This window comes from Alkalihalobacillus sp. CinArs1 (genome assembly GCF_947387515.1).
Classification (GTDB): domain Bacteria; phylum Bacillota; class Bacilli; order Bacillales; family Guptibacillaceae; genus Guptibacillus.
In genome coordinates, this window is record NZ_CANDOB010000001.1 from 1 (window position 1) to 57,671 (window position 57,671).

The 57,671-nt window shown below is 41.9% G+C and carries 63 protein-coding genes and 4 tRNA genes (1 of these 67 running past the window's edge); 12 read left to right on the forward strand and 55 right to left on the reverse strand.

Going from position 1 to position 57,671, the window contains the following annotated elements:
- Positions 1-3: 3 nt before the first annotated feature.
- The 4 genes from PFZ69_RS00005 to PFZ69_RS00020 all read right to left on the reverse strand — a co-directional run bounded on the left by PFZ69_RS00005 (position 4) and on the right by PFZ69_RS00020 (position 354).
- Positions 4-80, reverse strand: a tRNA-Met gene (locus PFZ69_RS00005).
- A gap of 11 nt (positions 81-91) precedes the next feature.
- Positions 92-168, reverse strand: a tRNA-Pro gene (locus PFZ69_RS00010).
- A 16-nt stretch (positions 169-184) separates the two neighbouring features.
- Positions 185-261 (reverse strand) — tRNA-Arg (locus PFZ69_RS00015).
- A gap of 8 nt (positions 262-269) precedes the next feature.
- Positions 270-354: transfer RNA gene (locus PFZ69_RS00020), tRNA-Leu, on the reverse strand.
- 143 nt (positions 355-497) lie between these two features.
- Here PFZ69_RS00020 and kynU point away from each other — a divergent pair.
- The 7 genes from kynU (at position 498) to PFZ69_RS00055 (ending at position 5,998) form a co-directional block, all read left to right on the forward strand.
- Positions 498-1,799: a kynureninase gene (gene kynU / locus PFZ69_RS00025; RefSeq protein ID WP_270179000.1), complete on the forward strand. Its 1,302-nt coding sequence runs from the start codon at positions 498-500 to the stop codon at positions 1,797-1,799.
- A 63-nt stretch (positions 1,800-1,862) separates the two neighbouring features.
- Positions 1,863-2,048: a hypothetical protein gene (locus PFZ69_RS00030; RefSeq protein WP_270179001.1), complete on the forward strand. Its 186-nt coding sequence runs from the start codon at positions 1,863-1,865 to the stop codon at positions 2,046-2,048.
- Positions 2,049-2,061: 13 nt separating this feature from the next.
- A complete protein-coding gene (locus PFZ69_RS00035) occupies positions 2,062-2,319 on the forward strand; it encodes a spore coat protein (RefSeq protein WP_270179002.1) in 258 nt (85 codons plus the stop codon).
- Positions 2,320-2,430: 111 nt separating this feature from the next.
- The gene (locus tag PFZ69_RS00040) at positions 2,431-3,810 is read left to right on the forward strand and encodes an alanine/glycine:cation symporter family protein (RefSeq protein WP_270179003.1); all 1,380 of its coding nucleotides are present in this window, start codon (positions 2,431-2,433) and stop codon (positions 3,808-3,810) included.
- A gap of 106 nt (positions 3,811-3,916) precedes the next feature.
- Positions 3,917-4,075, forward strand: a complete 159-nt coding sequence (locus PFZ69_RS00045) for a YjcZ family sporulation protein (protein ID WP_270179004.1) — start codon at positions 3,917-3,919, stop codon at positions 4,073-4,075.
- Positions 4,076-4,530: 455 nt separating this feature from the next.
- Positions 4,531-5,073 (forward strand): 5' nucleotidase, NT5C type, encoded by a 543-nt coding sequence (locus PFZ69_RS00050; protein WP_270179005.1) that lies wholly within the window; start codon positions 4,531-4,533, stop codon positions 5,071-5,073.
- Positions 5,074-5,083: 10 nt separating this feature from the next.
- Positions 5,084-5,998: an NAD(P)/FAD-dependent oxidoreductase gene (locus PFZ69_RS00055; RefSeq protein WP_270179006.1), complete on the forward strand. Its 915-nt coding sequence runs from the start codon at positions 5,084-5,086 to the stop codon at positions 5,996-5,998.
- A 48-nt stretch (positions 5,999-6,046) separates the two neighbouring features.
- Here the strand turns inward: PFZ69_RS00055 and PFZ69_RS00060 are convergent, their stop codons facing one another.
- Complete coding sequence (locus tag PFZ69_RS00060; RefSeq protein WP_270179007.1) at positions 6,047-7,249, reverse strand: D-alanyl-D-alanine carboxypeptidase family protein; 1,203 nt, start codon at positions 7,247-7,249, stop codon at positions 6,047-6,049.
- A 161-nt stretch (positions 7,250-7,410) separates the two neighbouring features.
- Entirely contained in the window at positions 7,411-7,575 is a 165-nt protein-coding gene (locus tag PFZ69_RS00065; protein WP_270179008.1) for a hypothetical protein, read from the reverse strand.
- A gap of 172 nt (positions 7,576-7,747) precedes the next feature.
- Between PFZ69_RS00065 and PFZ69_RS00070 the strand changes: the two genes are divergently transcribed.
- The gene (locus tag PFZ69_RS00070; protein WP_270179009.1) at positions 7,748-7,951 is read left to right on the forward strand and encodes an alpha/beta-type small acid-soluble spore protein; all 204 of its coding nucleotides are present in this window, start codon (positions 7,748-7,750) and stop codon (positions 7,949-7,951) included.
- A 49-nt stretch (positions 7,952-8,000) separates the two neighbouring features.
- On the opposite strand, the gene PFZ69_RS00075 is transcribed toward PFZ69_RS00070, so the two are convergent.
- The 5 genes from PFZ69_RS00075 to PFZ69_RS00095 all read right to left on the reverse strand — a co-directional run bounded on the left by PFZ69_RS00075 (position 8,001) and on the right by PFZ69_RS00095 (position 11,173).
- Positions 8,001-8,504, reverse strand: a complete 504-nt coding sequence (locus tag PFZ69_RS00075) for a hypothetical protein (protein WP_270179010.1) — start codon at positions 8,502-8,504, stop codon at positions 8,001-8,003.
- A 54-nt stretch (positions 8,505-8,558) separates the two neighbouring features.
- Positions 8,559-8,807 carry a DNA alkylation repair protein gene (locus tag PFZ69_RS00080; protein ID WP_270179011.1) on the reverse strand — a complete coding sequence of 83 codons (249 nt, stop codon included), beginning with the start codon at positions 8,805-8,807 and terminating at the stop codon, positions 8,559-8,561.
- 91 nt (positions 8,808-8,898) lie between these two features.
- Positions 8,899-9,258, reverse strand: a complete 360-nt coding sequence (locus PFZ69_RS00085) for a YppE family protein (RefSeq protein WP_270179012.1) — start codon at positions 9,256-9,258, stop codon at positions 8,899-8,901.
- 111 nt (positions 9,259-9,369) lie between these two features.
- Positions 9,370-9,876 (reverse strand): MerR family transcriptional regulator, encoded by a 507-nt coding sequence (locus tag PFZ69_RS00090; protein WP_270179013.1) that lies wholly within the window; start codon positions 9,874-9,876, stop codon positions 9,370-9,372.
- 334 nt (positions 9,877-10,210) lie between these two features.
- Positions 10,211-11,173, reverse strand: a complete 963-nt coding sequence (locus tag PFZ69_RS00095; protein ID WP_270179014.1) for a DUF2515 family protein — start codon at positions 11,171-11,173, stop codon at positions 10,211-10,213.
- A 91-nt stretch (positions 11,174-11,264) separates the two neighbouring features.
- Here PFZ69_RS00095 and recU point away from each other — a divergent pair, with 91 nt between their 5' ends.
- Positions 11,265-11,876, forward strand: coding sequence for a Holliday junction resolvase RecU (recU, locus tag PFZ69_RS00100; RefSeq protein ID WP_270179015.1), 612 nt, complete (start codon positions 11,265-11,267; stop codon positions 11,874-11,876).
- Positions 11,877-11,951: 75 nt separating this feature from the next.
- Entirely contained in the window at positions 11,952-14,645 is a 2,694-nt protein-coding gene (locus PFZ69_RS00105) for a PBP1A family penicillin-binding protein (RefSeq protein WP_270179016.1), read from the forward strand.
- A gap of 19 nt (positions 14,646-14,664) precedes the next feature.
- On the opposite strand, the gene PFZ69_RS00110 is transcribed toward PFZ69_RS00105, so the two are convergent.
- The 19 genes from PFZ69_RS00110 to PFZ69_RS00200 all read right to left on the reverse strand — a co-directional run bounded on the left by PFZ69_RS00110 (position 14,665) and on the right by PFZ69_RS00200 (position 31,992).
- Positions 14,665-15,171: a YpoC family protein gene (locus tag PFZ69_RS00110; protein WP_270179017.1), complete on the reverse strand. Its 507-nt coding sequence runs from the start codon at positions 15,169-15,171 to the stop codon at positions 14,665-14,667.
- A complete protein-coding gene (nth, locus tag PFZ69_RS00115) occupies positions 15,161-15,823 on the reverse strand; it encodes an endonuclease III (RefSeq protein WP_270179018.1) in 663 nt (220 codons plus the stop codon). Before nth ends, PFZ69_RS00110 begins: the two co-directional genes overlap by 11 nt.
- A 64-nt stretch (positions 15,824-15,887) precedes the next feature.
- Entirely contained in the window at positions 15,888-16,601 is a 714-nt protein-coding gene (locus tag PFZ69_RS00120) for a DnaD domain-containing protein (RefSeq protein ID WP_270179019.1), read from the reverse strand.
- A gap of 156 nt (positions 16,602-16,757) precedes the next feature.
- Positions 16,758-18,050, reverse strand: coding sequence for an asparagine--tRNA ligase (gene asnS / locus PFZ69_RS00125; RefSeq protein WP_270179020.1), 1,293 nt, complete (start codon positions 18,048-18,050; stop codon positions 16,758-16,760).
- 114 nt (positions 18,051-18,164) lie between these two features.
- Entirely contained in the window at positions 18,165-19,358 is a 1,194-nt protein-coding gene (locus PFZ69_RS00130) for a pyridoxal phosphate-dependent aminotransferase (protein WP_270179021.1), read from the reverse strand.
- A 24-nt stretch (positions 19,359-19,382) separates the two neighbouring features.
- On the reverse strand, positions 19,383-19,868 hold the full coding sequence (locus PFZ69_RS00135; protein ID WP_270179022.1) for a cell wall elongation regulator TseB-like domain-containing protein: 486 nt from the start codon (positions 19,866-19,868) through the stop codon (positions 19,383-19,385).
- A 13-nt stretch (positions 19,869-19,881) separates the two neighbouring features.
- Complete coding sequence (locus PFZ69_RS00140) at positions 19,882-20,052, reverse strand: YpmA family protein (protein ID WP_224877917.1); 171 nt, start codon at positions 20,050-20,052, stop codon at positions 19,882-19,884.
- A 230-nt stretch (positions 20,053-20,282) separates the two neighbouring features.
- On the reverse strand, positions 20,283-21,116 hold the full coding sequence (locus PFZ69_RS00145; protein WP_270179023.1) for a ComEC/Rec2 family competence protein: 834 nt from the start codon (positions 21,114-21,116) through the stop codon (positions 20,283-20,285).
- A gap of 40 nt (positions 21,117-21,156) precedes the next feature.
- A complete protein-coding gene (gene dinG / locus PFZ69_RS00150; RefSeq protein ID WP_270179024.1) occupies positions 21,157-23,952 on the reverse strand; it encodes an ATP-dependent DNA helicase DinG in 2,796 nt (931 codons plus the stop codon).
- A 121-nt stretch (positions 23,953-24,073) separates the two neighbouring features.
- A complete protein-coding gene (gene panD / locus PFZ69_RS00155) occupies positions 24,074-24,457 on the reverse strand; it encodes an aspartate 1-decarboxylase (RefSeq protein WP_270179025.1) in 384 nt (127 codons plus the stop codon).
- Between the two features lie 5 nt (positions 24,458-24,462).
- Positions 24,463-25,326 (reverse strand): pantoate--beta-alanine ligase, encoded by an 864-nt coding sequence (panC, locus tag PFZ69_RS00160; RefSeq protein ID WP_270179026.1) that lies wholly within the window; start codon positions 25,324-25,326, stop codon positions 24,463-24,465.
- Positions 25,323-26,162: a 3-methyl-2-oxobutanoate hydroxymethyltransferase gene (gene panB / locus PFZ69_RS00165; protein WP_270179027.1), complete on the reverse strand. Its 840-nt coding sequence runs from the start codon at positions 26,160-26,162 to the stop codon at positions 25,323-25,325. Before panB ends, panC begins: the two co-directional genes overlap by 4 nt.
- 283 nt (positions 26,163-26,445) lie before the next feature.
- A complete protein-coding gene (locus PFZ69_RS00170; RefSeq protein WP_270179028.1) occupies positions 26,446-27,423 on the reverse strand; it encodes a biotin--[acetyl-CoA-carboxylase] ligase in 978 nt (325 codons plus the stop codon).
- Complete coding sequence (locus tag PFZ69_RS00175) at positions 27,408-28,595, reverse strand: CCA tRNA nucleotidyltransferase (protein ID WP_270179029.1); 1,188 nt, start codon at positions 28,593-28,595, stop codon at positions 27,408-27,410. Before PFZ69_RS00175 ends, PFZ69_RS00170 begins: the two co-directional genes overlap by 16 nt.
- Positions 28,592-29,728, reverse strand: a complete 1,137-nt coding sequence (gene bshA, locus PFZ69_RS00180; RefSeq protein ID WP_270179030.1) for an N-acetyl-alpha-D-glucosaminyl L-malate synthase BshA — start codon at positions 29,726-29,728, stop codon at positions 28,592-28,594. The genes PFZ69_RS00175 and bshA overlap by 4 nt, the downstream gene beginning before the upstream one ends.
- Positions 29,729-29,738: 10 nt before the next feature.
- Positions 29,739-30,446: a bacillithiol biosynthesis deacetylase BshB1 gene (bshB1, locus tag PFZ69_RS00185; RefSeq protein WP_270179031.1), complete on the reverse strand. Its 708-nt coding sequence runs from the start codon at positions 30,444-30,446 to the stop codon at positions 29,739-29,741.
- On the reverse strand, positions 30,424-30,837 hold the full coding sequence (gene mgsA, locus PFZ69_RS00190) for a methylglyoxal synthase (protein WP_270179032.1): 414 nt from the start codon (positions 30,835-30,837) through the stop codon (positions 30,424-30,426). Before mgsA ends, bshB1 begins: the two co-directional genes overlap by 23 nt.
- An 11-nt stretch (positions 30,838-30,848) precedes the next feature.
- Positions 30,849-31,649 (reverse strand): 4-hydroxy-tetrahydrodipicolinate reductase, encoded by an 801-nt coding sequence (gene dapB / locus PFZ69_RS00195; protein WP_270179033.1) that lies wholly within the window; start codon positions 31,647-31,649, stop codon positions 30,849-30,851.
- Position 31,650: 1 nt separating this feature from the next.
- Positions 31,651-31,992, reverse strand: coding sequence for a nucleotide pyrophosphohydrolase (locus PFZ69_RS00200; protein WP_270179034.1), 342 nt, complete (start codon positions 31,990-31,992; stop codon positions 31,651-31,653).
- A gap of 173 nt (positions 31,993-32,165) precedes the next feature.
- Here PFZ69_RS00200 and PFZ69_RS00205 point away from each other — a divergent pair, with 173 nt between their 5' ends.
- Positions 32,166-33,035, forward strand: coding sequence for a YitT family protein (locus PFZ69_RS00205; RefSeq protein WP_270179035.1), 870 nt, complete (start codon positions 32,166-32,168; stop codon positions 33,033-33,035).
- A gap of 235 nt (positions 33,036-33,270) precedes the next feature.
- Here the strand turns inward: PFZ69_RS00205 and PFZ69_RS00210 are convergent, their stop codons facing one another.
- The 23 genes from PFZ69_RS00210 to aroC all read right to left on the reverse strand — a co-directional run bounded on the left by PFZ69_RS00210 (position 33,271) and on the right by aroC (position 54,457).
- Positions 33,271-33,948 (reverse strand): zinc metallopeptidase, encoded by a 678-nt coding sequence (locus tag PFZ69_RS00210; RefSeq protein ID WP_270179036.1) that lies wholly within the window; start codon positions 33,946-33,948, stop codon positions 33,271-33,273.
- 96 nt (positions 33,949-34,044) lie between these two features.
- Positions 34,045-34,818, reverse strand: a complete 774-nt coding sequence (locus PFZ69_RS00215) for a sporulation protein YpjB (RefSeq protein ID WP_270179037.1) — start codon at positions 34,816-34,818, stop codon at positions 34,045-34,047.
- A 62-nt stretch (positions 34,819-34,880) separates the two neighbouring features.
- Positions 34,881-35,477, reverse strand: coding sequence for a DUF1405 domain-containing protein (locus tag PFZ69_RS00220; RefSeq protein WP_442865064.1), 597 nt, complete (start codon positions 35,475-35,477; stop codon positions 34,881-34,883).
- Between the two features lie 59 nt (positions 35,478-35,536).
- Entirely contained in the window at positions 35,537-36,304 is a 768-nt protein-coding gene (locus tag PFZ69_RS00225; protein WP_270179038.1) for a menaquinol-cytochrome c reductase cytochrome b/c subunit, read from the reverse strand.
- A 57-nt stretch (positions 36,305-36,361) separates the two neighbouring features.
- The gene (gene qcrB, locus PFZ69_RS00230) at positions 36,362-37,033 is read right to left on the reverse strand and encodes a menaquinol-cytochrome c reductase cytochrome b subunit (protein ID WP_194221909.1); all 672 of its coding nucleotides are present in this window, start codon (positions 37,031-37,033) and stop codon (positions 36,362-36,364) included.
- A 12-nt stretch (positions 37,034-37,045) separates the two neighbouring features.
- Positions 37,046-37,543 carry a QcrA and Rieske domain-containing protein gene (locus tag PFZ69_RS00235; RefSeq protein WP_270179039.1) on the reverse strand — a complete coding sequence of 166 codons (498 nt, stop codon included), beginning with the start codon at positions 37,541-37,543 and terminating at the stop codon, positions 37,046-37,048.
- A 131-nt stretch (positions 37,544-37,674) separates the two neighbouring features.
- Positions 37,675-38,145 carry a YpiF family protein gene (locus tag PFZ69_RS00240; RefSeq protein ID WP_270179040.1) on the reverse strand — a complete coding sequence of 157 codons (471 nt, stop codon included), beginning with the start codon at positions 38,143-38,145 and terminating at the stop codon, positions 37,675-37,677.
- Positions 38,142-38,966 carry a GNAT family N-acetyltransferase gene (locus PFZ69_RS00245; protein ID WP_270179041.1) on the reverse strand — a complete coding sequence of 275 codons (825 nt, stop codon included), beginning with the start codon at positions 38,964-38,966 and terminating at the stop codon, positions 38,142-38,144. Before PFZ69_RS00245 ends, PFZ69_RS00240 begins: the two co-directional genes overlap by 4 nt.
- 71 nt (positions 38,967-39,037) lie before the next feature.
- Positions 39,038-39,574, reverse strand: a complete 537-nt coding sequence (locus PFZ69_RS00250; RefSeq protein ID WP_270179042.1) for a ReoY family proteolytic degradation factor — start codon at positions 39,572-39,574, stop codon at positions 39,038-39,040.
- A gap of 71 nt (positions 39,575-39,645) precedes the next feature.
- On the reverse strand, positions 39,646-40,920 hold the full coding sequence (locus PFZ69_RS00255; RefSeq protein WP_270179043.1) for a tetratricopeptide repeat protein: 1,275 nt from the start codon (positions 40,918-40,920) through the stop codon (positions 39,646-39,648).
- Positions 40,860-41,852: a hypothetical protein gene (locus PFZ69_RS00260; RefSeq protein WP_270179044.1), complete on the reverse strand. Its 993-nt coding sequence runs from the start codon at positions 41,850-41,852 to the stop codon at positions 40,860-40,862. Before PFZ69_RS00260 ends, PFZ69_RS00255 begins: the two co-directional genes overlap by 61 nt.
- Positions 41,853-42,110: 258 nt before the next feature.
- A complete protein-coding gene (gene aroA / locus PFZ69_RS00265; protein WP_270179045.1) occupies positions 42,111-43,397 on the reverse strand; it encodes a 3-phosphoshikimate 1-carboxyvinyltransferase in 1,287 nt (428 codons plus the stop codon).
- Between the two features lie 20 nt (positions 43,398-43,417).
- On the reverse strand, positions 43,418-44,521 hold the full coding sequence (locus tag PFZ69_RS00270) for a prephenate dehydrogenase (RefSeq protein WP_270179046.1): 1,104 nt from the start codon (positions 44,519-44,521) through the stop codon (positions 43,418-43,420).
- Positions 44,518-45,621 carry a histidinol-phosphate transaminase gene (hisC, locus tag PFZ69_RS00275; RefSeq protein ID WP_270179047.1) on the reverse strand — a complete coding sequence of 368 codons (1,104 nt, stop codon included), beginning with the start codon at positions 45,619-45,621 and terminating at the stop codon, positions 44,518-44,520. The genes PFZ69_RS00270 and hisC overlap by 4 nt, the downstream gene beginning before the upstream one ends.
- A 9-nt stretch (positions 45,622-45,630) precedes the next feature.
- Complete coding sequence (gene trpA / locus PFZ69_RS00280) at positions 45,631-46,458, reverse strand: tryptophan synthase subunit alpha (protein ID WP_270179048.1); 828 nt, start codon at positions 46,456-46,458, stop codon at positions 45,631-45,633.
- Positions 46,451-47,638, reverse strand: coding sequence for a tryptophan synthase subunit beta (gene trpB, locus PFZ69_RS00285; RefSeq protein WP_270179049.1), 1,188 nt, complete (start codon positions 47,636-47,638; stop codon positions 46,451-46,453). Before trpB ends, trpA begins: the two co-directional genes overlap by 8 nt.
- A gap of 2 nt (positions 47,639-47,640) precedes the next feature.
- Positions 47,641-48,273 carry a phosphoribosylanthranilate isomerase gene (locus PFZ69_RS00290; RefSeq protein WP_270179050.1) on the reverse strand — a complete coding sequence of 211 codons (633 nt, stop codon included), beginning with the start codon at positions 48,271-48,273 and terminating at the stop codon, positions 47,641-47,643.
- Complete coding sequence (gene trpC / locus PFZ69_RS00295; RefSeq protein ID WP_270179051.1) at positions 48,263-49,030, reverse strand: indole-3-glycerol phosphate synthase TrpC; 768 nt, start codon at positions 49,028-49,030, stop codon at positions 48,263-48,265. Before trpC ends, PFZ69_RS00290 begins: the two co-directional genes overlap by 11 nt.
- On the reverse strand, positions 49,023-50,045 hold the full coding sequence (trpD, locus tag PFZ69_RS00300) for an anthranilate phosphoribosyltransferase (protein WP_270179052.1): 1,023 nt from the start codon (positions 50,043-50,045) through the stop codon (positions 49,023-49,025). Before trpD ends, trpC begins: the two co-directional genes overlap by 8 nt.
- Positions 50,038-51,474 (reverse strand): anthranilate synthase component I, encoded by a 1,437-nt coding sequence (gene trpE, locus PFZ69_RS00305; RefSeq protein ID WP_270179053.1) that lies wholly within the window; start codon positions 51,472-51,474, stop codon positions 50,038-50,040. Before trpE ends, trpD begins: the two co-directional genes overlap by 8 nt.
- Before the next feature lie 364 nt (positions 51,475-51,838).
- Positions 51,839-52,201, reverse strand: coding sequence for a chorismate mutase (gene aroH / locus PFZ69_RS00310; protein WP_270179054.1), 363 nt, complete (start codon positions 52,199-52,201; stop codon positions 51,839-51,841).
- Positions 52,202-52,204: 3 nt separating this feature from the next.
- Positions 52,205-53,281: a 3-dehydroquinate synthase gene (aroB, locus tag PFZ69_RS00315; RefSeq protein ID WP_270179055.1), complete on the reverse strand. Its 1,077-nt coding sequence runs from the start codon at positions 53,279-53,281 to the stop codon at positions 52,205-52,207.
- A gap of 3 nt (positions 53,282-53,284) precedes the next feature.
- Complete coding sequence (aroC, locus tag PFZ69_RS00320; RefSeq protein WP_270179056.1) at positions 53,285-54,457, reverse strand: chorismate synthase; 1,173 nt, start codon at positions 54,455-54,457, stop codon at positions 53,285-53,287.
- A 267-nt stretch (positions 54,458-54,724) separates the two neighbouring features.
- Between aroC and PFZ69_RS00325 the strand changes: the two genes are divergently transcribed.
- Positions 54,725-56,140 carry an amidase gene (locus tag PFZ69_RS00325; RefSeq protein WP_270179057.1) on the forward strand — a complete coding sequence of 472 codons (1,416 nt, stop codon included), beginning with the start codon at positions 54,725-54,727 and terminating at the stop codon, positions 56,138-56,140.
- Positions 56,141-56,206: 66 nt separating this feature from the next.
- On the opposite strand, the gene ndk is transcribed toward PFZ69_RS00325, so the two are convergent.
- Both ndk and hepT read right to left on the reverse strand, forming a co-directional pair.
- Complete coding sequence (ndk, locus tag PFZ69_RS00330) at positions 56,207-56,650, reverse strand: nucleoside-diphosphate kinase (RefSeq protein ID WP_270179058.1); 444 nt, start codon at positions 56,648-56,650, stop codon at positions 56,207-56,209.
- Between the two features lie 99 nt (positions 56,651-56,749).
- On the reverse strand, positions 56,750-57,671 hold the 3' portion of the coding sequence (gene hepT, locus PFZ69_RS00335; protein ID WP_270179059.1) for a heptaprenyl diphosphate synthase component II. 50 nt of this gene lie beyond the right edge of the window; the window shows 922 of its 972 coding nt (coding positions 51-972); its start codon lies beyond the right edge, outside the window — the gene reads right to left on this strand; the stop codon is at positions 56,750-56,752.

A 57,671-nucleotide genomic window follows, 5' to 3' on the forward strand; every position in this document is an offset into this window, starting at 1 on the left:
ATATGGTAGCGGCGGAGGGGATCGAACCCCCGACCTCACGGGTATGAACCGTACGCTCTAGCCAGCTGAGCTACACCGCCACGCTATGTGATGGTCGGGAAGACAGGATTTGAACCTGCGACCCCTTGGTCCCAAACCAAGTGCTCTGCCAAGCTGAGCTACTTCCCGACTATGTTATTAAAAATGGCGCGCCCGAGAGGAGTCGAACCCCTAACCTTCTGATCCGTAGTCAGACGCTCTATCCAATTGAGCTACGGGCGCATCTATTCTGGTGCGGGTGAAGGGACTTGAACCCCCACGTCGTAAGACACTAGATCCTAAGTCTAGCGCGTCTGCCAATTCCGCCACACCCGCATGTGGTTTGTTTCGTTTCAGCGACAATTAATATAATAACACCCTAAGCCAAAACACGTCAATCATTATTTCAAAAAAACATTTAGTTTTTTCATATCGGGCTATGTAAGCGTTGACAGCTTCTCATTCTTTACCATACGATTATGATACTAAAGGAGCTGAGTAAATTGAGTGTACCACAGTCCATTTATTATGCAAAAGAGCTAGACGAAAAAGACCCTCTACGCCACTTCAAAAATGAGTTTTATACTCCGGACCATTCCATTTACATGGATGGCAATTCACTTGGCCTTCTCTCAAAACGAGCTGAAGCTTCTCTACTCCAATCGATTGACGATTGGAAAACGCATGGAATCAATGGTTGGACAGACGCGGAGCAACCATGGTTTTATATGGCAGAAATGCTTGGCAAGATGACTGCGCCCCTTATCGGAGCAAAAGAAGACGAAACGATCACAACAGGTTCGATCACCACTAACCTCCATCAAATGCTAACAACTTTTTACAAGCCATATGATAAGAAAACGAAGATCATCGCTGATTCACTCACTTTCCCTTCAGATATATATGCAATAAAAGCACAGCTAGAGCTTCACGGACTATCACCAGACGAACATCTCATTCAGGTGCAAAGTTCAGATGGTCGTACGATTGATGAAGACGACATTATTAAGGAGATGACAAACGAAGTCGCACTAGTCCTCCTCCCTTCTGTCTTGTATCGTAGCGGTCAATTACTCGACATCAAAAAAATAACTCGAGCAGCAAATGATAAAGACATCATAATAGGGTTCGACCTTGCGCATTCCGTCGGTGTCATTCCTCATTACTTACACGAATGGGGCGTTGACTTCGCGGTGTGGTGCACGTACAAATACTTAAACAGTGGCCCTGGTGGTGTCGGCGGTCTTTATGTCCATGAAAAACACCTAGGAAAGAAACCAGGCCTTGCAGGTTGGTTCAGCTCGAAGAAAGACGTTCAATTCGATATGAGTCATGACCTTGATCATGCACAAACCGCTGGAGCATTTCAAATCGGGACACCTCATATTTTCAGCATGGCTTCATTGATTGGTTCGTTAGAAATTTTTTCTGAAGCGGGCATTGAACAAATTCGAGAAAAGTCGTTAAAGCTCACGAAGTACTTAATGGAGTTAACGGCTTTAAAACTGAATCGCTTTGGCTTCACTATAGCTAACCCTGCAGAGGACCATCGCCGTGGTGGCCATGTTTGTTTAGAACATAACGAAGCTGCTAGAATTTGCAAAGCGTTAAAAAACAAAGGCGTGATTCCTGACTTTCGAGCTCCAAACGTCATTCGTCTTGCACCGATCTCGTTATATACGTCGTTTGAAGATGTGTGGAACGTTGTACATATATTAGAAGAAATCATGGCTACTAAAGAGTATGAGCAATTCACAAACAATCGAAACATCATCGCGTAAACGCGTATAAAAAGTCCCTCAACATTCAATATTAAGATTGATTCAATAGAAGGAGGGACTTTTATGGAACAGTTGAATGAATTGGAGTTGCAGAACCTTCGCCACATGATCGGTGGTCACGACACGCTGGCAAATAAACTTGATACGTATGCCCAAACTTGTACTTGTCCTGAACTAAAGCAAATGCTGCAAAAAGATGCGCAAGATGCAAGAAATACAAAACAACAGCTTATGTCTTTTTTAGGTTAAGGAGGAGAAAGTAATGAATGAGAAGGATATGGTCAACGATTACTTGTCAGCTCTAAATGGAAGCCTGATCAACTATGGTAGTGTTATTTCACAATGTGATAACGAACAACTGCGTCAGACGCTTCAACAAATAAGAAATACTGATGAACAAAGGCAGTATAACCTTTATCACTACGCAAAACAAAAAGGGTACTATCAGCCAGCAGCACCTGCGCAGATGCAAGAAGTACAGCACGTTAAGAATCAGCTTAACGGCCAACAGCCTCAATAATAAACAGCCGGTTTGACCCGGCTGTTTTTTTTATTGTTCCTTAGACTAAGTTTCACATTCCCTATTTTTGGATATTAAAGTTATACACTATATTCGTAGGGAGCGATTAGAATGGAAACGATTCTTAATGCGATCTCGGAGTTCTCCGGATTCATATGGGGCTATCCGATGATGATTTTACTCTTAGGAGGAGGGCTTTTTTTAACCATCCGACTCGGCTTTTTTCAAATTATTTTCTTCCCCCACACCTTGAAACATACGATCGGTAAAATTTTCGAAAAAAACAAAGGCGATGGAACGATCTCGCCATTTCAGGCTTTCACATCTGCTCTAGCATCTACTGCGGGAGCTACAAACATTGTTGGCGTACCGGTTGCGATTGCGTTCGGTGGACCAGGCGCGATCTTTTGGATGTGGGTCGTTGCCATCATCGGTATGTCGACGAAATACTCTGAGATCGTGTTGGGTATCAAGTATCGAGAAAAAAACAAAGATGGGGTTTATGTTGGCGGGCCAATGTATTACATACGTAAAGGACTTAACTGGAAATTCGCATCATGGCTCTTTGCATTCGGTCTGATGATTGAAATTATACCGGGTGTCATGGTTCAAACAAACTCGATCTCTACCTTAACCGAAGGATCATTCGGTCTCCCTACCTGGTTGACGGGTATCATTCTGATGACTCTTATTTCAATCGTAGTGTTTGGAGGAATTAAAAGAATAGGATCTGTTGCAGAGAAAATCGTACCATTTATGATCCTAACCTACATCGGAGGCGCTATCGGTGTGATGGTGATCAACATCGACCAGTTTCCTGAAGTGATGAAGCTGATTTTTGTCCATGCATTCCAACCAATTTCTGCAGCAGGTGGCTTTGCAGGTGCTGGGTTTGCTGCAGCAGTCCGCTGGGGTCTTGCGAGAGGACTATATTCAAACGAAGCTGGAATGGGAACTGCTTCGATCGCACACTCCGCCGCTCACACGCCACACCCTAGCCGACAAGGTCTTTGGGGAATATTTAGTGTCTTCATTGATACGATCGTTCTTTGCACAATTACAGCTTTCACCGTTCTCGTATCTGGAGCGTGGAAGGATGTGAAACCTTCTAATGCATCGGATATGGTCTCTGACGCATTTGCTGGCTTGATGGGAGAAACGTGGGGCCCAATTTTCGTATCCTCCCTTCTTCTCATCTTTGTCATTAGTACCATCGGTGTCCTGATCTTCTATGGAGAGAAACAAGCAGAATACCTATACGGGTCTAAAGCTTCTAAAGTGATGAGGGTGGTTTATATTTGTGCCGTATTTGTCGGAGCAATCGGTGGCCTTCAGTTCGTATGGGAACTAGTTGATCTCACGTTAGCACTCTTTGTTATCCCTAACGTCATCGCCATCTTATTCCTCAGTAAGGAAGTGAAAGAACTTACAGATGACTACCGAAACAACTTCTTACAGCAACGTAGTAAGGACAATACGTTCAGTGGCTAGTTGGGTACTTTTCTAAAAACTGCCCCTTCCCTCCGCTCTTGCCCACATCATTTATAGACGGATACATATAGTGATAGGGCAAGAGATACTAAGGGGGATCACAACTATGAATTATGGAAATGCACCATATCCAAATGAGCCATACAACCAGGTGGCAGGAGCAAGTATGCCTTACTATTGTTGTAACAACGGCAGCGGTTTTGCCTTAATCGTCGTACTGTTTATCTTACTCATCATCGTTGGCGCAGCTTTTGTGAAATATTAAGGAAGAAGACAGGATTCGCTCCTGTCTTCTTAGAGTGTAGAGAAAGTCTTTAGAGAAATTCGTTAAACACTCCAAGACGCTCTCTTTCCGCATAAATAATTTATACACTTGTAAATCAAAGAATGAACTGACTCAAAATGACAGTAGAAATATGTCATAGCATAATTGGTCGGAAAGTTTAACTTTTGTAAGAATGAATTCTAGTAGGAGTGAATCCCTCTTGACTCCAGTGGTCCAACGGGCGTTTGAGACTCAGAGCGGACCGTTCTTGTCCGATTTGAGGCTCAAGCGTTCGTCCACAGGAAAGCAAGAGGGATTCAAACTCCTACGTTATAGGGAGCGCAACTTTTTAAGCTTTCAACGATCTGGAAGACAGGATTACTTCCTGTCTTTTTTATATAAATTGTAAGGTATACAAAGGACTGATATGATAAATGAGAACGAGGTATAAGGAAGTGAAAAGTTTGAATACGTTATTGATCGATATGGATTCAGTTATATGCGATTTAATGACTGAATGGCATAAACGCTACAACCGTGACTACGAAGATAATTTAAATGTTGAAAAGCTAAAATGCTGGAGATCAGAGGATTACGTTAAAGAAGAATGTGGTGTAAAGATATATGATTATCTGGACGAGCCAGGCTTGTTTCTTTCTTTGACTCCTCTCCCGAACGCAATCGAAGTGCTTGAGAGGTTATCTTCACGCTATGAGCTCTTGATCGTTACGAGTAGCCGTACATACGCATACACTGAAAAAGAATTATGGGTTGAAAAGCACCTTCCCTTTATCGGTAAGAGAAACCTAATCTTTACACATCGTAAAGAGATGATTCGCGGAGACTTGCTACTAGACGATGCCCCCCACAACCTTGAAGCATTTCGAAACACTGGTAGAACGGCGATCGCCATGGATTACCCGTACAACAAAGATGTTGACGTTCCGCGTGTAAAAAGTTGGCTTGAATTCGAGAATTGGCTTTCTGTTAGAAAGTGAGGAAAAAAAGTTGCTCCAAAAAAAAGATCTCATCATAATCGGAGGAGGACCTGCAGGCATTTCTGCAGCTATATGGGCAAAGCGCTTAGGACTGGATCATGTGTTGTTAGAATCCAATAAGGAACTAGGAGGGCAGCTCCTTTCGATCAACAATAAAATCATTGATTATCCAGCTGTCATGTTGGAAAGTGGCGTTGCACTACAAGAACAATTAGTCGACCACGTAAAAACTCTAGGCTGTGAGCTAAGTACGGATGTGGCGATCGAAAAGATTGATTTTATCAACAAATTATTGCACACAACTTCTCACACATACGCCTTTCAATCATTAGTTATCGCGACAGGTTCATCTCCTAAGAAGCTCAGCATACCTGGCGAGCAGGAAATGATCGACCGAAATGAAGTGTATTCTGCGACGAGAGACCGAGATCGCTTTAAGGGAAAGAAAGTAGCAGTCATCGGAGGTGGCGATCGAGCTTTTGAAGGTGCTCTTCTTCTTGCAGAAGCAGGTGCGACTGTTCAATTGATTCATCGCTCCACTACGTTTAGGGCTAGAAATGAATTTCGGGACCCGGTATTAGCACACCCTTCGATCGACGTCTTAACAGATGCGGTGGTGACAATGATCGATAGCTCGAATAAGCAATTGTTCTATGACAGGAAGGAACGATCGTATGAGAGTCAAGCAGACGGTATTTTTATTAGAATTGGTGTAGAACCAAACACACATCTTTTCTTAGACAGTTTAGAAACAGATGAAGAAGGCTATCTTGTGTGCGATAAGACGGGTCAGACATCGTTACCTTTCGTTTATGCGGTAGGAGATGTGTGTACGCGGCCTCTATTGTCGAGTATATCGTCTGCTACAGGTCAGGGCATGACCGCTGTAAAAAGCTTATCTCTTTATTTAGAAAGTACAACGTGAACGATATGAAAAAGCCTGCAGGTAGCACTGCAGGCTTTTTCGATGCGATTAAGGAAACGATCGTGATCTTCTACGGTGAGAAGATTTCTTGCTCAAGATTAAAGCAAGTAAGATAACCATAAACATCCCGATTCCGATGACTAGTATGGCAAGATTCAGCCACTCATTACTTGTGGATTCCTCACCACTCGTTTTATTGACTGAAGTCTCGACATCAGCAACAGGCGTTGAGGAATCGTTAAGAGACTTCGCCGATAAGAGCGATGAATCTAATAACGAGGTGATCGAACCTATACTAGATTCCATGACACCATCGTCCGTAATCGTTAATTCGACTTCTTCATCGTTGTTTCTCAAAAGTGTTAATTCTTTCGATAGCATGTAATCTGTATCGCCGATCGTTCCGATTTTCTTTCCTTCTTCATACACCACTGGAGTAAATGCATTGAAGCCGTAGTTGAGCAGCTTAAGTGTATCTTGGTAGGCTGTATTGCTACTATTCGCTTTCATCGTTACAGCGATCAATTCACGTTCATCTTGTTCAGCACTCGTTACGAGTGTGAATCCAGACTTTGAGACATAGCCATTTTTTCCACCTGTAACGTAATCATGATCTAACAGCAAGCGATGATGATTGATAAGCGTCGTATCCCATTCTTCGCCACTCCATTCCATCTCTTTTAAGGAGGCGATCGAACGGTACTCATCGTTCTGCATCGCATATTGAGTAATTCTTGCCATATCTTTTGCTGTCGTTACGTGCTCTTCATTGAATAGTCCATGTGGATTCGTAAAATTCGTATCTTGAAGGTTTAACTCATCCTTAACGAATGCATTCATTTCTTCAGCAAATGCATCGACACTGCCACTTAAATGCTCCGCAATCGCCACAGCAGCATCGTTACCTGAGTTGACCATCATCCCTTTAACGAGCTTTTCTAAAGGAACCGTTTCTCCCTCAGCTAAGTACACTCTCGTTCCATCAACTTGCCGAGCCTCGCTGCTAACTTCCACAGAATCATTTAAGTTTCCAGACTCGATAGCAAGGATCGCTGTCACGATCTTAGTGATACTAGCTGGGTACATGACTTGACCGCTGTTTTTCTCATATAAAATTTGACCTGTTTTTCCATCGATAAGTATTGCTGTCTCACTTGTTATGTTTGGTTCTTCTGCTAAGGTAGTTTGTGGAAAAACACTAAATAGTAATGTTAAGGCAAATAGTATTAACCACCATTGTTTTGCGATCATAGGAGCTCCTCTTTCTTTAAAATGGTATTAAAAAGAGTTCGTACACTCGACTCATCCACTGTCTAGTACAATAGACTCACCTATACCATTATAAAAGAAACACTTGAACGCGAACAACAATCATTGTGTTAAAATTTTTAAATTAAAATCAGTTTTACCTTTCAAGATACATTCGATAGCTTCCACTGCTCATAAATCTCTTGAGGAGCTGTCCAACATAGCCAGGAAACGAGAATCTTATTTTCTTCAGTCAATACGAGCCAATATTCCCACCTTCGTTTTTCAAGGTTTTGATAAATACCTGATTTTCGAATGAACCGATCCATGTTTTTCCCTCCAATATGCTGTTACCAAGCTAGTATGTACTATTCGACTCCAATTCGTTAAAATCCTTTGAATATTCAAAATATTATTCTTAACACACCATTATCTACCATTTTTATTTTCGGATAACCTCAGGCCGCTAAGTACATGATAAGGTGCAAGGAGGTGTACAACATGGCAAATAACAATAGCTCAAATAACTTGGTAGTCCCTGGTGTACAACAAGCTTTAGATTCAATGAAGTATGAAATTGCAAGAGAATTTGGCGTACAGCTTGGTCCTGACTCCACTTCTCGTTCTAACGGTTCTGTTGGAGGAGAAATCACAAAGCGTCTTGTCCAAATGGCTGAACAACAGCTTGGCGGCGGAAAGTACTAACATCAACTGAAAAGTATGGATAGAAAAAGGCGGATGCTATCCGCCTTTTTCACTTTATAGTCGATAACTCTGCTGCAGTTCGAATGGTATAATCGACAATGGTAGTGAGATCACTTATTTGATCTTCGTTTATTTTTCGATTGAATTCTAATTCAACTCGGTTCGTAATCGTTGCTTCCTGACGATATTTATAAGATAGCGTTTGATTAACATATGGACGATCTCCCCATATTTCTTTGATTATCTTGTAAATCTCATCACACTTAGATTCTTTACTCATCGTAAGATCAAAACATAGCTTCAATTCACACCCAGGCATGATATGATCGAGCTCAAGCTGCTCTGCACTAAAACTTTCAAGGCTCGCATGAAGATTGATCGTACTCAAAACAGTTGAGTTTTCTTCGAAGCTTACGATATAAGTCCTAGATAGAGTTGCGAGATCGACAAGGTCACTACGATTCGCTATCGTGATTTCACCGTCTAGATCTCGATCGTATAACTCACCTTCAAGGACAACTTTTACGTTTTCATAAATTGTTGGATCGAACATATCCTAACCTCCCAGTCTACCTACTATACCATGATTTTGGGAGGCGTATCTCAATTACCCTCTTGGGTGCGATCGCGCAAATTGAACAAATGTTTCTTCGTCTCCAATTTCACCACACGTTGCACACTGAATACGATACTCGGGTCCTTTATATTCCATGTGAAAAGGGTCCATAGCTCCTTCTTCCATTACAGATACTACTTCTCCCGTTTCTGGGTCCATCTTGACTGACGTCACCTTTTGCTCTAGTTTGTTAAACCTCGAACGATTCGTTTTACATCTCGGACATAAGTAAGCTGTCATGCTGTCACTCCCTTTTTCATTAGTATCCATGAAATTAGGAATAATATACAATTAATACAGTACGTGAAATTTTTATAACAAACAGATGAAGTTACTCATCTGTTTGTTCGATCAGTTTCTCAAGAACATATTCGATCGATTGTACTCTCTCATTAAATTTCTTTGGACCTGTATCTTTTTGCCAGGCAATGACAGAAACCATTTCGAGGTTTTCATACGTATTTTTTATTTGAATCGGATAGAGGTATTTTGGCTTATTTTCCATTACCCATTCCCTTGCTAGTGGTTCCCACTCTTTTAATATAGCTAAGGCACGGTCAGCGAATGGCTTTACTTCTCCATAAAAATCCACTTCATACGTTTCGAGTTGAGTCCGATTGACGTATTGCAGCCTCGCTTCTTCAGTTATTTCCATCAATTGTTTTGTTAGAGAAATTAAATTCTGATTCAAGACAGTCACTCCCATCTTATCTATCCTAACACACAAAGCCGCTTCCAATCACAAACAAAAAACCTTATATCCAAGATGGACATAAGGCCAGCATATTGATTTAGCTTCTTATTAGAAACTAAATAAACTCATGATCCAGGGACGCTTCACTTTTCCTGTCGACTGGCCTACTGCTTCCTGAATAGACGTATGTTCTTCAAGTTCCATCAACTTCTCTTCGATACGAGTCACTTTCTTAAGTAGTTCATCTAACTCTGCACGGTGCTGAAGAACTTGTACGGTGATCACTTCGTTTGCTTTTTCTTCTAACTGCCTCTCAAGTTGTTCAAGGCGTACGGAGAATCGATCGAGCCGTTGCTCAAACTTTTCCTGAGATACCATTTTAGGAGCAGACTTCTTCACACCATCTCCTGTATCTGTCATTTTGATCCCTTCCATCGATTGTCCGCTGCGAAGCTCCTCCTGAATATGCTTCAGTTTTTCAATCGTCTCCTCGCTAAATAAAAAGTGACCTAGCTCGTTTTTATCACACTCTAAATCAAAGTACTTAACCCATCTTTGAACAGTAGTAGGATTTACACCAAGTTGATCAGAAACCTGCTTTGTTTTTAACAACATGAAATCCCATCCCTTCTGTTAATGAAGGCTTCCGCCTGTTTTGTAATTGTATAATTCGTCCTATACTTGAAAACGCCTTCTTCAATGACAAAACTAGAAGCGTTTCGGCAAAGGTAGTGTTTTACTGATAAAGCGGAACTTTTTCGACATCTAACAGAATGATTTTGTAACTTCTGCTCAAACTAAATGACAGGAGGTGTAGTGACATGACAAAAAAACGCAAGTTGCAAAAACCTGCAAGAAACGCACAGCCTTCACAAGAGGAAACAAGACCTGGATATGGCAACAAAAAATTAGAAGGACCCAACCGTCCTTCAACTTAAAACCTAGGGGATCATCCCCTAGGTTTTATGACATTTTCAAGCTCTACCACGATCTTGATCTGACTTCTTTTCTTTTCATACCAATCCGTAAGATCGAATGGGTTAAGCTCTACTTCTTTTCTCAACATCTTCGCGACGGTTCTTCTACTTGTAAACCATTCGACTTTTTCCCGCTGGTGATGTGTGATGATCGGTAAAACTTCTCTCAGCATGCGCCCTTCTTTCTCTTTTCCCATGTATTTCTCGTAATCATAGCGATTACCTGTTGGAGGGGTGTGTGTCGAAAAGTCATAGAACAGGTGAAAATAGTCAGGATGGAACAACAGTTTCGCTAATTTCTTGCCTAGTTCCACTCTATTTTTCGTATGTCGAAAACCCTTAACAGTCAGCCCGTATAATTGACCTCTTCTAGTGGGAAAAAGAACTGTACTGTAGTGGAACCATTCCTGGACGTTGAATAGAAACGAATGAAACACCTTTTTCTGAAGAGAGTGATGCAAAAGAACCGGTTTCTCTATAACATGCTGCTCGTTGATGATCAAAGCTCTCATCAAGCGTTCTTCGTCTCTAGTTGTAAAAAACGTCTCCCACTCTTGTTGCATAAAACGCGAAACATGAAAATCATTTAAATATGACATCATCGAGCATCGATACTGCTTGCTCAATGCATATAAAACTAACTGTGGAAAAGCGTCCTCGAAGATCGTCCAGTTCGCTCGTTCATATGTAAGCAAAAGGGCTGCTATCTTTTCCTGTGAGATAATTTTCGGAAACCATTCGCCTTTAAGATCAGCCATGCTCCACCCTGCATTTCTAGACACCATCGACGCCAAGAAAGCCCACTTTATCTCGGGATGACTCCTAAAAAATCTCTCGTAAAATACGGTACGTGAAATATTATCCGTATTTCCTTCCGCTACAAGTTTCTTAATTTCTAAGATTTCTTTTTCGTTTAACTCCCTCTTTGCTTTCAATCTTTTTTTCACCTGCTTGAAACATTTTAGTCGTGCAAGACGTTATAATTAGAGTAGAATAGTTGAAGTAGCTTCTACAGAAAGGATGGTTATGTTGCCGATTCGATATCCGAACGGAAAGCCGTATGTCCCTTCGGCTCAGAATCAGCTTGCGAGTCAGAAACAAAAGTCTTACAGCAATCGAGGAATGACCCTTGAAGAAGACATTAACAAGAGCAATACTTATTATCTCTCGGTCGGTAAGGCAGTTATTCATAAAAAGCCGACTCCTGTGCAAATTGTAAACGTTGATTATCCAAAACGGAGTGCTGCAGTTATCAAAGAAGCCTATTTTAAGCAGGCTTCCACGACGGATTATAATGGTGTCTACAAAGGAAGGTATATCGACTTTGAAGCGAAAGAAACGAAGAATAAAACCTCTTTCCCATTGAATAACTTTCACGAGCATCAAATTTCACACATGAAACAGGTGATCGAACAATCAGGAATCTGTTTCATTATTTTGCGTTTCTCAACATCTGATGAAGTATTCTTCTATGATGCCACACATTTATTTCAACACTGGACCGAAATGAAAAATGGCGGTAGAAAATCGATTAAAAAAGAAGACATTGAAAAGGACGGGATCAAGATCCCCTATACGTTCCAACCACGCATTGACTATATGAAGATTATTGATAAAATGTATTTCAATCAAAGCTAGAATTTAGCGCATTCATAAAATACGGGATTGTATCGAATCCTATAAAGAGTATTGGTTTGAAAGGCAGGAATATGCATGAGTGAATATAACTCTCGTCAAGAAAGACGTAAAATGAAAAACCCAAAAGAAAGTAAAAAGAAAAAAGGAAAAAAAGGAACGTTCAAAAAAGTACTTCTATCACTCGTTGTGTTACTTCTCATCGGGATAACCATAGGAGGAATCACAGCGGTCGCATACATCAACAATGCACCGGAATTGGATCCAGAAGCGTTAGCCAACCCACAATCTTCTGTGATTCTAGACCGTAATGATGAAGAAGTGCAAACGCTCGCTGGAAGCAAATCTCGTGAAGTGGCGAAGATAGATGAAATTCCTGATATTCTAAAAAACGCATTTGTTTCTGTTGAAGATACGCGTTTTTATGACCACTTTGGTATCGATCCTCGTCGTATCGGGGGAGCAGTTCTCGCAAACGTTAAAGACGGATTTGGTGCAGAGGGTGCGAGTACGATCACACAGCAAGTGATCAAAAACTCCCTTTTAACTTCAGAGAAATCATTGGAACGAAAAGTTCAAGAAGCTTACTTATCCATCAAGTTGGAACAACAGTATACGAAAGATCAAATTCTTGAAATGTATTTGAACAAAATCTACTTTGGGAACGGCGCATGGGGCGTTGTTGATGCAGCAGAAACTTATTTTGATAAGAACATCACTCAAGATGAGCTGACTCCAGGAGAAGCAGCACTACTTGCTGGACTACCTCAGCGTCCGACAGCTTACGACCCATTCGATCACCCTGAAGTCGCAGAAGAACGTCGTAACACTGTGCTTAGCTTGATGAAAAAGCAAGGTGTGATCACAGCAGAAGAAGCTAAGAAATATAGTGCCATGAAAGTAAGTGACATGGTCGTTCAAAGTAACAACGACAAATCCACTGAGCAGTATAAAGTGTTCATCGATCGTGTTGTGAAAGAATTGCAAGAAAGAGAAGATATATCTGAGAAAGATATTTATTCTGGCGGTTTAACGATTCATACTACGCTAGACACGAATGCACAAGAAATTACGAATGATGTGATCGAAAACTACAACTATACGAACGAAAACATGAGATCAGGTCTTGTTCTGCTCGATACGAAGTCAGGCTCTGTTCGTGCGATCGGCGAAACTCGTAAAGACGAGAGTGTCATTCCTTACGCGACGACAGACAATCTGCAAACAGGATCTACAGCGAAACCGATCATTTCTTACGGTCCTGCAATCGACAACATGCAATGGTCGACTGGTCGATCGATTAAGGATGAGAAGCTAGAAATTAATGGCGCAAACATTCGAAACTGGGACCGTAAATATCGCGGTCAAGTATCGATGAGAAAAGCGTTGCAGTGGTCTTACAACGTCCCTGCAGTCAACACGTTTACTGAAGTTGGCGAAGGTCCTTCTCTAGAGTTCGCTAATAAACTTGGGCTAGGCCTTAAAGAATCTGACATGGTTCCAACTGCAGCGATTGGAACATTCGGTTCCTCCCCACTCGAAATGGCAGGAGCTTATGCTGCATTTGGAAACAACGGTAATTACAACAAACCGCACACAGTAAGAAAAGTTGTGTTCCCAGACGGTCGAGAAATTAACCTCGAGCCAGAATCCGTTAAAGCGATGAATGATTACACGGCATATATGATCACAGATATGCTGAAGACAGTTGTGAAAAGCGGAACCGGTACGGATGCAAACATTTCCGGTTTACCTTTAGCAGGAAAAACCGGTACGACGAACCATCCTCAAGACGTTGTCGAATCAAAAGGGTTCCCGACCTCAGGAATCACAAGGGACGCATGGTTTGCAGGATATACAACAGAGTACTCGATGGCCGTTTGGACTGGGTTTAACTCTCCTAATAGCCATTACCTCGATTCTGGCAAAGGAGAAGACGATACGTCCAAAATTCTCTTTAGAGAAATCATGCAACGAGTTTCTCAAGGTATCGAGACTGCTGACTTTAAAAAACCTGATTCTGTTGTCGAAGTTGGTGTAGAAAAAGAAACGGGATTACTCCCTAGTGATTACACACCAAAAGACCAGATCGTTTATGAACTATTCGTAAAAGGTAATACACCAGAGAAAACGTCTGATAAATATCAACAGCCTGAAGGTGTAAAAGACTTATCTGCTCAATACGATGAAGCATCGAACAGCATTTCAGTTTCTTGGAAACCTGGCGGCGATAAAAACTACACGTACAAAGTAGAAATGAGCGTCGATGGCGGAGAGTATGCAACGATTTCAGAGTCGAGCAATACGGCCGTTTCAATTGACAACGTATCAGCTGGAAGCGAATTTACGTTTAAAGTAACGGCAATCGTTTCTGATACAGGTGTCACGTCTAAGCCTGCACAAACGTCAGTCACTGTTCCTGCTCAGGAAGAGCCTGAACCTGAAGAAGAAGAAAATGAAGAAAACGGCGAAGGTGAAGGTGAAAACGAAGGCGAAGGCGATGGAGACGGTGAAGGTGAAGGCCAGGGCAACGAAGGCGAAGGCAATGGCTCTGGAAATGACTCTGGCAGCGAAGGTAATGAAGGATCTAATGAAGGTTCCAACGAAGGTTCCGGTAACGAACAAGGTAATGGGAACCAAGGCGGAAATGGCGGAGGTAACGGCAGCGGAAACAATGGTGGCCAAGGAAATGGTCAATCAGATGATAGTGAGAGCCGAAAGCCTGAAGACGATTCATCTTCCCTTTCTGACCTCATACCTGGAAATAACTAAAAAAGAAGCCAATCGGTTTTTAATCCGATTGGCTTTTCTTTATGGCTTCATTTTTCATCCACTTTTTATGAAGGTCATGAATAAGCTCTCGTAATTGTACAAAAGACGTGTAATGATCATAATGATCGATCACATAGTTTAAGCGTTCTGCCCCATTGATCGGTGAGATTTCAAGGGAACGAATCGTTGCCTGCCACTCCCCTGCCAACGCTCTTCTTCCATTCAGCCAAAATAAAGCTTCCATCAAGTAGCCAATTTGAAAAACCATCTCGATGCTCGCTTCTTTTTTCTTTCTGCTTGAGAAGAAAGCTCTTATCGTTTCTTCAACGTCTTTCCATTGCTCGAAATACTCCTTGAGATGCGATGTAGGGGAATCCCATGGTCGCTCGTCTTTCTGTCCGAGAAACTCCTGCACTTCATAAAAGAAAGGGTTTCGTTTGGTGGTATGTTTTATCTCTTCATGCCAGTCAGAATCAGCAAAGAATAAAGGGTGATGAATGGCTTTAGGAAGACCTTTACTTTCCATTCCGTGCAACCTTTTTCATTCGTTTTTGCCCTTCTCTACATAAATCTAGTAAGGGACAAATTTCACATTTAGGTGATTGAGCTCTACAGTGATATCTTCCGAAGAAAATGAAACGGTGATGAGAGACGGACCATTCATCTTTTGGTATTTTTCTCATCAACGTCTTTTCCACTTCAAGAACGGAATCTTTCCAGCGACAAATCCCAAGACGCTTACTAACTCTCTCAACATGAGTATCAACCGCTATCGCTGGCAGGTCAAAGGCAACTGAAGCGATGACATTTGCCGTTTTCCTGCCTACTCCTGGTAGCAACATTAGTTCATCTCGATCTTGTGGAAGCTGTCCACCATATTCCTCGATCACCATTCGAGCCAGCTTTTTGATATTTTTTGCTTTGTTCCTAAAAAGCCCTATTCTCCGAATATCACTTTCTAATTCCTCTAACTCGACATCCACGTAATCCTCAGGCTGCTTGTATTTCTCAAAAAGGCCTGGCGTTACTTTATTTACTAAAGCATCCGTACACTGTGCCGATAGTACGACCGCAATCGCAAGCTCAAACGGTGTCGTATGATGAAGCTCACAGTGTGCATCTGGAAACATTTCTCCCATGGAATCTAATACAGTACGAATCTGTGGCTTTGTTAACAACGATATCCATCCTTCCATTCATATAAAAAAACGGGAGGTTCGCTCCCGTTTCCCCACCTTATCTTTATTTTCCGAGCCAATTATATATCGGAGCACTTGTATTCGATCTATTGTCAGATTTCGGTGATGATGTTTTCTTATCGTATTGATGCTTTCTGAACTTCTCTCCGTACGCCCTTGCCTGATCGATCGTTTGAATGTTATTCCGTTTCCATTCGAACAAAATGCGATCGATGTATCTGAAGTTTAATTTTCCAGCAAGAACGGATTCTTTTAGAGCAGCTTTTATAAGTTCAGGATCATGCTTATCTCCATCGATCCACATCGAAAGTGTTTCACATTCGATAGGTGATAGAGGCCTCGCAAACTCACGTTCAAAAAGAGTATACAAACTTTCTTCGTTTTGAGCATTTTTTTCAGCTTTCGATTTCGCTTCTTGTTGCTCTAATTTCGTAAAAATTCGTTCCCATAATGGGAGCAGCGAATAGGCTTCTGAATAATAGCCTTTTTCTTTATCTCGATGTTCATCGATTGTTAAAACACCTTTTTGCATGAGTTGTTGAATCTTATCCATACACGTTTGTGGGGTATACGTCATTTCTGCTGAAAGTTCTTCAGGGGTAGGAAATGAATTACCATGTTCGATAAAGGCATGTAACTTGATCAAAAAGAAGCAGTCTTCTTCATGAAGTCCTACAGTTGAATAATGAGTTAATAAGAGCCTCGGTATGGATACATGTCCCCCGTTTAACAATTCAATAATGTGTTCTTTCTTCATCCCATCCACCTCTACCTTTCATTATAGCATGCCGGCATTTTGTGATGGGGTGAAAACCCTTGGTTTCGTTCCCTTAAAACGTTGAAAAAATTCGGCAACCACTTCATATAAAGACGCTCCTTTCAAATATGAAAGAAGCGTCCCTTTGCTAGTTTATCATGGATACAATCTGTTTAAAAGTCTAGGGAATGGAATCGTCTCACGAACATGCTCGACGCCTGAGAGCCAAGCTACTGTTCGCTCAAGACCTAGTCCAAAGCCTGAATGTGGAACAGATCCATATTTACGTAGTTCTAAATACCATTTGTAAGCATCGTCAGTTAAGCCATGCTCTTCATAACGCTTCTCCATAAGAGCAAGGTCATCGATTCGCTGACTTCCACCAATAATTTCTCCATACCCTTCAGGAGCGATCAAGTCAGCACAAAGCACAACTTCTTCGCGTTCTGGATCAGGTTTCATATAGAATGCTTTGATATCCTTTGGATAGTTCGTTATGAACACAGGTTTTTCAAAGCTTTCTGCGATTGCTGTCTCGTGTGGTGCACCGAAGTCTTCTCCCCACTCGATATCTGTAAATCCTTTTTCCTTCAATAGAGAAATCGCATCGTCATAAGAAATACGAGGGAATGGCGCTTGAATCGCTTCTAGCTTGGATACATCACGACCAAGTGTCTTTAGCTCGATCTGACAGTTTTCTAGAACAGACTTCACGAGGAAGCTCACATACTGTTCCTGTACTTCAAGACTTTCTTCGTGGTCCATAAATGCCATCTCAGGTTCAATCATCCAGAACTCGATCAAATGGCGACGTGTTTTTGATTTTTCTGCACGGAACGTAGGTCCGAATGAGAAAACTCGGCCAAACGCCATCGCAGCTGCTTCCATGTAGAGCTGACCGCTTTGAGAAAGATACGCATCCTCTTCAAAATATTTTGTATGGAAGAGATCTGTTGTCCCTTCAGCTGAGCTACCTGTAAGAATTGGAGGATCGATTTTCACAAACCCATTCTCATTGTAAAATTGGTAAGTTGCTCGAATGATTTCGTTACGAATACGAAGGATCGCATTCTGACGCTGTGAACGAATCCAAAGATGACGGTTGTCCATTAGGAATTCTGTTCCATGCTCTTTCGGTGTGATCGGATAATCGACAGCTTCATGAATCAGTTCGATATCCGTTACTGTTAATTCATACCCGGATTGTGAACGATCGTCTTCTCTAACGATTCCAGTAACCCATACAGAAGATTCTTGGGTAAGTCCTTTAGCAGCTTCCCACGCTTCTTCTGAGACTTCTTTCTTTACCATAACGCCTTGAATAAATCCAGTTCCATCTCGAAGCTGTAAGAACTGAATCTTTCCACTAGAACGCTTGTTATGTAGCCAAGCTCCGATCGTAACTGTTTGTTCGACTTTTTTACTTACGTTTGAAATCGTCGTTTTCACTACTTATTTCCCTCCAACTTATATAAAAACGTGCGGGCTAAACACTTTGTTATTCCATAGCCTCTTTTTCATCATCACTTTGTATTATACCTGTCCTAAGCGTGTGGAACAACATTAGACAGCAGACGTTTGTTTTGACTTCACGAAGCGTTCGATACGCGTGATCGCTTCAAGAATAACATCCAATGACGTTGCGTACGAAAGACGCACATTATCTGGTGATCCGAACCCAGACCCAGGAACGAGCGCTACTTTTTCTTCTTCCAATAACCCTTTAACAAATGCATCGACTGAATCGAATCCAGTCATTCTAGCAGCTTCCTTTGCATTCGGGAAAAGATAAAATGCACCTTTTGGCTTGACACATGTGAACCCTGGGATGTCACTCAACCGTTCATGGACGATATTGAGTCGCTCTTCGAATGCTTTGTTCATCGTCTCAACAGGTTCTTGCGTTCCTTCATAAGCGGCAAGAGCTGCATACTGAGAAATAGACGTTGGATTAGAAGTAGAGTGACTAGCAAGGTTCGTCATCGCTTTGATAATCTGTTTGTTTCCTGTTGCATATCCAATTCTCCAACCTGTCATCGAATGAGATTTCGAAACACCGTTGATCACGACCGTTTGCTCTTTTAACTCGTCTGAAAGCTGAGCAATAGATGTATGTTTCGCACCTTCATATACAAGCTTTTCATAAATCTCATCAGAGATGATAAGAATATCATGTTCAAGGCAGAATGCACCGATCGCCTCTAGCTCTTCTCGTGAATAGATGGATCCAGTCGGGTTTGATGGCGAATTGATTACGATTGCCTGCGTATTTGAAGTCACGACTTCTTGTAGCTGTTCAACCGACACCTTGAATTCGTTCTCTTCTTTTCCTTCTACATAAACCGGCTTCCCACCAGCAAGTTTCACTTGCTCAGGGTAGCTTACCCAATATGGGGTCGGAATGATCACTTCATCCCCTTCATCTAGAATAACTTGAAACAATGTATACAAAGCGTGCTTTGCACCTGTACAGACGATGACTTCTTCTGGTGTGTACGATATGTCCTGATCTTCTTTAAATTTACTTATGATGCTTTTCTTAAGGGGAAGAATTCCACCTGAGGGCGTATACTTTGTAAGTCCATCATTCATTGCTTTCTCAGCAGCAGATAGAATATGTTCTGGTGTATTAAAATCAGGCTCACCAGCTCCAAGGCCAATCACATCATGACCTTCTTCTTTCAATGCTTTCGCTTTCGCAGTAATCTCTAGTGTGGCAGAAGGCGTCAATGCCGCCACTCTGTTAGATAGTTTCATCTCACTCTTCCTCCTTCAGGTTCATTAACTTTGTCTGATGCTCCTCGAGCGCCAGTATTCACCGTTACTGAAATAGTAGTATGCAAACGTATAGCGATCCTGATCGTCAACAAACGTTGCTTCCCAAACAAGCACTTCTTGACCATCCTGGTTCACTTCGATTCCAGGTTTGATACTTATTATCTCAGTCGGTGAAAATCGATCGTTCAGATTCGATTTTACAACGTTTGAAGCAACACCTTCATCTTCTTTCTTTGTGACAGGGGATCCCTTTTTCTCAGGTACCCATGTATAGACAGCCTCACCGTCTTCATTCTTGCCTTTAAAAACAACGTACGCGCCGTTCGTTCCATGATAATGGATCGTTTCGTCCACTTCGCTTAACCCTACAGCACCTTTGGCTTTTTCTTCAAGCTTATTAGGACTTTCCAAAATCGATTGATAAAAAGACACCCCTTGCCAGATCACTAAACCTAGAACTAAAACTAATATAATCCCCAAAATTCGCATACGAACACCCTATTTATGTACGATATATTGTAAATACCATCTTTTCCTGATCCTCTTCGTCGAGTGCCAGTCCGAACATTAGATCTCTCTCTTTTAATGTGCGATTTAACGCATCGACGATTTTATAAATATCAAGAGACTTTGTTACTTTTACTGTCGATAATACTTCGATATTACTCTCCACTCGTGTCATCTCCCTATATAGTTTGGATATTCCATCAACGCAAATATTTGCTACTTATAGTTTAGATTCTTCGTGACAAACTAAAAGTACCGCAAAAGCGGGAACGGTGCAAACCGTAATACACGCCCCACTATCCAACGATTGCCTGCGTTTTAACGCAGGCTTTTACGTTTTACAAACAACCTAACCTTATTTTTAAATAAGTTGATGATTTTTGCAATACTTATTCTTTAATGGCCCTGTGGAGTCGTCTTCGTAGGAATGGTGATCACATCATAACCATCGAGCTGCATCCGAATGGTCACACTCCCAATGCGATATGGATAATACACTTCTGTCCAATTTTCACTGAGTCGTTCGAGAATGGCTTCACTGATGTCGATTTTTTTATGACGAAAAATAACAGCCATCTGTGGGTTGATCGCATCTAGAAACTGAGAGGTCGTTCCGATATCACTTCCAAAATTCGCCACTTTTAATACTTCTGCAGTTCTTCCAGAAGCTACGATCTCTTCCTCAAGCTCGCGATTGGTTTCACCCATAAACAATAAGTCTTGACTACCTAAGGATAGCATAAATGTAGTAACTCCTGCCTTAGATATATCGATGATATCGATCGATGCACCTTCTACGATTTCTACCTTTTCCTCCACATTCAAGTTACCTACCTTCGTTTGAGAAGGAATTTCTTGAATCAATGAATCGACGAGGCGTTCAGGAGCAATGATTTTCTTTACATTAAAATACCTAAGTAAGGAATTGATATTGCCAGAATAGGCTTCGTCCGCATTCGTTAACCAGATCTCTTCTATTTCCTTCACTTGATACATTTGAAGACGGTCGATCAGCTCTTCTTCTGAAGCAGAACTTCCTGTATTGATCAGGACGGTCCCTCCGATCGGATCCTGAACGAGTATTGCTTCACCCACAGTTAAATCAAAAAACGTCACAGCGATTTCCTGGTTTTCTAAATTCAAATCTACTGATTGGATCGGTGCATTTGAACCAGCTGTATTTACTGATAGAACCAAGAATAAAAAGAGAAACATCATTGATCTTTTCATCACACTACCCCCTGAAAGTAGTGTGTGAAAAAATCATGATTTATAACCAGAGGTCGAGTTCGTTCACAAGCTCTTCTACACTCCCCTTTATCATCGGTACGTCAGGTAAAGATTTTACGAACAAGCGGCCATATCTTGTTGAGACGATCCTCTTATCGAAAACAAAAACCGCTCCTCTGTCCTTTTGAGACCGCACAAGACGACCGAACCCCTGCTTAAATCGTATGATGGCTTCAGGTAAGGAAAGTTCCATGAAAGGATTTCCTCCAGAATGTTTTAGTTTCTCAGACCTTGCCTGAAATACTGGATTGTCTGGAGGCGAAAACGGCAACCGAACGATGATCAGGCAACTTAGATCTTCACCAGGAATATCGACACCTTCCCAGAAGCTGCTCGTTCCAAAAAGAATCGCATCGTCACTTTCTTTAAAGTTCTTCGTTAATCGAACGCGACTACCGCTATCGACGCCTTGACTGATCAACGTTAAGTCGTCATGCTGCATAAGCTCTTTCATCCTTAGGTGAGCTTTTCTGAGCATGTCGTACGAGGTGAATAGCACAAGCATCCTTCCTCTAGTGACTCTTGCTATTTTTAAAATCGCGGCTGTAATATGATCCACGAATTCATAGTCAGAGACATCTTTAATCATTGGAAGGTTCGTTGGAATCATCAACCTGGCTTGTTCAGAATAATCGAACGGTGATTCGTAACGATACGTCTTAGGTCCATACTCATCCAGTCCAAGCCTCTTAATGATAAAGTCGAATGAATTTCGAACGGTTAGCGTTGCAGAAGTAAGAAGAATACTCTTCTTTTTCCCAAAGTATTCTTGTGATAACAGTTCGCCTACCTCAACAGGCCGACTGAATAGAAAAGCTGAGTTGATCGCACCTTTCGGATCGATCTCTACCCATTTAACGTCATTCGACTGATCTTGTAGCAATAAATAATCGATCTTCGCAAGCTCTTCTAATACGGAAGCATGCAGGCCTTTGAAATCTGCAGCAGCATTGATTTGCTCTCGCGTTAAGTCGTCTTCATTGAGATCTAATTCTTTTTCGATCTTCACTAACAATTTATCGAGGTCTTTTAAGTAAAAGACGAGCCGATGTGCTGCTTCCTGGATCGCATCCCAGGCTGAGCCCTTTTCATCAGTCAGTCTATAACTTAAGCGACCGATTTCATTCGAACGGTTGATATTCTTCTGCACATACCGATGCAGCATTCTAAAGAGCTCATCTAAATCAGACAGTATCGTTTTAACGTATGCATCGATATCTGATGTGATCTCATCTAGTTCAACACCGATGTCTTTAAGGATACCCACCGTTTTTCCATAAAGACCATCTCCGTCTTTCAGACCCATTCTTACGAAGCCTTGTAGAATCGAAAAGTAATCGGTTTTCACTCCAAAGAACTCTGTAGCGATATCCTCAAGATGATGAGCTTCATCGATGATGGCTTGTTGATACGCTGGTAAGAGCTGATGGTCATTGATCAAATCACTGAAGAGAAGAGCGTGGTTCGTGATGATAAGATCAGCATTCATGGCTAACCGTTTTCTGCGGTGATAAAAATCTCTTGAAAACCATGGTGAACGGTGATTTGCTGATACGGTTGCATCGCTCTTTATTTGTTGCCAAAATAACTTTCCACCGCTCGAAAGGTTTAGTTCCTCTACATCTCCATAGTCCGTCTCAAGCAGCCAGACAAGTATTTGAGCTTTCGTTAAGATGGTGTCATAGTTATTCTCTTCGAATTGAAAAAGCTGTTGTTCAAACCTCGTCATATCAAGATAGTTGCTTCTGCCCTTTAAAACCGTTGCTTTAAAATCAAACGGTAAGATTTCTTTTAAGAACGGAATATCTCTTTGAAGCAATTGCTCCTGAAGTTGAATCGTATGCGTACTTACGACGACTGGTTTATTCGTGTTTTTCGCATGAGACACACCTGGCAAAAGGTAGCCAAGGGATTTGCCGATACCCGTTCCTGCTTCGATCAGTACATGATGATTTGTATCAAAAGCATCTGCTACACTTCTCATCATGTCGTTCTGGCCATCACGTGTTTCATAACCAGGTATGATCGTTGCCATGGTCGTAGCTAGATTTTGTTGAATCTCATCAAATGGGATCGGTTCTTTTAATGGTTCGGCTTCTTGAACCTCTACTTGTCTCTTTAACGCAATATCGCGAAAGATTTCAAACTCCCCTTCAGGCTCAATCGCTTTCTCTTTCGTTTCTATTAATTCCTGAAGAATGGTTTCCATGTCACTTAAAAGTCTTGGACTAAGTTCAGCTAGCTGTTTTAACGTGACGACTGGAAGAGATTCGAGTTTATGAAATAAGTACTTCAGAAGTTCTCCCGTCACCTCTGCATCACTATCCGCCTGATGCGGGTTGTCGTGAACGATTTCAAGGTGGTCGGCTAACCAAGACAATTTATAAGCTTCTGCTTGCGGAAGGAAGATTCTTGCGAGCTCTACAGTATCCAGAATCGGACCATCAAAAGGCTCGTATCCACTTTCATCAAGCTCTGCGTTCATAAAGTTCAAATCAAATCTAACATTGTGCGCAACAAAATAAGCCCCATCAAGTCGTTTTAGCAGCTCAGGAGCTACTTCATCAAAAAGTGGAGCGTCTTTAACATCTTCGTCAGAAATCCCAGTCAACTGCTGTATAAATGATGGAAGAGGCTGTTCTGGGTTCACATAGGACGAATATCGGTCCACGATGGTGCCATCTTCAATAACAACCAACCCGATCTGTATGATTCGATCTCCATTTTTCGGAGAATTTCCCGTAGTTTCAAAATCAATAACTGTATAGCGGTTCATTCTTTTCACTCCAGTTGCTTCAAACCTTACTCTCACCTGTATAACTTTATCACTTTTTAAGTCGAACGGAAAATAATTTTGAAAAAGAAAAGCTCTGGAACGTTTACCAGAGCTTTTTTACCTATAGGATGGTTGAAGCAGGTTCCGCACCGATCATATCTACGATTTCATTTCGATCGTTCATGATCGCTACACGAGGTGTGAACTGTTTAGCTTCTTCTTCACTCATCATCGCATAGGCAACGATAATGATAACATCACCAGGTTGCACGAGTCGTGCTGCCGCTCCATTAAGGCATACGACGCCAGAACCTCTTTCCCCTGGGATAATATACGTTTCGAGCCTTGCACCATTGTTATTATTTACAATTTGAACCTTTTCATTCGGGTACATCCCCACAGCATCGATGATATCCTCATCGATCGTTATACTCCCAACATAATTTAGGTTGGCTTCCGTTACGCGGGCTCTGTGGATCTTGCCCTTCATCATCGTCAAAAACATGCTGATTACACTCCTATCGGGATTTCACTTCTAGTTACGATCACATTATCGATCAGTCTTGCTGCAGAAAACTGAACAGCTACAGCTACGATGATATCTTCATCGATCGCTTCGATCGGCTTTAAACCTGGATAAGAAAGCACTTCTACATAATCGATCTCTCCAACGGTCTGTTGAAGCATCTCCTCAACTAATCGTTTGATTTTACTTGCACTAGTTTCACCACTCCTGATCGCTTCTTTCGCTCTTACTAAACTATTTGAGAGCTCGGATGCATCTGTTCGCTCTGATGGTGTTAAATAGACGTTCCGTGAACTTTTTGCAAGACCATCCACTTCTCTTACGATGGGACAAGGGACGATTTCAACAGGTACATTGAAGTCTTCCACTAATCCTTTGATAACAGCGACTTGCTGTGCATCTTTTAATCCAAAATAAGCACGATCTGGTAAAACGATTTGGAATAACTTTAGTACGACTGTTGCTACACCATCAAAATGTCCTGGTCTTGATTCACCGCAGAGAGTATCAACTCGTTTATTCACAGTTAACGTTGTCGTCCGGTCCTCAGGGTACATCTCACGAACATGCGGATAAAATAATATGTCCACGCCAGCTTCTCTTGCTAGCTCTTCATCTCGTTTAATGTCCCTTGGATACCTGTCGAAGTCTTCGTTTGGTCCAAATTGAAGTGGATTAACAAATACGCTCATCACGACGATGTCATCCTCTTCTCTAGCTCTTTTAACTAAACTCGTGTGACCTTCATGAAGAAACCCCATCGTAGGGACAAACCCGATCGTATTGCCCCGCTTCATTTGTTTTTTCGCTTCTAGTTGCATGTCTTTTATTGAGGATATGATCTTCACGACTTCTCACCTCCATACATCGCAGCGAGCTGTTCTTCCTTCATGTTAAATGAGTGCTTTTGTTCTGGAAATGATTGCTTTTTAACATCATCTATATAGGACGTAATCGAATGCGATACGGTCTCACCTATCTCGGCGTACTGTTTCACAAACTTAGGCACGTGCCCACTTCCGTAACCGACTAAATCATGGTATACGAGCACTTGACCGTCTGCTTGGACACCTGCTCCTATTCCTATCACCGGAATCGTAAGCTCTGTCTTCACGATTTCCGTTAATTGCTGTGGTACGCATTCAAGGACGAGTGCAAATGCACCAGCACGTTCGATCGCCTTTGCATCATCGAGCAGCTTGGCTGCTTCCTCGCTTCCTCGCGCTTGCACTTTATAACCACCTAATACGCCAACAGATTGCGGCGTTAGTCCAAGATGACCCATTACCGGTACACCTGCCGTGGTTAGTTTCTCGATATGCGTGATAACATCTCCTGCGCCTTCGAGCTTTACGGCATGCGCTCCTGCTTCTTGCATCAATCTTCCTGCATGAGCTAACGTTTCACTAGGCGAACTATGGTACGTGAGAAACGGTAAATCGCTTACAATAAACGTATGACGGGCGCCTCTATTAACGGCCTTTGTATGGAGAACCATATCATCCATCGTTACAGGAACAGTAGAATCATAGCCAAGGACGACCATACCAACGGAGTCTCCTACTAATAAAAGGTCGATTCCAGCTTCCTCTGCAAGTTTTGCTGAAGGATAATCATACGCAGTTAACATGGCGATTGGGTCATTGTTTTGCTTCATCTTTTTGAAATCACTCGTTGTTTTCAATTCTTTCTCCTCCTTTTCTAGAGGAAACTAAAACCGTACAAAAAAACTCCTGGAAGAGGTTAACGGTTGACAGGGGTACCCTAATCGGCCTGAGAATGCACACAGGCATACCGCAACACTCCAACATCCAGGAGGTTACATATCGGTTTCATCCCTCTGTCCCAGTCCGCTACGGATCAAGGCAGAATATTTTTTGTTCACTCATAAAACGGTGCGGTTCTTAAAGAAGATACCGCCCTTACACCTGTAGTATAGCAGATTATCTTACGTTTGTGGAAAGGAATCAGCAGATTTCAATATCAGCTGAATAGATGTGGTGCGTCTTGCCGTCACTCGATTCTAACAACAAAACGCCTTCTTCTGTAATCCCTTTCGCTAATCCTTCGATAACGCCGTTTAACGTTCTTGCTTTGATTTTTCTTCCAAGACTGATCGCATAGCTTTCCCATAAAAGCTTGATCATACGGAAGCCATTTTCCATATACTCGGTATAAAGTACTTCAAGTTCATTCAAAATCGCTGCGAGTAGTGCTGCACGATTAACATCTTCTCCGCTTTCGATTTTCAACGAAGTTGCTGTTGTCAAATCTGTTGGAAAATCTGTTTCATCTGCATTTACATTGATTCCCATTCCAATGATCACCGACTTGATTTGATCCGCTTCTGCCTGGAGTTCTGTTAGAATGCCAACGATTTTCTTGCCATTTATCAATATATCGTTCGGCCACTTTATTTCAGCTTCCAAGCCGGTTTGTTTCTTGATTGCTTGTACAACACTGACCGCAGCGATCAAAGTAAATTGAGGTGCGCGCTGAGGCGGTAACTTCGGTCGCAAGATGATGCTTGTCCAAATGCCACTGCCTTTTGGGGAATGCCATGATCTTCCTAATCTTCCTTTGCCTTTTGTTTGCTCGTCAGCAACGACGATCGCTCCATCTTGTATCCCGCTATGTGCTAAGTTATGGGCAATAAACTGCGTCGTTTCAACAGAAGAATAGGCATGGATCTCTCTACCGATAAAGTCGGTAGAGAGTTTCAGGCTGATTTCTTCCTTAGAGAGAGAATTAGGACGCGTTACGATACGATATCCTTTCTTTTGAACAGCTTCAACTTCATACCCATTCTTTCTTAGTTCAGCAACATGTTTCCATATCGCCGTTCGTGAAACGTTTAACGAATCACTGATCATCTGTCCTGATACATATGTGTCGGTATGGTCTTCAAGCATTTGCAACAATCGCTGTCTTATTGAGTCTGCCAATATTCAAGCCACCTTTTAATGCTAGTTTTCTCATTCTTAATTTCTTCTTTAAGTACCCCTTGCTCAATTCGTTCAAGGGTTTCTCCTACCCATGGACCTGGTTTTTGTCCGGTCCATAATAAAAGATCTTCGCCTGTTACCGCTAGCTCATTAGAAGAAGTGATAGGAAGATCTAATGCGATCTGATCGATGTTTTCATATGTAGGAACACGATTTTGCACACAAGCTAAGACACGTTCACTTTCTTTCTCGTATGGAATGGCAAAATATACGGTCTCGCGATTCCATCCTTCGATCTTCACTTTCTCTATGGTACTAAGAATTTTATTAACCTTCTTTAGAACGTCGTTCGAGTGCCGCCACCCTTTCAAAAACGTAGTTGGATCATCATGATCATTTGCAAGCCATGCGAGTCTTTCTTCTTTAGACTCTAAAATACTTACATCCATTCCTTTTTCTAAGTACGCTTTCCGATCTGCCAATCCCGGCAAAAAAGCGTATACTCCGGTATCTACGATTAATTTTAGGGCTTTGACGACTGCAGGTCCCGCGAGAAGCTTGTTGAATTCTACTGTCATTCTTTCGACCGCGATATGTGATAACAAAGGAGCACTCTTCTTAATAGCCTCTAAGGTTTCTTCTTCAAAGCGAAATGAGAACACGCTCAAGAATCGTAATGCTCTTAACATTCTCAAAGGATCTTCTGAAAACCGCTCATCTGGATCACCTACTGTACGAATCACTCCGCGTTTTAAGTCTTCTCTTCCACCGAACGGATCCACAACTTCACCATTTTCTCCGATCGCCATACTGTTCATCGTGAAGTCTCTTCTCGCGAGGTCTTCATCAATACGATTCAAAAAAGTGATTTCGGAAGGATGGCGGAAATCATTGTAGTTATCCTCTGATCGGAACGTTGTTACTTCAAAGGGTTCACCTTCAAAGATGACCGTTACCGTTCCATGTTGAACGCCAGTTGGAATGACTTTTTCAAAAAGCTTCATCACCTCATTTGGATGAGCAGAAGAAGCGAGATCGAAATCTGAAACAGGCAATCCTAATATAAGGTCTCGGACTGCTCCTCCTACGATATATGCGTCATGTCCTGCGTTCTTCAATGTCCTCATCACTTTAAGAGACTTCTTAGCAGTCTCACCCTCGAATTGGATCAAACTAGCTCCTCCTGAATGGTTTTATAGTAAAGCGATTCGTATTGCTCTAAGATTAACTCCGATGCAAATTTTCTTTGAACGGCTTTAAGAGACGCTTCACTAAACTTTTGATGTAGTTCACGATCTGATAGTAGTCGGAGAGCATAGGATGCGATTTCGTCTATATTCCCTACCTCAGCAATGTATCCATTTACTTCATGATCAATGACTTCAGGGATTCCCCCTATGTTTGTTCCGATCGCAGGAACTCCACAAGCCATCGCTTCTAAAGCAACTAAGCCGAAGCTTTCTTTCTCAGAGAGGAGTAACTTTAAATCACTGATCGACAGGATTTCAGCAACGTTTTCCTGCTTCCCAAGAAATTTCACTTTATCATTCAATCCAAGTTCACTTACTAGGCGACAGGCAACTTGTATTTCAGGACCATCGCCTATCAGCAGAAGTTTAGCTGGTAACTGCTTTTGAACCCGATCGAAAACTTTTATGACGTCTGGTACTCGCTTCACACCTCTAAAGTTCGAAATGTGAACGATAACTTTCTCTTCCTCTTTAATACCATACCCTTTTCGTAAATCTTCACGTCGCTTAGGATAGTAAACTCTTTCATCAACAAAGTTATAAACGGTTTCAATCGGTTTACTTGTCTCGAGCAGTTCTTGCGTTTGTCTAACTAGATCATCAGAAACCGCCGTAACACTATCCGATTTCTCGATTCCAAAGCGAATTAGCTGTGTAAGAGAAGGATCGTAGCCAAGCACTGTTATGTCTGTTCCGTGAAGAGTTGTGACGATCTTGACATCGCCTCCCACCATTTCTTTCGCAAGAAACGCACATACCGCATGTGGAACAGCATAATGAACGTGGAGGAGGTCCAGGTTCTCACGTTGGATGACTTCTGCCATTTTACTTGCTAATGTCAGGTCATAAGGTGGGTAACGGAATACGGCGTATTGATTAACTTCTACCTCATGAAAGAATATGTTTGGATGAAATGTATCGAGCCTAAACGGGACGCTGCTCGTAATAAAATGTACCTCGTGCCCCTTTTCAGCTAGCATTTTTCCGAGCTCAGTCGCGATTACTCCCGAACCACCAACCGTCGGATAACATGTGATGCCGATTTTTAACTTCATTCTCTTTCTCCTATTCTAACGGTATCTCTTTCATACTGAGCATGTTCTTTGAAATAAATCCTTCTGCGTAATCAACACCTGACTCTTTTCCATAAAGGTATTCACGGTGAATGACTTTTTGAACATACCCGTTTGTTAATGGTGTTGCTACACTATCTTCCCCTAGTACAAATTGACTTTCATAAGCTTCTAACGCTTTTTTCTTCGCATCAATCTGTTCGGAAACATCAATTGTGAACTGCGGTTTATGAAAACCATTTATAAAATAATAGTAAATGCGCTTTACTTTGTGTGCACTCCCAAGCTCAGGTTTGTACTTCCGTATCCCCGCTGAAAAGACGGCTTCTTCGACCAGTGTTGCCGCATGCCCATGGTCAGGATGACGATCATCAAAGTATGGGATAAAAACCGCAGATGGCTTAACCGCTCGGATAAGATCAACGCACTTTTCCAAAGAACCTTCGTTAACACTAAGTCCCCGGTCAGGTAGACCGAGGTTATAGCGATTTGAAACTTTAAGAATGTCTGCTGCTGCTTTAGCTTCTACCTTTCTTTGCGATACTGTGCCATTCGATGATAGTTCTGCTTCAGTTAAATCACAAATACCAGTTCGCTTACCTTCCAGAGCAAGCTTCTTTAATGTACCAGCCATACCGATTTCTACATCATCTGCATGTGCTCCAAATGCTAATACATCAAGTTTCTGTGTTTCTTCCATGTACAATTTCTCTCCAATCTAGTTCTCCTCGACCCAATGCGTGTACAAGGATTTCAGCGCTTCCCATGTTTGTTGCGAGCGGGATGTTATACACATCACACAATCTGATCAAAGCTGTAACATCTGGCTCGTGAGGCTGCGCTGTCAATGGATCACGGAAGAAGATGATGGCATCCATCGCGTTGTCAGCAATCATCGCACCGATTTGTTGATCGCCACCTAAAGGACCAGACTGAAAGCGATGAATCGTCAACCCTGTTTCATCGATAATGCGTTTTCCGGTCGTTCCAGTTGCATAAAGCGTGTGAGGCTCTAATATTTGTTTATATGCTAAAGCAAATCGAACGAGGTCATCTTTCTTTTTATCGTGAGCAATCAAGGCGATATTCATGACACCATCCCCTATTCCATTATATTCTCAAGTCCATAAACCAACTGATCGATCTTTAAGACGGTTTCAACGGCAAGCTGAACGCCAGGCATAAACGAACCTCTGTGCATTGAATCATGACGAATCTTTAGAGTTTGTCCCTCTCCGCCAAATAGCACTTCCTGATGAGCCACAAGACCTGGCAGCCTTACGCTATGAATTCTCATACCTTCGTAATCGGCACCTCTAGCCCCTTGGAGTTCTTCGCTTTCATCTTCATGCCCCTGAACTTTAGGTTCACGAACCTCAGAAATCATCTTCGCAGTTTTAACTGCTGTTCCGGATGGCGCATCGAGCTTTCGATCATGATGTTGCTCAATAATCTCAACATCAGGAAAATATTTTGCTGCCATCGAAGCAAACTTCATCATTAATACTGCACCGATCGCAAAGTTAGGAGCGATGATCGCGCCGATCCCTTTCTGCTCTGCTAACTCCGATAGTCTTTCAACATCTTCGTTCGAAAATCCGGTCGTACCTACTACAGGTCTTACATTATGTTGAAACGCGATCTCCATATGCTTTTTTCCGTACTCTGGCGTCGTTAAATCGATTAACACATCACACTCAACCTCAGATAGACACACGTCAAGATCGGTGTATACCGGGGAGTCTAACGACGGAAGATCCGGAATGTCTTTAACAGTCTCTCCAGATTGTCTTGAATCCACTACAGCTGATAACGAAAAGTGGTCTGTACGAGCCACAAGCTTAACTGCTTCGCTCCCCATCTTTCCTCTTGGTCCTGCAATAACGATCTTTACCGTATCCATATTATGATTCACTCTCCTCTTCTTTCTTCGTCCAACGGTCTTTATCTCTTGTATTAAACTTTGTCATCACTCGATCGAACGCTTCATCTAAATCGATATCAAGTGAATTTGCAAAGCATGTTAACACAAACAGAAGGTCACCCATTTCTTCTTCCATCGACCTTTGTGTTTCTTCACTTTTCTTTGGCTTCTCACCATAATAATGGTTAACTTCTCTAGCAAGCTCACCTAGTTCTTCCGTCATTCTTGCTAACATCGAAAGGGGGCTGAAATACCCTTCCTTGAATTGACCTATGTATTGATCCACTTCTTCTTGCATATCTTTAATCGTCTTTTCAGACACGAGTGCTCCCACCTTTCTCATCTGCTACTATGTTAGCTAAAAGACATGTGTTTGACAAATATTTAACCATCGCACCGCTCTGTAGAAAGTATACCAAAATCAAATTGCTGTTCGCTCAATATTTGATTATAATGAATGCTGTTGGCTGTATAGGACGGAAAGGATGTATGCATATGGAAGGAATTCGCATGAAGAATGTGATCTTCATTTTATTAGGTTCTGCAATTTTTGCTTTTGGACTCGTTCATTTTAATATGGAGAACAACTTAGCTGAAGGTGGTTTTACAGGTATAACCCTTCTACTCTATTTTCTCTTTGATATCGATCCAGCCATTTCAAACCTAGTATTAAACATACCGTTATTCTTTATTGGATGGCGTTTACTTGGCAGGAAATCATTTATCTATACTTTACTAGGAACTGTAGCGCTCTCGGTATTTTTATGGATATTTCAACGTTATTCAGCTCTTTCGATTCCTTTAAGAGACGACATGACGCTCGCTGCACTTTTCGCAGGTGTATTTATCGGTTTAGGTTTAGGTATTATCTTTAGATATGGAGGGACAACTGGGGGCGTAGACATCATCGCAAGACTTGGTTTTAAATATGCGGGCTGGAGCATGGGCAGGACGATGTTCGTATTTGATTTTTGTGTGATCGCGATTTCCCTCGTCTACTTAAACTACAAAGAAGCAATGTATACACTCGTCGCAGTATTTATAGCAGCACGTGTGATCGACTTTATCCAACAAGGCGCTTATTCCGCAAAAGCTGCCATGATCATATCGGAAAATAACAAAGAGATTGCTGATACCATCATGAAAGAGATGGATCGCGGCGCTACCGTCTTAAACGGAAAAGGAAGTTTTTCGGGGCTGCAGAAAGAAGTGCTCTATTGCGTAGTAGCAAGAAACGAACTTTCTAGACTGAAGAGCATCATTCGCCAGGTCGACCCGCACGCTTTCGTTGCTGTTAATGATGTGCACGATGTGCTTGGTGAAGGATTTACATTAGACGAAAACAAAAATCCAATTGAAGATTAATTGAAATAAACCTCGCATAAAGGGCGGGGTTTTTGTAATTCGAAACAGTCTTAAAGACTCGAATATGGTAGTGATTTTGAGTGTAACGGATTGAATACCTCTTCCTTTGTCCAACTCCAACGGACGTTCGTCCACACGAAATCAAGTAGGATTCAGACTCCTATGACAAATCGAACAAATTAATCAGATTTCTTTATAAATTAAAAACCTCGCCAACAATGGCGAGGTTTATTTATTAATCTTCGTTCATGCCGAGAAAGATGAACACGAAGCGTACAAGTTCAAGTAGTGCAACGACAGCAGCTGCTACATACGTGAGGGCTGCGGCATTCAATACTTTCTTCGTTTCACGTTCTTCGTCATTTCGGATGACTCCTGATGAAACAACTTGTTCCATCGCACGACTAGAAGCGTTAAACTCAACCGGCAGCGTGACTAATTGGAATAGAACGGCAGCACTCATGAAGATGATACCAAGCAAGATAAAGTTTGATGAAGACATCAAAATACCTGCTAGGATAACGAAATAACTGAAGTTAGAACCTAGGTTAGCTACAGGCACCAATGAATGTCTGAAGCGTAATGGAGCATAATCCTCTTGGTCCTGAATAGCGTGTCCTACTTCGTGAGCTGCAATTGCTGCTCCAGCTACAGAATGTCCGTGGAAATTACCAGATGACAATCTTACCGTTTTAGATCGCGGGTCATAATGATCTGATAAATGACCGCGAACTTCTTCTACTCCTACAGAGTATAAACCATTTTCATCAAGAATTTTTCGAGCAACTTCAGCACCCGTCATTCCAGATGAGTTAGGAACTTTTGAATATTTTTTGTATGCGCTCTTCACACGACTCTGAGCCCAAAGTGGGATGATTAGAAGAAGAGCAAAATAAATTAGAATACTAGCCATTTCCATTCCTCCATAGTAGTATATCTCTATCTATCTTAACGTCAATTTTAGTCAAATAACTAGTAAAAGTCAATCATTTTACTGTCATACCAAGGTTTAATCTTTCTCAAATTGTTTATATTTCTTCACATCCGTCTTTTCTCCACGGTACTTTCGGTAAAGAACGTATAGCAACGTGACCGTTATTATCCCACCTATAGAAATTATCATCCACACGATCGATGACTCGTTTTTCTCAACATGACCTTCATAGACTTCTTTGAAGTCTGACTTCATCGTTTCAAGCTGTTTAGACAGGTCTTTTTTATGAGAAGATCCGTAATTTTCAAAGAATGCAATGTGTGAATCGAGTCTTTGCTGCATTTCTGTCGAGAGATCGATGCCAAGTGCTGGTCGAATCACGCTATAAGATCCTAAAAACTGCTGGAGATCTCTTTCATAAACCTTATAATCCCTATGCGCTACGGCTGCTTTCATTTCATCGATCAAGCCGAGCATCTTATCGTCCGTTTGACGCCAAATAGGCTGTTCTTCTGTAACAAGTGCATCTACAGCGAGACGAAATTCTGTAAGTGCCTTCATCCGTTGTTCCGTTTCCTGATCGGTGGCTGTGACTGAATGGAGAGCTCTATTGTGAGTGTTCAAGACAATGCGCATCTCAGTGATCGTCATTTCTGTATTCTCTTCGCCTGGAAACACTTCTTCAAACTTCTCGAGCATTGCTTTTGCCCTTTCAAACTCTTCTTGCTTACCAAACTCTAGAACTTTCGATGCGAAATCATCCCATGCTTGTCTCGTATCCGATTCAGCTGCAAAAGCGTTAATAGGAAGAATGAAAAGCAATAAAAGCAGGAGTAATCCTCTAACCATACCTGTCCCTCCTTCATCCTAATTCAATGTATGATAAAAGGGACAAGAGTAGACCATTAACTCTAGCGAAGATCTAACTTGAATCGTGAATTCCGAATCGTTAACAAGTAAACAAGGAGAATAGAAGCTAACGATAGCCAAAACGTAAAATAACCGATTTGAGATGTGTATTCATGAAGCATCGAATACCTAGGCATCTGCCCAAACACGTAATCGATCACATCATTATGTAGCGTCCAAATCGCAACGACAATCAAATGCCAGCTTTTTATTCTATAGAAAGGAGAGTAAAGCAGCCCTTCGACCGCCATCCCAAAATGGGAGATGATCAGCATGATTGCAATCGGAGATAGAACGCCCGTCACTTGCATCACCATCACGTTCATAACGACGGCCCATATTCCATATTTGAAAAGCGTTACAGCAGCTAACGCCTCAAGTAAAGGCCAATTTTTGCCGAGTAAAAATGCGATCAATACAAAACAAAAAAACAAGCTAGCTGTTGGACTATCCGGTACAAATAACAAGAAGATAGGTTCAGTATCTTCAAGCTGCCAGCCATACCAGTAATACCCGTAAGCTGTGCCTAATACATTGATGATCAACATGCTCCAAAGGAACGGTTTCGACCTAAGTATATAGAAAAGTTCGTATATCATCTGACTTCTCCTCTAAATGATTGAAAAAAAGCTGACCGTTACAGTCAGCTTTTTTCTAATTATTTATTCGCTTCAACAGTTTCAACGATAAAGGTAGCTAATTTATCAAGCTCTTCATCAGAACCTTTAAATGCGTTAGCTGGCATTCCGCCAATTCCATTTACAGCGATGTCTTTAATTTGTTCTTCTTTCAAACCGGTCTCAAGAAGTGATGGACCTGAGCCACCTTGTAAGCTGTCACCGTGACATCCGATACAGCTTTGAGAAGAATAAATCTGATAACCTTCTGACTCTTTGTCTACAGTTGCCTCAACAATTTCACCTTGCTTAGCTTGTTTTTCCCAGTCATGAGTAACAACAGATTCCCAAGTTAAGTAAACAGTCGAGATAAGACCAAGCAACATAAGAGCAGTGGCTACAGGACGCTTCGCAGGGCGTCTCTCAGGACCACGGTCTAGCCAAGGCGCTAACAATAGAGCACCGAAAGCAAGACCTGGCATGATGATCGTACCTACAAGCGTATAATCTCCTGCCGCATATTTATACTTCAAGAGCTGATACAAGAATAAGAAATACCAGTCTGGAAGTGGTGTATAAGTTGCATCCGTTGGATCCGCTACACGTTCGAGCGGAGACGGATGAGCAATCGTTAGTGCTAGGTAACCGATAAGGAATACAGCACCAACCATCCATTCTTTTAATAGAAAGTTCGGCCAAAACGCTTCTGTTTTGCCGGGGTACTCTGAATAATCTTTTGGAATGTTAGGCTTTCTCTGCGCAGGGATACGCGAGTCGCCCACAAACTTCATTCCTTTTCCGCGATGCATCTGTCCCCCTCCTTCGTAAAAAAATTATATGGTATTTACAAGTCGATCAGCCGTATCTTACAACGGTCCAGAAATACCCTGCTTTCGAATCATGATAAAGTGGGCACCAAGCAATCCAAGCAGCGCTGCTGGAAGGAAGAACACATGAATCGCAAAGAAACGAGCAAGTGTTTGAGCCCCGATGATTTCTCCCCCTGCGAGTAGCGTTTTCGCCCACTCACCGACTACTGGGATTGTAACTGCAATTTCCAGACCAACTTTTGTTGCGAAAAGTGCTTTCATATCCCAAGGAAGAAGGTATCCTGTAAATCCTAGACCAAGCATTACGAAGAAAATTAGTACACCGACAACCCAGTTAAGTTCACGAGGCTTCTTATATGAACCTGTAAAGAACACTCGTAGGGTATGTAGAAACATCATAACGATAACTAAACTAGCTCCCCAGTGGTGCATTCCTCGAACAATTTGTCCAAATGCTACTTCGTTCTGAAGGTAGTATACGGACTCCCAGGCGTTCACAATGTCCGGTACATAATACATTGTAAGGAACATCCCAGATAAAATTTGGATTACTGTAATAAAAAACGTTAATCCTCCAAAGCAATAAACAAACGCTGAAAAGTGGTGAGCAGGGTTAACGTGCTCAGGCACTTCGTGATCCGCAATATCGCGCCACATAGGCGTAATATCTAAGCGTTCATCTACCCAATCATAGATCTTGTTTAACATAGATTACGCCCCCTAACGTGGTTCAGGTTTTCCGAGGTAAAGTTTTCCATCTTCGACTTTCTTGTTGTAAACATCAAGTGGTGCAAGAGGCGGTGTGCCCGGAACGTTCACGCCGTCTTTCGTGTAACGACCTGCATGGCATGGGCAGAAAAACTGATCAGGATATGCAGGATTTGAAGCCCAGTCAACAGTACATCCAAGGTGTTTACATACAGGTGAAAGAGCGACTATTTCATCTTTTTCATCTTTGTAAACCCAAGCGGATTGCGTTACTTCTGATTCGTACCAACCATCAACCTGGTCGATCTTGAATTCTTTACGTACTGGCTCACTTGTAATCTCACTTGTTTCCATAACAGGAACGAAGTCCTGCGTCGATTTTTCCTTTAACAATGGGTCGATCGCAAATCGAACCATCGGCATAAGCATTCCAGCTGCCATAAAACCACCTACACCAGTCAGGCTGTAGTTTAGAAATTGGCGTCTTGTTACTTCCTTCTTCTTCGCCATTGGTTTCCCCCCTATCCTATGAAGTCAGTCCAGCCGGACGTATAATACACACATATAACTAGGACATTCCTATGATAGCGTAGTCACTCTTACGCTGTCAATATTCTGATTAGTCTTTAGCTTGCCTCAAATCAGCCTTTTATACTACTTTGCCACTTATTTGTTACAAATTGTAGTACTTGTTTGATTTGTGCTGAAACCGTTTCAACTTTATACTGCTCATCCATGTGTTCGAGTGGGATCGCAGGCATCCATAATAACCCGCTTGAGAGCTGATTTTCTGACTGCTTCCAATCAACGTCAGAAGTAAGGGTAATGATATGCTTCATCCCACCCTCCATCAGTTCAGCTTCTACTTGTTTCAGTCTAGCAGTACGAGATGCCTCATCTTCTGTCTGGAGGTACGTGAATGCAGGAACAAGCAAAAGGCGCCCTTTCAACTGCCTTTCGAGCTCATTTGCGATAATAGAAATATACTCTCCCATCGAAACGGTGCTCTTTACGTTTGATGTAAGAGAAATTGGGATCAAAGGTATAACAGCAGTATCCACGTATTCTTTTTCTTTTACATAAACCCCTATATCCGATTCAGTCCATTTCATGTTCTCGTCTCCCTTCCTTGTCCAATTAAATGCCAAAATGTTTTTTCGAATGTTTTGTTTAAAAGATGATCATGTTCTAAAGGTAAGTCGATCCAGATTCTTCGATCTTCCTCACTCGCAATATTATTCACGATCGTCCACATTGCTTTGCTATTAAGAAGCGTAGGGTTAAATAGCTTCAAGTGAAGATATGAATCACCTTTTTCTTCCCTTGAGAGAAAAAAGTCCCCAGCTTCACTACTATACAACTCTATTTTCTCAATGTATACATCACTTAAAACTGGAATGTAGGGAAGTGGATAGTAAATTTCATATGGAAAGAAAGAAAAACGACTGTCTTGAAAACTGTTAGAGAGTGCACTTCTTTTAGTAATAGGGTTTTGAAATTTATTGAAGCTTATTGAATCGACCTTTCCTCTGATCACTCCCGCTCTTATACGCGCTGAAACAACAGTCGAAGTCAACATCATATTCAGTTTCTTTGAGAGCTGATTAGCAGGGAGATTGCTTTTCTCCGTTGCATAGCCGATCCATTTGATCGATGAAGATGAATAAGCACTTTCCATAAGCGTTTTCATAAGCGAGGATGCGATTCCCCTCCCTCTGAAATCAACATCTGTACGTAACCTGCCGAGAATGCCAATCTCATTCTCAAATGTTGTCAGCCCTGCTATCCCTACTAAACGGTCGTCTTCAAAGTATCCTACCAATGAGTCGTTTTCTACAAGTCTTGGAAAAATGCGAACGATATAATCATCTTGTATATTCGTCTTCATTCCCTTTAGTTGACCATAATCTGAATATGTTAAGTATCTGATCACCTTTGAACCTCCACATTTTCACCATGTAAACCTTTTAAAAGTATAAAAAAACCCTTGAAAAGTTTCAAGGGTTAAAGGTTATTCAACTGTTTGCTTAAATACTGAAAACGATCCATGTCTTTTTGATCAAGAGCATCGTCTATCTCTTTTAAAATCGACTCACGCTTAAATCGTGTAAACGATTCGTCCAGTACCATCTCAGCAAGGAAGGAATACTTCTTATCTGCTGCCATATTTTCCGGCAGAAAAGGATTTTCTTCTAGCACTGCTACATAGTGTGGAGACACATTCTTACTTTTGAAGTTAAGCTGAATATAAATAGGCTCGTCCTGATTCAACCTAATATCGTGAAACGACTTCTCAGGATCCGTTGTGATGATATTGTGCTTGTAAAATCTGAAAGGAGCGTTTTCCACACAGTGCGTAGAAATAACGAGAGCCTTCGGGCAAAATTCTGCGTTCTCTACAAAATGAACATTTCCCATAAGCACTTCGTCGCTGATTAGATAATTCAAAAGCCAGACACATTCACGCTTCTTCACCTGATAATTTTTCAGGAACCATTTAAGAAAGTCCTTTTTTTCAACGACTGAAACGGAGCTGCTCATAGCGATTCCTCCCTGAGATTTTCCTAAATTAAGAATTCGTCATTGAAGAAGAATATCCTTCCAATCCAGGATTAATCCTCTTCAATTCTTTCTTCCTCGAATCGCATGATGTCTTCTTCGAGGTGAGTCAATGTAGGATCCTGTTTCAATGCATGTTTAAATAACTCGATCGCTTCTTTTCTACGGCCTTCTTCAATTAAGAATAATCCATATTCTTCAAGGAACAACGGATCGTTTTTGAAATAAGTATATGCATTTTCATAACGATTTATTGCCTCTTTATATTTCTCTTCGTGTTGAAGAGCTGTTGCTGCTGACCAATCTAGATAAGGATCGCTTTGTTCTCCTTCTTCAATATTTTGAAGAAGATCGAGGATGTCGTCATAACGCTCTTCTGTTCTAAAGAAAGTCGCAAGTGTTTTAGCCGCTTCGATATGTGAAGGATTGATCGCAAGAAGCTCTCTCAAATATCTCTCTCCACTTTCTTCGTCATGCGATTTAAAACTTAGTCGGCTTGCTTGAAGATAAAGTTCTTCATTAAACTCATCGACCTTAATGCCTTGCGCTAATGTTTCGATAGCCTCAGTAACGGCACCTTCTTCTTCATACGCTTTAGCTAGATATGGATAGAGTGTACTATACTGTGGATCCAAATCTTTAAGCTCTTTGAATGCATGGATGGCTTTTTTATACTCATTAATTTGAATAGCGGTAAATCCATAACCGAACAATGCATTGATCTCCCGTGCGTTTTCAAGACCTTTTTCGTAATACGTTAGTGCTTCTTCGAACTGTCCACTTCCACTGAGAGCTTCAGCAAGTCTAAGTTCTATATTTTCGTTGGCAAGCTCACTCTTCGTATTGATGACTGCTTCATAATAAGGAACCGCCTTTAGGTGATGACCTTGAGTTAAATAGAATTCACCTAGACCAAAGTCGATGATCGGTTCATCAGGAGATATACGCTTCGCTTCTAGTAGCTTTTGTTCTGCTACTTCTTCAAGACCTTCCGTTTGATAGAGGTCTGCTAATAGCAGTAATGCTGGCGGATAGGCAGCGTCATTTTCATCTATTTTACTGAGTGCAGCGATCGCTTCTTGTTCTTGTTCAAGCTCAACATAGCACTCTGCTGCTTGTACAAGTAGCTCACCTTCATTTGGATAATGCATCAAAAGTTCTTCAACAACATCTCGAGCATCTTCTATTAGTCCAAGGTTGTAATAAATGTTAGATAAGTCGTACAACCCTTCATGATCCGCTGTTTCACGAACTTTCGTTAATTCTTTTAATCCTTCTTCGAAATTACCTGCCTCAATGAGGGAGATAGCTTGTTTAAGACGCTCCACGACCCAAAACTCCTTCTTACTCTACTTATTTTATTTCCATGACTTGCGGTGAAGAATCCCGGTTTTCTTATGTCCAACCGCTCTCCAAATCCTCGCTTCAAGTGTAACTTCTTTTCCACTTTAAGGATTTCACCACGTAGTCCAATAATAGCTGGCTCTTCTCCATGATAATCAAGAATTTGCTCTTCATCAACTCGAGTGCTTTCATGATTAGAATAAAGGTTATAATCAAAGTGCGACCCTTGGGTCAATGACCCTTTTAATGGGAAGAGACCTGTACGCATTAAAAAGGAAGTCGATACGTGATGAGGTTCAATGATATCATACTCATATGGTTCGATTCCCTTATCACTAAGAAGGTCGTAACACACCTTTTTCTCTCGCATGCGTTTTGACTCAGGAATTTCTGACAAAAACGCGAAATCAACCATCATTGCTGCACGATATGGAAAATTAGCTTGATGAATCCATTCGAACACGAAGTTATTCCAAGATGATTCATGCTCAAATTCGATTATGATAAAAGGTAAGCGGTAACGACCGCACTTTCTCATCACCTCTGGCGTAACTCGTTCTGCAGCCATTCGTATTCCTAGTACATAATCGATAGGGGAGTCTTCAAAAGCGCGTAGGGCACTCTGCAATTCTTCTTCTAAGGTTCTTTCTGAAGCGATCGGTACACACGACATAATCGTCGTAATCCCCTGATAAACGTATCGTTCTATTTGAGTTAGAATCTCATCTTTTGAAAAGTGATACATCTCTTCATCAAAACCTACTTTTCCTGGCTCCATCCTATATCCATTCAATGAACAGCAAATCCCTTTTTCTAGTCTGCCGGTATTCGTCTTAAATGTTATTTTCTCTCCAGCAACGATTTTATACTCATCACGCATGCCATCAATGGAAACCTTACTGTATAGCTGCTTCAAAAGGAATCCTCCCCTGCCATTCTTATAATGACAGGCTATGTGGCACACGTCTTGAATATGATAACCCACTCAATAAAAAAATTCCCTGCGCAGAAAGCGTTTGATAGCGCTTTCAAAACACAGGGACAAAGTTAAATATGGATAGGAGTGGAGAGAAACCATTACTATCCTTAGTATAACAGGAATTTCTATTAAATCAACAGATAATTTAGAAAAATTAGTAATATTTTTAAAAGTCATTAATAAAAGAGTAAATTCCTAAGAATTTACTCTCAATTGTTTCATGTGGTCAAAGAATCCTGGGTAAGATACTTTGATCGCTTCTGGCTTCTCTAAAGTGAGCTCACTTTCAGTGATACAACCTGCAACAGCTAACATCATACCGATCCGATGGTCGCCTAGGCTTGAGAGAGTAGCGCCTTTTAATCGATCTGTACCTTCAATGATCATTCCATCCTCAGTTCCTTTTATTGCAGCTCCTAACGCACTCAGTGCATCCACAACAGCATCGATGCGGTTCGTTTCTTTAACTTTAAGCTCTTCTGCGTCTTTGATAACGGTTTTCCCCTTCGCTTTTGTAGCTAACAGAGCAATAATAGGGATTTCATCGATCAGACGCGGGATCATTTCGCCTTCGATCGTAATTCCAGTAAGGTCACTCGTTTTGATCGTTAAATCAGCCACTTCTTCTTGGTTGATTACTCTTCTATTCTGAATCGTTAAATCTGCACCCATCTGCTCTAGTACGTCTATGATTCCAGAACGAGTATGATTGATTCCAACATTTAAAAGGGTTACCGTACTGTGCGGGACGATTGCTCCGGCCACAAGGAAGAAGGCAGCAGAGGAAATGTCACCAGGCACTTCTACATCGGTTGCCTTAAGCTCCTGTCCTCCTTCAACGCCTACTGTTAATCCATCTCTGTTCACTTTCACACCAAAGCTTTCGAGCATATTTTCAGTATGATTTCTCGAACGGTGCGTTTCAGTGACAGAAGTTGTTCCTTTAGCTTGAAGACCTGCTAGTAGGATCGCAGATTTCACCTGCGCACTGGCAACAGGGGAGGAATAGTTCATTCCTATTAATTGACCACCACGAATCGAGATCGGCGCATATGTACCATCATCTCGACCATCGATCGTTGCTCCCATCTCCTTCAACGGGATGGAAACTCTATTCATCGGTCGCTTCGCTATCGAGTCATCTCCTGCAAGGACTGAATAAAACGGTCTTCCTGCGAGAACCCCCATCATCAATCGGAACGTTGTCCCTGAGTTTCCAACATTCAATAGTTCATTTGGTTCTTGTAACGCTTCGATTCCCCTACCATGCACGACAACGGATGTGCCCTCATGTTCAATAGAAACACCCATTTGTTCAAAACAAGAGATTGTGCTCAAACAGTCCTCTCCAGGTAAAAAGTTTGATATTCGACTCGTACCCTTTGCCATCGCCCCGAACATGACCGCTCGATGTGAAATCGATTTATCTCCTGGAATCGTAATACTTCCTTGTAAACGTGTAGCTTTCATGATGGTTTCCATATCGTTCTGCATCTCCTTACTCAGTCATCTATATACGTCGTAAAATATGTATCGAGAACCTGTTTAGCCCGGTCACGATCGCCTTCAGACCTGAAGCTAACTCTCAATACGCCCATGATATCTTCACGTGTTTCGATAATACGTATGTTCGTGATCGATATAGCCTCTTTTGCGAGGTTTTGTGTCACAGCAGCGATAACACCTGGCTCGTCTTCCACATCTAAGAACAGATCATAAAAGGCAGGGATCGCTCCTCTAGATCGAACTGGAAGTCCGTCTCTAAAATCCTTTGCATCAGAAAAATAACGGTAAATTTCATCTCCGTCCTCATGCTCGATATGTGAGTGAATACGACCTAGTTCTTCTTTTAGATCATCGATCATCTGAAGCAGGACGCGCTTATTCCTTAGTAATATATCACGCCACATCACTGGACTTGCCGATGCAATCCTTGTTATATCACGAAACCCTCCTGCCGCGAACCTTGCAACATTGATGCGTTCATCATTATTGCTAGAGCTCACATAGTTCACAAGACTGGCTGCTAAAATATGCGGAAAATGACTGATTAAACCAACAAGGTAATCATGCTCCTGTGCATCTAGTTCTACAAAAGTAGCATTCGCGCCCTTTAACAGTTCCTTCAATTCTCGTAGTTTATCTGTATCCAAACCAACCTCTGGTGTTAAGATATAGAACGCATTTTCGAACAGATGTGACTTAGCTGCTGAAACACCCGTTTTATGAGAACCTGCCATAGGATGGCCGCCAATAAAGGTTACGTTCGAAGGCAGCGTTTGTTTTGCATGTTCAACGATCGACTGCTTCGTGCTTCCAACATCTGTTACGATTACGTTTTGATTTAGTTGGAGTTTGCTCAACTGATCGAGTATCATCTCCGTTTGAACAACTGGGGTAGAAATGATGATGACATCAGCTGATTCAACAGCTCCTTCAAGTGAAGAAGCTGTTTCATCAACGACTCGTAATGCTTTCGCAAGCTGGAGCTGATTTTCGTTAACATCGAATCCTTTAATCATTACGTTTTTATGTGCCTGCTTGATCGCTAGTGCGATTGAACCACCTATTAAACCAAGTCCAATAATTGCTACTTCTTTATTCATGAGTTCAAGTTTCTCCGATCTTCTACAAACTGAGTTAAATGTGAAATGATTTCTTTATTTTGTTCGTCGGATCCAACCGTAATGCGAAGAGAAGTAGGCAATCCAAGGGCACTGCCTGAACGGACGATATAGCCTTTTTTAAGCAGGTGTTCAAAAACCTCATCAGAAGGTACTTCAAAATCGATCAACACGAAATTGCCTTGTGATGGATAAACGGTGAGTCCGAACTTGCGGCAAAACTCATAGTAACGTTCTCTGCCTTTTTCATTTTCTTCTCGGCAGCGATCGATAAACTCTTGATCCTGAAGTGCCGCAATTGCAGCTGCTTGAGCGACTCTCGATGTATTGAATGGCTCTCTCGATGGTTCGATGGTCTGAATGACTTCAGGGTTTGCAACACCATATCCAACTCGTAAAGCTGCGATTCCATAAGCCTTTGAGAAGGTCCTCAAGATAACAAGATTCTTATAGTTTGGAAGTGCAGCTAGCGAATCGTGAAAATCATCCGCTGTTACATACTCTTTGTACGCTTCGTCTAAAACGACGAGCACATGCTCAGGAACGCGATCTAAAAATTCGATGAGTTCCATTTCAGTAACGTGTTCTCCAGTCGGGTTATTCGGGGAGCACACCCAAACGATACGTGTTTCGTTATCGATTGCCTCAAGCATTTTTCCTAACTGATGCTTACCAGATTTTAACGGAACTTCTCGTATCTCCGCATCTTCAATAACGGCATTATGACGATATTGAGGAAACGTTGTTGATGCCATAACAGTATTTGTTCCTTTTTCAAGGTACGTTCTACAGATCATTTGAACGACTTCATCAGATCCATTCCCAAATACTAACTGATTCTGATCAACATCAAGAAATGCTGCAACAGCATCCCGTAGTGAAGCTGCGTATCCATCTGGGTAGATATGAAGTTGAGATAGCTCTTTCTGTATAGCATCTTTTACAGATTGGGAAGAACCATACGGATTCTCATTTGAAGCTAGCTTTACCACTTCTTTTAAACCAAGCTCTTTCTTCACTTCTTCAATTGGCTTCCCTGGCTTGTAGGGAGTTAGCCCCTTAAGTTGACGTTTTGGAATCATAACTGCACCTCACGAATGTATTGTCGTTTTCTCAAAAGGAGCCACCAAATCCCTCACATATGCTCTGATCTGATCGATTGCTTCCTTTTGTGTCTCTGGATTCTGTAAAGCTTCTACTTGTGATTCTACTTGCCTAATAATCGCACTTCCAACGATGACACCGTCGCAATAATCTTTTAGCTCCTTTACATGTTCCGGTCGAGAAACACCAAATCCAACTGCTACCGGCACCTTACTTTGTTTTTTCACCCTCTCGACGAAAGTAAAGACTGAGCTCTGAAAATGAGAGCGAGTTCCTGTTACACCGAGTGAGGATACACAGTATAGGAAGCCAGTGGCTTCATCAGCAATTTTCTTTAGGCGTTCCTCTGAAGTAGTAGGAGCTACAAGAGAAATAAGAGCCGTTTCATTTTTAAGACAGCTCTCTTTCCATTCTCCACTTTCCTCAAACGGAAGGTCTGGAACTAAAAGTCCATCGACATCATTTTTACGCACTAAAGCGAAGAAGCGATCTTCTCCTAATTGTAACAAAAGATTATAATAAGTAAATATAATTACAGGGATTTCAAGTCCTTTTTCACGCATTTTCGGAACCAAGTCCATCGCTTTTTCGAGGCTCATTCCATTTTTCAACGCTCTTTCTGATGCACGTTGAATCACTGGTCCATCAGCAAGTGGGTCAGAATATGGTATTCCGAGCTCAATGGCATTAGCTCCTTCTTCTTGTAACATGAGTGCTAGTTCGATCGTCGTCTCGGGTTCAGGATCTCCCGCTGTAATGAATGGGATAAACAGATCGTTTTTATTCTCTACATGCTCTTTGAATCGTTTATTCATCTACATCACCTCCAAGGTGCTCCATGATCGTATGAACGTCTTTATCTCCTCTCCCTGATAAACAAACAAGGATTTCTTGAGATGCTGTTAATTCTGGCGCTTGTTTAATCGCTTCAGCAAGTGCGTGAGCGCTCTCGATCGCAGGGATGATCCCTTCTTCTTCAGAAAGAATCTTCAAAGCATCTAATGCTTCCTGATCTGTAATACCTTTATACGTGACACGTCCTGTTTCAGATAAATATGCATGTTCTGGTCCTATTCCAGGATAATCTAGTCCAGCTGAAATCGAGTATGGTTCTTGGATTTGCCCCGTTTCATTTTGAAGAAGATACGTAATCGAACCGTGGATCACCCCAAGCCTTCCTTCTGATAAAGTCGCGGCGTGTTTTCCAGTGTGAATCCCTTTTCCTGAGGCTTCCACCCCAATTAAATCAACTTGTTCTTCTAAATAAGGATAGAACATTCCCATCGCATTACTTCCGCCACCAACACAAGCAATGATCTTGTCCGGAGTTTTCTCTAGTTGAACACGTGATTCATCGCCTATGACACGTTGAAAATCTCGAACCATCTTCGGATAAGGATGCGGCCCAACTACGGAACCGATGAGATAAAAGGTATCCTCTACATTAGACACCCAGTATCGAATCGCTTCGTTCGTCGCATCTTTTAATGTTTTACTCCCAGAGGACACAGGGACGACTTCTGCCCCTAATAGTTTCATTCTGAATACATTCAATTCCTGCCGTCTAATGTCCTCCTCACCCATGAAGACTTTGCATTCAAGGCCATACCTAGCTGCTACCGTTGCAGCAGCTACCCCATGCTGACCAGCGCCTGTTTCTGCTACGATCTTTTGTTTGCACATTCTTACAGCGAGTAATGCTTGTCCGATCGCATTATTCAATTTATGAGCACCAGTATGATTTAGGTCCTCACGTTTCAAATAAATTTGTGCTCCTCCAAGCCGTTTAGATAAATTCTCAGCATGAGTAATCGGTGTTGGTCTACCAGAATATTTTTTTAATTCTTCGTGATAGTGTTCGATAAATTCCTTAGAACTCATCGCTTCGTTCAAGGAACCTTCTAACTCTTCTAGCGCATACATTACCGTTTCCGGAACAAATTTCCCTCCGAATTGTCCGTATCTTCCACGTTGATCTGGTACGATCGTTGACATGATTAACACAGCCTTCCCTGAAGTTTTTCAATCTTATTGCGATCTTTTCCATCGTTATGCTCTATTCCGCTCGATAAATCAATTCCATCAGGCTGATACGAAAGAAGTTCAGTGACGTTGCTCTCATTGATGCCACCAGCAACAAACAAAGGAACACCTTGTTTATGTGCTTCTTTTTTGTAGGAAGGAATTGATTCCCAATCAAACTTCTTCCCAGTTCCACCCCACTGTCCAGGTAATTTCGTATCGATAACATACCCATCCGCTATCCCTGCAAAAAGCTCCATGTCTTCTATCGCTGATTGTCTATGATGGATTACTTTCCAAATCTCTTTCCCTGTCATCTGCTTGATCTTCGTAGCGAACGAAGCATTTTCACTTCCATGTAGTTGGACGATGTCGACCGGGACTGATCGCACGATATCAGCGATCTCCTCTAAATCAGGGTTAACAAAAACCGCTACGATTTTCTTACCATTCGGTGGGAAGTCCTTTAACCATCTTCCCACCGTCTCTCCTTCAACCCGTCTTGGACTGTTTGCAAAGATAAATCCTGCATGAGTCGCGTGACTTTCTCTTACAAGCTTCCAATCTTCAAGTGATCTGTTTCCGCATAGTTTTAATTTAGCTTTCATAGACAGTGCCCCTAAACAGATCGCTTATCCTTTCCTCAAACCTTCCGCCTCTCATGAGAGCTTCACCAACGAGCACGCCTGATGCACCTGCCTTGATTACATCTTGAATGTCATGATGATTTGAAATGCCACTCTCACTGATCAACAATGATTCAGAAGGTACGAACCTACTCATGTCTCTCGTATGTTTCGTAGACGTTTCAAAGGTGTCTAAATTTCTGTTGTTAATTCCGATGATGTCTGGTTCGAATTCATTCGTAAGTGCTTGTATCTCTTTACTTGAATGCACTTCCACAAGGCATTCTAAGTTGTATTCCTTAGCCAAGTCATAAAATTCTTTTGTTTTCTTAGCTCCAAGTACTTTAACGATCAGTAATATCGCATCAGCACCGATCAGCTTACTTTCTTCAATTTGTCTTTTATCGATGATAAAATCCTTACGTAGAACAGGAAGATTAACATGCTTCTTAACATCAGTTAGGAATGTGTTACTTCCTTTAAAAAACGTCTCATCAGTCAAGACAGAAATGGCATCCGCTCCAGCTCGTTCATAGGCCTTCGCTACTTCTACCGGATCAAAATTTTCATTGATCATTCCTTTTGAAGGTGAAGCTTTCTTAACTTCAGCAATCAATCCGATCGTATGATTAGCATTTATAATGCTGTCTTTAAGGGATACGTGATTCACTTCCACTCTTTCTGGCAAGGTAAAGTTCTTTAACTCTTCTTTCTTCACTTCGACAATCTTATCAAGCATGTACATTTAACTCCCTTCCGTTAAGCAAAGTTAGCTGTTTACTAGCCTCTCCATTTTCGATCGCTTTTCTCGCAATATGCACGCCTTCGGCAATGGACTCACTTACTCCTGCAAGGTAAAATGCAGCACCTGCATTAAACAGAACGACACCTCTACGTGCTTTGTTAGCTTTATTCTCAAAGATGTCTGATATGACTTGAGCACTCTCCTTCGCTGTTTCCACTCGAAGCTCACTTGAATGCTGTGATTCTAAGCCGACGTCTTCAGGAGTTAATCGATACGTCGTTATCTCGCCTTCTCTTAATTCTACAAAGTCGGTATACGTGCTGATGGAGCATTCATCCATCCCTTCTCCTCCCGTGACGAGAAGCGCTCTCTTCGTACCTAATCGTTTTAATGATTCGGCCATCTTCATCGCCTTCTCATGTGAGTATACACCGATCAGCTGGGATTGGCTTCCAGCAGGATTCGCTAATGGACCAAGGCTATTGAACACCGTTCGAAATCCGATCGCTTTTCTAGCATTCACAGCGTGTTTCATAGCTACGTGGTAGTTTGGCGCATAAAGAAAACACATGTTTCGGTCTTTTAACACTTCGACGGCCATCTCTCTTGAAGATTGTGTCGGAATGCCAAGTTCATCTAATACGTCCGCACTTCCACTCTTAGATGAAACTGCTCGATTTCCATGCTTCGCGACTTTCACTCCTTGGCTCGATACCAAAATTGCTGCAGCAGTCGAAATGTTGAACGTTGAATGACCATCTCCACCGGTTCCGCACGTATCGATCAATGGTAATCCTCCGTGATCCAGCTGTAGTACATGATTACGCAGTGACCTTACAAAGCCGGTTAGTTCATCTACGGTCTCACCTCTTACTTCTAATAACGTTAAAAAGCTTGCGATCTGTGCATCCTCTACTTGCCCTTCCATAATAGAATCCATCATCTTTTCCGCCTGTATTTCAGATAATGTACCGCCATTTAACATCTCTTTTAATTGCTGTTTAAACATTGAGCTCTTCTCCCCTTTTACCAAAAATGGATTCCGCTACCTGGATAGCTTTGATTAAAGCACTCGCTTTATTACGTGTCTCTTCCCATTCATTCTCCGGGATCGAATCTGCTACCACACCCGCTCCTGCTTGGATATAGGCTTTTCCACCTTTTAAAACCATCGTCCGGATTGCGATACAGGAATCGATATTGCCATCGAATCCAATGTATCCGATCGCACCAGAATAGATGGAGCGAGGTGTTGGTTCAAGTTCCCTTAAGATTTGCATCGCTCGTATCTTGGGTGCGCCTGAAACCGTTCCAGCGGGAAAAGATGCGATGACAGCATCGAGGCTTGTAACGGTTGGAGCCAATATCCCGGTGACCCTTGAGACGATATGCATCACATGTGAAAACCTGCCGATCTCCATCAATTGAGGGATAGAAATACTTCCATATTCAGAAACCCTGCCGACATCATTTCTCGCAAGATCGACAAGCATGTAATGCTCGGCTCGTTCTTTCTCATCTCGAAGGAGTTCCTGTTCAAGGGCAACGTCTTCCTCTTCTGTTCTCCCTCTTTTTCGTGTTCCAGCGATAGGATCGATTTCAACCGTTCCATTTCTCACTTGAACAAGTTTTTCTGGCGAGCTTCCGATGATCTCAACATCGTCCATTTTTAGATAAAACATATAAGGCGAAGGGTTAATAACTCGTAATACGCGGTAAAGGTCTAACCCTTCCACCATGATTTCTTTTTCAAAACGTTGAGAAAGAACCGCTTGAAACACGTCTCCTTCAAGGATATATTGCTTTATTTTTTCAACATCCGCCAAAAACTTATCTTTTGGATAATTTGAGGTTACTTGAGAAAAATCAACCTCATCCTCTATATTATTAGGAATATTTATTGCGTTCGTATGAACTGGTAAAGCAGCAAGCGTTGTTAGTTCGTCGATCACTTGAAGACCGTGTTCATACACGTTATCGATTTGCTCTCTTTCATCAACCCTTGCATTATGGCTAACGGTTAGTCGTTTCAAATGATGATCATATATCAAGAGATTCTCACACACATGTAAATGGTAAAGTGGTACACCCTTGTCTCTCTTTGGATGTTCAGGCACTTTATCGAATTGACTGATAGAATCATATCCGATATAGCCTACAGCACCACCATAGAAAGGGAAATCAGTATCAATCGTTTTAGGCTTCATCAACTGAAACAATGCGTCTACGCCTGATTGAAAAGAATGACTTGTCAGGACGGTCGCTCCATTATGATCGATTACAGAGAATTTCCCTTGCAGCTCGACCAATGAGTAGATCGGATCTGATCCAATAAAGGAATATCTGGACCACTTCGATTCCTGGTCACTACTCTCTAACAAGAAACTTGCGCGGTCACCAAGGTTTTGAAAAATTTGGATTGGGGTCGTCGTATCCATGAAATACGACCTCATTAATGGGATGGTCCTGTAATTCTCGGCATCCTTTTTAAAAGAAGAAAATTCTGTGGTCAACTTTCTCACTCCTCCATCGGTTGAAATGGAGAATGGAAAAGCTGAGTAATGATGAGGATCAATTATGGAGGTATACCAAATAACAGACAAATTGTCTGAATACTCACATACCTAAAAAGGGTATAAAAATCCCCCTGATTGTCTCAGGGGGTATAAATAGACGTATCCCTCTAAGCTCTCCTCAACTCAACTATCCTATTCTCTACTATCTCAGCTCAAAATCTAATTCGTTCTAATTCTTTCATCTCTTCTAAACTTACATACATACTAGTATGGTCGTGTTTATTTGTCAACTTACAAGATCAGGACGTAATGCGACAGCTTTCTCTAAATAAACATGCTGGATTTCATCTTGATTCAAATCAGTATCAATCATCATCAAAATGCGGATACATGATGATAGAGCTCCATCAACTGGTATTTCAGAAGAACAGAGTAAAGGAACATGCATCCATCCATCGAGAGCGCGAACGGCCTCAGCAGGAAAAACAGCATTTAGATCACTCGTCATTGTGAATTGAATCGAAGCAACTCTGTCAGGTAAGACGTTGTTTTGGTCGATCACCTCTTGTAATAGCTTTTCTGTTGCCTCGAGTATCTCATCTTTATCGTTTTGTTCAACAGTCGTCGCACCTCTAACTCCTCTAAGCAACCTTTACTCTCCCCCTTCAAAACTAGTTTCAAGCAGCTTCAAAGCGGCGTTGTCATCGAGCGTTACCGTTTGCGGCTCACCGATTTTCTTGAGAAGAACAAATGTCAAACTCTGATTTTCTGCTTTTTTGTCTTTCTTCATTCTCATCAATAACCGATTAGCGTTTAATGATTTAGGCACGGCGGTCGGAAGCTCCATTTGTGTAAACCACTTCTCTATATCATGAATACGAAGGTTGAGCGAGTAATATGATTCGCTCAGCTTTAGTGCGTAGATCATACCGATCGCAACAGCTTCACCATGCGTCATGACGCCATAGCCAAGCTCAGCCTCTATCGCATGACCAAGTGTATGACCAAAATTAAGGTGAGCTCTTACGCCCTTTTCTCGTTCATCTTCTTTTACGATCTTCCCTTTGATACTAATCCCTTTTTTGATGATATATTCTAATTCCCCGTCCGTATAGGACTCTACTCGTTTCCCACGGCTCATAAGCCAATCTAGAAAGGCTTCATCTTGTATAAAGGCGTGTTTGATCACTTCACTGAAACCAGATCGCCACTCTTTGATCGGTAACGTACGGAGAAAATTCACATCATAGATAACAGCAGCAGGCTGATGAAACGCTCCGATCACGTTTTTTCCATAAGCATGATTGATACCTGTTTTTCCACCCACGCTAGAATCATGTGCGAGAAGGGTAGTCGGTACCTGAACAAAGTCGATGCCCCTCATATACGTTGCAGCTGCAAAGCCAGCTAAATCCCCTACGACGCCACCACCTAGCGCGATGACACAGGACTTCCTATCGAGACCTGCTTCTAACATCGCCGTTAAGCACGCTGCATATTGTTCCATCGATTTGGACGTCTCGCCAGAAGGGATAACATGCACGGTAATATCTTTATCTTCGTCTAAAAAAGAAGAAAGGTACTGTTCAGATACCGTTTCATCAGTAATTAAGAAGTACTTGGAATAAGGGTGAAGCTGATCGATAAGTTTCCGCCAATTCCTACTTATCCCTACCCCGATATAAACGGGGTAGCTTCTGTTAGTCGTATCGATCACCATTGATTCCATGACTTAAAACTCCTGACTGTAAGTTTTGTATTGACTGAGGTTGCTTGCGATCTCTTCAATACGATCATGCCCAAACTTTTCTAGTAATGAAGATGCGATCTCCCACGCGACAACATTCTCTGCTACCACACTAGCTGCCGGTACGGCGCAGCTATCCGATCGTTCGATGCTTGCATTGAACGGTTCTTTCGAATCGATATCGACACTCTGTAGCGGCTTGTACAAAGTTGGGATCGGCTTCATAACACCTTTCACAACGATAGGCATCCCAGTCGTCATGCCACCTTCAAAACCACCAAGACGATTCGTTTTTCGCGTGTACCCTTCATCATTCGACCATTGTATTTCATCATGCACTTCACTGCCTGGAAGTCTAGCAGCTTCAAATCCAATTCCAAATTCAACACCTTTAAACGCATTGATGCTAACGATGGCGGCAGCTATTTTTGAATCGAGCTTTCGATCAAATTGAACGTGACTCCCTAACCCGATCGGTACTCCTTCTACGACTACTTCAACGATGCCTCCGATCGAATCTCCATTACTCTTTGCATCGTCGATCGCTTTCATCATCTTTTCACCAGCTACTTCATCAAGGCTCCGAACAGGTGATTCTTCTGAAACACGCTGCATCTCCTCTAGCGACATCTCTCCGCTATAATTGCTCTCGATACCACCGATCATACGAACGTGTCCTGCGACGTTGATTCCAAGCGTCTTTAATAGTTTTTTTGCTACCGCTCCTGCAGCGACTCGAACTGTCGTTTCACGTGCAGAAGATCGTTCAAGAACATTTCTCATATCACGATGGCCGTATTTTATCGCCCCATTAAGATCCGCATGTCCTGGCCTTGGGCGAGAGATCTGACGTTTCATATTCTTCTCTTGTGATTCTGTAAGAGGCTCAGCTCCCATGTAGTTTTTCCAATGTGTCCAATCCTTGTTTTCAACAACAAGCGTAATAGGAGCACCTGTGGTTTTTCCATGGCGAACCCCACTCATAATCTGAACTCGGTCTTTTTCAATTTGCATTCTTCGTCCGCGTCCATATCCTAGCTGCCTTCTGGCTAATTCTGTATCTATGTCTTCTGCAAGAAGTTCTAGTCCTGCAGGTACCCCTTCTAAAATTGTTGTTAATTGTGGTCCATGCGATTCTCCTGCTGTTAAGTATCTCATCCTACTTCCTCCTCCAATACACTTTGGCGCTTTTACGTACTACTATATCATAATGAAAAACATCCGTGTAATGATTTTTTCGATTCTGACATTACGAATTCCTATTAAAATTTAAAAAACACCGTAGACGTCTTCTTTATTGAAGCTGGTGTGCCATCATGTTAACCAAAATGTTTTCTTACAAACTCGCTATCTTGTCTAATAAATTGCTCGCCGCCTTTTTTTTCGCTAAAGTTAAACCTATAGACCATTTTAGGAAGTGATACATTGAACATTATAGACTTGAGTGCCATAGAAATGGCGAGGCTGATCGCTCATAAAGAGATTTCCCCAGTCGATGTTGTTTCAGCACACTTAGATCGAATCGACCAGCTTAATGGGAAACTGAATATGTTTGTTTCTGTCTTTAGAAACGAAGCATTACAAGAAGCAAAATCAGCAGAAGACCGATTGATGGGAGGAGAAAGCCTCGGTCCACTTCACGGCGTTCCGATCGCACTAAAAGACCTTACACCCACTCGAGGAAGACGTACAACGTTTGGCTCACAGCTCTTTAAAGACCATATTGCTACACATGAACCAACAATCGTCAAACGTATTAAACATTCAGGAGCGATCATCGTTGGAAAAACGAACACACCTGAATTTGGACATAAAGGTACAACGGATAACGAAATCGTAGGCCCTACTAAAAATCCCTGGAACCCCTCTATGACTGCAGGTGGGTCGAGCGGTGGTTCAGGGGCCGCCGTTGCAAGCAAATGTGTCCCGCTAGCAGAAGGAAGCGACGGAGGCGGTTCAATACGTATTCCAGCGAGCTTTAACGGAATTTTCGGGTTAAAGCCTACTTTCGGTCGAGTTCCATTCGATAGTTCACCTATTAATCGATTTGGTACGACGCAGCCATACGTTCATTTTGGACCTTTGAGTAGAAGGGTAGAAGATTCCGCTCTCCTTCTATCAATACTTGAAGGATATGAGCCCAACGACCCTTATTCAGTCCCTCTTGTAAAAGAAAATTTAAATGAAGAAGCGCTTAAAGGAATAAAAGGGATGACGTTTGCTTACACAAAAAATTTTGAATTATATGAGTGCGATTCTGAGGTAAGCAGTGTCATTGAGAGCGTTCTACCTATTTTGGAAGAGTACGGCGCAAAAATAGTAGAGGTACCAATTGACTTTGGGTTAGATCTCAGAGAATTAATATCTTTCTTTAATAGAATGTGGTATGCGGGTCTTGCTACAGCGTACGGCGATCTCTATGACCGAAACCCCGCATCATTTGGTTCTTCAGTAGCAACTATGATCGATGAGGGAAGATCGATCAGTGCAGTTGAACTTCGTAGAACGGAGGAGCTGCGAACTGTTATTTGGAATAAGTTACAGCATATTTACAGCGAATATGATGCATTACTATCCCCTGTCCTAGGCGTTACCGCTTTCCCATACGATATCGAAGGCCCTGACCGAATAAACGGTAAGGATGCAGCGCCCATCTCTGACTGGATGATGACACAGCTCTACAATTGTACAGGACATCCAGCTGCCTCGATCCCAGCAGGGTTTTCAGGTGGTTTGCCCGTTGGATTACAGGCTTCAGCAAGTAAATTTAATGACTCGATCCTTCTTCGCATTGCAAACGTAATCGAAACTGCAAACGGCACCAGTTCACCTAGCCTATAAAAAAACAACCGACCGGACAAATTGTCCGGTCGGTTGTATATAAGCGCTTTCATAAAACTTAAAAAATTAAACCCATTTAGAAATGGTCTTTGAATACTCATTCACTTCTTTTTCGTTGAAGAACAATGATACTTCACGCTCAGCACTTTCAGGAGAATCTGAACCATGGATAACGTTCATGCTAACTTGAACACCGTAGTCCCCACGAATTGTACCTGGAGCAGCATCCTTCGGGTTTGTTGCACCCATCATCGTACGAGCTGTTGAGATTACGTTCTCACCTTCCCATACCATTGCAAAGACAGGTCCAGAAGTAATGAAATCAACGAGTTCTCCAAAGAAAGGACGCTCTTTATGTTCACCATAATGGTTTTCTGCTAGCTCTTTTGAAACCGTCATCAATTTAGCTCCCACCAAATTAAAACCTTTTTTCTCGAAACGAGATACGATTTCACCGATAAGGTTTCTTTGAACGCCGTCAGGCTTTACCATCAAAAACGTTTTCTCCATGTAAATCTCCTCACTTTCAACAAGTTATATGTATTGGGCAGAAAGCGTTTTCTGCCCTCCAAATTCTATCAAATTTTCGAAAAAATAACAACATTACTTTTAATGTTTTCTTTTCCCTATGTATTCTGCGATTTGCTTGAGTGAGGTTCTCGAAGAAGTTGATGGCAGATGCTCTAGCGCTTGAAATGCTTTTTGAAGGTAGCGATCACTAATCTCTCGAGCGAATTCTATTCCCCCAGAAGACTTTACGATAGAGAGAACCTGATCCACTTCACGTTGTGATACTGGTTTTCCATCGGAGAATACGTTCATGATGTCGTGTTTTGCATTCCCCTGATGCATCGCATAGAGAACGGGTAACGTGATGTTCCCTTGAAGAAGATCTCCACCAGCTGGCTTCCCTAGTTCCCTTACAGTACCTGTGTAATCTAAAATATCATCTGTGATTTGGTAGGCCATCCCTACGAAATAACCGAATTGCTTGAGGTGCCATTGTTCAGCTTTAGATGCCCCTGCTGCAACGGCTCCAAGTTCACATGAAATCGAAATCAGAAGCGCGGTTTTCCGTTTGATCCTTCTAAAGTAATCTCTTAAATTCTGATTCCAATTAAACTGATCTCTTATTTGCTCTATTTCACCGATACACATTTCTAGGATTGCATTCGACAGAATGCTGTTTGCTTCAGGATCTTCTAGTTCCGTAACTAATTCAAGGGCTCTGGCGAAGATGTAGTCCCCCGTATACATCGCTACACGGTTGTCCCACTGGGCTTTAATGGTTTTGGCTCCTCTTCTCATTTCAGCATCATCGATCACATCGTCATGCACGAGTGAGGCCATATGGATCAGCTCTAATGCAACCGCAACATTCTTCATTTTTAACAGGTCATAATCTCCGAACTTCCCGGAAAGCAGTACAAAGACGGGACGTATCCTTTTCCCCCCTGCTTTAAGAAGGTGGTTAGATGCATCTCGCAAGACTGGGTGGTGAGCATTCACCGTCTGTTCGAGTTCTGACTCT

What these genes read in the sequence shown, in the direction of transcription:
- qcrB (WP_194221909.1), bottom strand. Translation starts at nt 37,033, where the DNA reads ATGTTAAACAAGATCTATGATTGGGTAGATGAACGCTTAGATATTACG.
- PFZ69_RS00220 (WP_442865064.1), bottom strand. Translation starts at nt 35,477, where the DNA reads ATGATATACGAACTTTTCTATATACTTAGGTCGAAACCGTTCCTTTGG.
- dinG (WP_270179024.1), bottom strand. Translation starts at nt 23,952, where the DNA reads ATGAACCGCTATACAGTTATTGATTTTGAAACTACGGGAAATTCTCCG.
- PFZ69_RS00105 (WP_270179016.1), top strand. Translation starts at nt 11,952, where the DNA reads ATGAGTGAATATAACTCTCGTCAAGAAAGACGTAAAATGAAAAACCCA.
- PFZ69_RS00205 (WP_270179035.1), top strand. Translation starts at nt 32,166, where the DNA reads ATGGAAGGAATTCGCATGAAGAATGTGATCTTCATTTTATTAGGTTCT.
- mgsA (WP_270179032.1), bottom strand. Translation starts at nt 30,837, where the DNA reads ATGAATATCGCCTTGATTGCTCACGATAAAAAGAAAGATGACCTCGTT.
- PFZ69_RS00130 (WP_270179021.1), bottom strand. Translation starts at nt 19,358, where the DNA reads ATGAAACTATCTAACAGAGTGGCGGCATTGACGCCTTCTGCCACACTA.
- PFZ69_RS00120 (WP_270179019.1), bottom strand. Translation starts at nt 16,601, where the DNA reads ATGAAGAAAGAACACATTATTGAATTGTTAAACGGGGGACATGTATCC.
- PFZ69_RS00080 (WP_270179011.1), bottom strand. Translation starts at nt 8,807, where the DNA reads ATGACAGCTTACTTATGTCCGAGATGTAAAACGAATCGTTCGAGGTTT.
- PFZ69_RS00060 (WP_270179007.1), bottom strand. Translation starts at nt 7,249, where the DNA reads ATGATCGCAAAACAATGGTGGTTAATACTATTTGCCTTAACATTACTA.
- trpA (WP_270179048.1), bottom strand. Translation starts at nt 46,458, where the DNA reads ATGAATAAACGATTCAAAGAGCATGTAGAGAATAAAAACGATCTGTTT.
- PFZ69_RS00070 (WP_270179009.1), top strand. Translation starts at nt 7,748, where the DNA reads ATGGCAAATAACAATAGCTCAAATAACTTGGTAGTCCCTGGTGTACAA.
- PFZ69_RS00240 (WP_270179040.1), bottom strand. Translation starts at nt 38,145, where the DNA reads ATGAAATGGACTGAATCGGATATAGGGGTTTATGTAAAAGAAAAAGAA.
- PFZ69_RS00065 (WP_270179008.1), bottom strand. Translation starts at nt 7,575, where the DNA reads ATGGATCGGTTCATTCGAAAATCAGGTATTTATCAAAACCTTGAAAAA.
- PFZ69_RS00090 (WP_270179013.1), bottom strand. Translation starts at nt 9,876, where the DNA reads ATGTTGTTAAAAACAAAGCAGGTTTCTGATCAACTTGGTGTAAATCCT.
- PFZ69_RS00235 (WP_270179039.1), bottom strand. Translation starts at nt 37,543, where the DNA reads ATGGCGAAGAAGAAGGAAGTAACAAGACGCCAATTTCTAAACTACAGC.
- PFZ69_RS00215 (WP_270179037.1), bottom strand. Translation starts at nt 34,818, where the DNA reads ATGGTTAGAGGATTACTCCTGCTTTTATTGCTTTTCATTCTTCCTATT.
- PFZ69_RS00135 (WP_270179022.1), bottom strand. Translation starts at nt 19,868, where the DNA reads ATGCGAATTTTGGGGATTATATTAGTTTTAGTTCTAGGTTTAGTGATC.
- PFZ69_RS00030 (WP_270179001.1), top strand. Translation starts at nt 1,863, where the DNA reads ATGGAACAGTTGAATGAATTGGAGTTGCAGAACCTTCGCCACATGATC.
- PFZ69_RS00045 (WP_270179004.1), top strand. Translation starts at nt 3,917, where the DNA reads ATGAATTATGGAAATGCACCATATCCAAATGAGCCATACAACCAGGTG.
- trpC (WP_270179051.1), bottom strand. Translation starts at nt 49,030, where the DNA reads ATGCTTGATAAGATTGTCGAAGTGAAGAAAGAAGAGTTAAAGAACTTT.
- aroC (WP_270179056.1), bottom strand. Translation starts at nt 54,457, where the DNA reads ATGAGATACTTAACAGCAGGAGAATCGCATGGACCACAATTAACAACA.
- PFZ69_RS00110 (WP_270179017.1), bottom strand. Translation starts at nt 15,171, where the DNA reads ATGGAAAGTAAAGGTCTTCCTAAAGCCATTCATCACCCTTTATTCTTT.
- aroA (WP_270179045.1), bottom strand. Translation starts at nt 43,397, where the DNA reads ATGGAAACCATCATGAAAGCTACACGTTTACAAGGAAGTATTACGATT.
- bshA (WP_270179030.1), bottom strand. Translation starts at nt 29,728, where the DNA reads ATGAAGTTAAAAATCGGCATCACATGTTATCCGACGGTTGGTGGTTCG.
- PFZ69_RS00270 (WP_270179046.1), bottom strand. Translation starts at nt 44,521, where the DNA reads ATGAATAAAGAAGTAGCAATTATTGGACTTGGTTTAATAGGTGGTTCA.
- PFZ69_RS00145 (WP_270179023.1), bottom strand. Translation starts at nt 21,116, where the DNA reads ATGAAAAGATCAATGATGTTTCTCTTTTTATTCTTGGTTCTATCAGTA.
- PFZ69_RS00035 (WP_270179002.1), top strand. Translation starts at nt 2,062, where the DNA reads ATGAATGAGAAGGATATGGTCAACGATTACTTGTCAGCTCTAAATGGA.
- PFZ69_RS00250 (WP_270179042.1), bottom strand. Translation starts at nt 39,574, where the DNA reads ATGAGCAGCTCCGTTTCAGTCGTTGAAAAAAAGGACTTTCTTAAATGG.
- ndk (WP_270179058.1), bottom strand. Translation starts at nt 56,650, where the DNA reads ATGGAGAAAACGTTTTTGATGGTAAAGCCTGACGGCGTTCAAAGAAAC.
- PFZ69_RS00210 (WP_270179036.1), bottom strand. Translation starts at nt 33,948, where the DNA reads ATGGCTAGTATTCTAATTTATTTTGCTCTTCTTCTAATCATCCCACTT.
- bshB1 (WP_270179031.1), bottom strand. Translation starts at nt 30,446, where the DNA reads ATGGAAGAAACACAGAAACTTGATGTATTAGCATTTGGAGCACATGCA.
- PFZ69_RS00290 (WP_270179050.1), bottom strand. Translation starts at nt 48,273, where the DNA reads ATGAAAGCTAAATTAAAACTATGCGGAAACAGATCACTTGAAGATTGG.
- kynU (WP_270179000.1), top strand. Translation starts at nt 498, where the DNA reads ATGATACTAAAGGAGCTGAGTAAATTGAGTGTACCACAGTCCATTTAT.
- panD (WP_270179025.1), bottom strand. Translation starts at nt 24,457, where the DNA reads ATGTTTTTGACGATGATGAAGGGCAAGATCCACAGAGCCCGCGTAACG.
- aroB (WP_270179055.1), bottom strand. Translation starts at nt 53,281, where the DNA reads ATGGAATCAATGGTGATCGATACGACTAACAGAAGCTACCCCGTTTAT.
- trpB (WP_270179049.1), bottom strand. Translation starts at nt 47,638, where the DNA reads ATGTCAACGATCGTACCAGATCAACGTGGAAGATACGGACAATTCGGA.
- PFZ69_RS00075 (WP_270179010.1), bottom strand. Translation starts at nt 8,504, where the DNA reads ATGTTCGATCCAACAATTTATGAAAACGTAAAAGTTGTCCTTGAAGGT.
- hisC (WP_270179047.1), bottom strand. Translation starts at nt 45,621, where the DNA reads ATGATTCCAAAACGTCAACTTAAGGGGCTAACTCCCTACAAGCCAGGG.
- PFZ69_RS00040 (WP_270179003.1), top strand. Translation starts at nt 2,431, where the DNA reads ATGGAAACGATTCTTAATGCGATCTCGGAGTTCTCCGGATTCATATGG.
- trpD (WP_270179052.1), bottom strand. Translation starts at nt 50,045, where the DNA reads ATGTTTAAACAGCAATTAAAAGAGATGTTAAATGGCGGTACATTATCT.
- PFZ69_RS00225 (WP_270179038.1), bottom strand. Translation starts at nt 36,304, where the DNA reads ATGCATCGCGGAAAAGGAATGAAGTTTGTGGGCGACTCGCGTATCCCT.
- recU (WP_270179015.1), top strand. Translation starts at nt 11,265, where the DNA reads ATGTTGCCGATTCGATATCCGAACGGAAAGCCGTATGTCCCTTCGGCT.
- trpE (WP_270179053.1), bottom strand. Translation starts at nt 51,474, where the DNA reads ATGGATACGACGACCCCAATCCAAATTTTTCAAAACCTTGGTGACCGC.
- dapB (WP_270179033.1), bottom strand. Translation starts at nt 31,649, where the DNA reads ATGGATACGGTAAAGATCGTTATTGCAGGACCAAGAGGAAAGATGGGG.